This is a genomic window from Labrys sp. WJW (genome assembly GCF_001676615.1).
Classification (GTDB): domain Bacteria; phylum Pseudomonadota; class Alphaproteobacteria; order Rhizobiales; family Labraceae; genus Labrys; species Labrys sedimenti.
In genome coordinates, this window is the sequence record NZ_LYXZ01000039.1 from 172,266 (window position 1) to 219,867 (window position 47,602).

Consider the following 47,602-nt stretch of genomic DNA (forward strand, 5'->3'; position numbering starts at 1 on the left):
GCCGCCCCGGATCCAGGCCGCCGAATAAGGGGATACCGATGCGTATCTGGAAAATCGCCACCGCCATCGTCGTGGTCGCCGCCGCAGGCGGAGGCTACTACCTCAAGGACAAGCCGCATCTCCTCGCCGCCGGCCAGGAACTCCTGGCCGGGGTGCTGAGCAAGCCGGCCTCGGCCAATCCGGCACCGGCCATGCAGGCCATGCCGGTGCCGGTGGCCTCCGTGGTCAAGAAGTCCATTCCGCTCTTCCTCTCCTATCCCGCCCGCACGGAATCGATCCGCAGCATCGCCCTGCAGGCCAAGGTCTCGGGCTATATGCTCGACCAGGCCGTGCCTGACGGCACCGATGTGAAGCAGGGTGATGTCCTTTATCGCATCGACGCGCGTGACTATCAGGCCGCGCTGGCGCAGGTGAAGGCCCAGGCCGAGCGCGATACCGCTGCACTCGACTATGCCAAGACCAGCCTCACCCGCGGCAACGACCTCACCAAGACGGGCTTCCTGTCGAAGGACCTGTTCGATCAGCGCACCAGTGCGGTCAAGCAGGGCGAGGCAACCCTTCTTGCCGACAAGGCGGCGATCCAGGCGGCGGAACTCAACCTTGACTATACAGAGATCAAGGCCCCCTTCGACGGACGGATGGGCCGCAACCAGGCCGCGGCCGGCACGCTTGTCAGTCCCGGCGGCACCGTGCTCAACACGCTGGTGCAGCTCAGCCCGATCTATGTGACGTTCACGCCGACGGAAGCCGAACTCACCCAGATCCTCAAGGCCAAGGCGGCGGGCAAGGTCCTGGCCGACATCGTCGTGCCCGGCCAGAACGAAGCGAGCCACCAGGGCGAGCTCACTTTCCTGGATAACGTCGTCGACCGGGCCACCGGCACCATCACCGCCCGGGCCACCACGGCCAATGCCGACCGCAGCTTGCTGCCCGGCCAATATGTCAATCTGCGGCTGAGCATCGGCGAGCGGCCCGATACGCTGCTTGTGCCGCAGGCAGCCCTCGGTTCGAGCCAGCTCGGCAAATATGTCTATGTCGTCGGCGAGGGCAACAAGGTCGAGATGCGTCTGGTCGAGCTCGGCCCGGCGCAGGGACCGCTCATCGCGGTGACCAAGGGGGTCAAGGAAACCGACCAGATCATCGTCGGCAATGTCCAGAAGATCTTCCCCGGCGTGCCGGTGCAGCCCCTGCCGCAGAAGGCGGGAGCCTGATTCTTCCAGCGGGCGACGAGGCCTCGCCTCGGCCCGTCGCAGCGCAGCCTGGCCGGCCCGGACACAGTTCCCGGCCGGCCTTTTTAACTCCGACCGCAGGGGTGTGTCGAGGCCGGAATATTTTGCGTGGCAATACTATTTCCAGTCGTTGCATTCTTTCTCGCTTCGCTCTTTATTTACGAAGTCAGTGCAATCGGAGAAAGTATTGCCGTGAAGACCGCTCTTGCTTTTGCCTCTCTTATGGTTGCGTCAATTTCAGCGGGGTGCGTGACAGGCAATGCTCCTGTCGGTGCCAATCTGAGGGCTACCTCTGCTTTTACGCATCATGCGAAGTCGGGGAAAGAGGTTGAGTTTTATACGGCCTATCAGTTCAAGACGCCCTGTGACACGAATTCGGCTGTACCTTCAGTAAAGATTATTGTTCCACCGCAGCATGGAACGGCCACCGTCATTCGAAAGCTGGGCTATACCAACTATCCGAAATGGAATGATAACTATCGATGCAATAGTGTTAAGGTGCCGATGGCAGCTGTAAATTATCGATCAAACCCGGGATATGTCGGGGTGGATACGCTTCAATTGCGCACGGACTTTATCAATCCAGCGGATAATCCGCCGGAGAGCATCGCCGTCACGATTGAGGTTGCACGTTAGCGACAACAGGAGCCTGCGGTATCAAGCTCGATGCCGAGATTCGATCCCGTAGGCTCGTTGCGGCTCTGTCGTTCATTCCGGGCGCAGGGATTTTGCCGTGCAGCGATGCCATCGATAGGCGGCGGCGTCGGGATCGTCCTTGCGGCCGAAACACCAGCCTGCCTTGGCGAGTTGCCGCGTGAGGGCGTCGCGCCGATCACAGGCCAGCTGCGTGGCGGGATCATCGCCGCTGCCGCCCCGGCATTGGCTGTTCAGCGCTTTCCAGTGGTCGATCGACGTGTTTGGCTGGGCCGCAAATGCCGGTTGTGGCGCAAGGACGAGGCCTGAAAGCAGGAAAGCGAGCGAGGCGAATCTCATCTGGGCGACCTCCGATGCCGTCTGCCATCCAGGTGTAGGCGGGACTCGAGAATCAAGCTGTTTCACCGGAAACTTCCGCCGGGGTCGCGGCAATGCTCAGCCCGAAGTCGCATTCCTTGGCACTGCGAGCCGGGCTCGGAAGCGTACTTGGGGCGGGCGCACGCCATGGGAGAGCAGCACCCTGAGCACGGCCGGCCGGGCGCCGACGATCTGCACCGTGCCGCCGCTGCGGGCCGCCTTGCGCACCAGGCCGTGAATGGTCGCTGCGGCGGTGGAATCGATGATCGGCACGGCCGAGAAGTCGATGATGGTCGTCTTGGGATGCTCGCCGATGCGATCGAGGGCGGCGGCGACCGTCGCGGCCGCGCCGAAGAAGAAGGCGCCGGAAATCCGGTAGGCGACCACGTCGGGATCGCTGGCCAGGCCGGGATCATAGGGCAGAGGCTCCTCTGCGCCGGGAACATCGGGCCGGTCTTCCTCGACGACCGGTCGCAAGGTCTCGATCTCGACGGCCTCCGCCATCCGGTGCAGGAAGAGGAGGGAACCAAGGGCGAAGCCGATCAGGATACCCTCGGTGAGGTCGCGGAAGACGACGACCAGGAAGGTTGCGATCACCACCACGGCGTCGCCACGCGAAGCGCGCACCAGCGTGGCGAACTGGTGGCGCTCGAACATGTTCCAGCACACCACCGCCAGAACCGCCGCGAGGGCCGCCAGCGGGATATAGCTCGCAAGCGGGGCCGCCAGCAGCATGAAGGCCAGCACGAAAAGCGAATGCAATATGCCCGAAACCGGCCCGCGCGCGCCGGCCCGCACATTGGTGGCCGTGCGGGCGATGGTGCCGGTGACGCAGATACCGCCGAACAGGGCCGATGCCATGTTGGCGATCCCCTGCGCTACCAGCTCGACATTGGAGCGGTGGCGCCGGCCGCTCATGCTGTCGGCCACCACGGCGGAAAGCAGGCTCTCGATACCGCCCAGCAGGGCGAAGGCGATCGACGTCGGCAGGAGTTCGATGATCTTGTCGAGCGACAGGGCCGGCAAATGAGGAGCTGGTAACGAGCGAGGAATGCCGCCAAAACGCGTACCGAGCGTTTCAACCGGCATGCCAGCCAGCCAGACCAGCACGGCTGCGGCGACGGTGGCGATCAGGAAGGCCGGCCAATGAGGACGCAGACGCCGGATGGCGACGATGAGGGCGATGGTGAAGAGGGCGATGGCCGTGGCGGACAGGTTGAAGCTCGGCAAGGCGATGGCGAGCGCCTCGACCTTCTCGACGAAGGGGCCAGGTTCGCCGCCCTTGAGCGTCAGGCCGAGCAGTTCCTTGATCTGGCTGGCGAAGATGATGACCGCGATGCCGGAGGTGAAGCCGACGGTGACCGGGTAGGGGATGTATTTGATGAAGGTGCCGAGCCGGAGGACGCCGATCAGGGTGAGGATGATCCCGGCCATGAAGGTGGCGAGCAGAAGCCCGTCCACGCCATGCTGCTGCACGGCCGCGGCGACCAGCACGATGAAGGCACCGGCAGGACCGCCGATCTGGAACCGGCTGCCGCCGAGTGCCGAGACCACGAAGCCGCCGACGATGGAGGTGTAGAGGCCTCGATCCGGCGTCACGCCCGAGGCGATGGCGATCGCCATGGAGAGCGGCAGGGCGACGATGGCGACCGTCAATCCGGCGAGAACGTCGGCCCTCAGCTTGTCCAGCCCGTAGCCTTCCTTGAGGACCGTCACCAGCTTGGGCGTATAGAGCTCACTGAAGCTGGGTTCATGCACCCGGGCCGTCATCGCTTCTCACATTTCCGGAGACAGTACGGGGGAGCCCATAGACTGCCGCCACTCGACCTGACGCTAGGTCGAAGAGCTTTCCGGCGGCTTGAGGAGCTTGAGGCGCACGCCTCGTCCCCCCTCACGGCTGACGGCATTGTCGCCGATCAGCTCGACGCCGGCGCGGTCAAGCGCCTCGATCACCTTCGTCAACGTATCAACCACACCGCGAACATTGCCTTCGCTCGCTTCCATGCGCTGAACCGTCGGCAGGGAGACCCCCGACAGGTCAGCGAGCTGGCGCTGGTCGATGCCGAGCAGGGCTCGGGCAGCGCGCATCTGGGCAGCGGTGATCATAGGCAGCCTCGCAATTATCAAATACTTCATTTTAATGTTAATGTCTAGAACATCAATTAGGATGTTTTTGACATTGATGCCGTCAGTGTGCCGAAAGACAGGTCCGTCCGTCCGGCGACACTGCCTCGCCGTATAGACGAAGCGGTTGATGATTTCACTGAATCTCGTCGCATCGCCAAGACGCGACCGAACGGGGGTAGTGGGGCCAGCCCCTACCTTCGAGATCGCCCGGCACCACTGTGAGCACTTGCAAACGGAGAACCAGAGCAGGCAAGTGTCGGGCCTTGAATGCGCTTTGCCCCTCGGAAGGCCGTTGCCGTTCAAAAAAATGCCGGTACGAGCGAGCGGCGCAGCCTGAATTCGCGTATCAGCATGAGGCAGGGCTTCTCGAAGCCGCCCACGAATGGGCAACTTCGAGAAACACGGCTTGAGACGATCTGATTGGTAGTGGCTGACATCATGGCTGTTTTGTTGGGTATCGATACGGGCGGCACCTTTACCGATGCCGTCCTCTATGACGAGGAAAAGGGCGTTCTCGCCAAGGCCAAGTCGCTCACCACCCATCATGATCTGGCCATCGGTGTCGGTAGCGCCGTCGGCGCGGTGCTGGCCCAATCCGATGTCGCGCCCTCGCGCATTGCCCTGGTCTCGCTTTCCACCACGCTCGCTACCAACGCCATGGTGGAGGGGCAGGGCGGGCGCGTCGGTCTGGTCTATATCGGCTTCGATGCCGACGATGCCGAGCGTCCGGATCTCAAGGCGGCGTTGAACGGGGACCCGGTTCTGTTGATCGCGGGCGGCCATGATGCCATGGGCCAGGTGCGCGCGCCGCTCGACGAGGCGGGGCTGGTCGAGCAGGCCCGCGCTTTGGCGCCGGGGCTGACCGGTTTTGCCGTGACCGGACGGTTCGCCGTGCTCGATCCCAGCCATGAAATCGCGGCACGCGAGATCCTGCGGCGCGAAACCGGCCTGCCGGTTACCTGCGGCCACGAGCTCTCAGCCAAGCTGGACGGGCCGAAGCGCGCCCTCACCTGCGTGCTGAACGCGCGCCTGATCCACCTTCTCGAGGCGCTGATCGCCGCCACCGAGGGGCGGCTCGCCGCGCTCGGCATCGCCGCGCCCTTGATGGTGGTGCGCGGCGACGGCTCGCTGGTGGCGGCCGAGGTGGCCAAGGCCAAGCCGATCGAGACGATCTTTTCCGGCCCGGCCGCCAGCGCCGTGGGCGGCGCTTTCCTCGCCGGCGCCCCGGACGCTCTGATTTCCGATATCGGCGGCACCACCACTGATGTCGTCGTGTTGCGCGGCGCGAGGCCTCGCATCGATCCGGCCGGCGCCCTGATCGGCGGTTTCCGCACCATGGTGGAAGCCATCGCCATCCGCACCTGCGGCCTCGGCGGCGACAGCGAGGTGGCGATCGAGCAGCACGGCCTGGATACCTCGCTCAAGCTCGGCCCGCGGCGCGCCGTGCCGCTCTCCCTGCTCGCCGACAGCCTTGCCGACCTCGTGCATTCGACGCTCGACCGCCAGCTCAGGGCCGATTTGCCCAACGACCTCTTCGGCCGTTTCGCCTTGCGCCTGCACCCGCCCCTGGCGGAACTGCCGGCGCTGGAAGCGGAGGTGCTGGCGCGGCTGGAGGCCGGGCCGATGGCCGCCGACAAGCTGATCAACAGCCGGCGCGAACTCAATGCGCTCCAGCGCCTGGTCAACCGGCGCCTCGCCATCATGGCGGCGCTGACGCCTTCGGATGCCGCCCACCAGCTCGGCCTGCATCATGCCTGGGATAAGGCAGCGGCCGAGAAGGGCCTGACCCTATTCGCCAGGCGGCGCAATGCCATGGGGCTGCCCTATGCGGACAGCGCCGAAGACCTTGCGCGGCGCATCATCGAGACCCTCACCCGCCGCTCGGCCGAATTCCTCTTGGAATGCGCTTTGGCCGAGGACGGCTTCCGTGAGGCCGGCCTGTCACGCCATGCTTTGGCGGTGGCGGCACTCGACGGCCATAGCGGCCTCGTCAAGATCGGCCTGTCGCTGACGACGCCGGTGGTCGGACTCGGCGCCTCCGCCGCGACCTATTACGGCGATATCGCCGGCCTGGTCGGCGCACCCTCGCTGGTACCCGAACATGCCGAGGTCGCCAATGCCGTCGGCGCCGTGGTCGGCGGCGTGCACGTCTCGGCTGAGGTGAAGGTGCTGCAGCCGGTGGAGGGTATCTTCCGGGTATTCACTCGGTTGGGCACGCGCGACATCCTCGATCTCGGCGAGGCCCTGCTCCATGCGCAGGAAGCGGCACGGGTCCAGGCCGAGAGCGACGCGCTCATTGCGGGGGCCGCCACGGTCGAGACCTCTGTGAGCGTCGACGAGAAGAAGATCGTGGCCGAGGGCCGGGAGCTCTTTGTCGAGGCCCTGGTGACGGCCCGGGCATCGGGACGGCCGAGGATCAGTGTGTAGAACCCTGGGATCGCCAGCATCCTGCTGGCTCTTCCTCCCCACCAATGCGGCGGTTCAAGAGCCAGCAGGATGCTGGCGATCCCAGGGCGCTGCAGACTGCATCGGCTTGCCCCTGCTCTGCGCGATGTTGACGCATCGAATGACAAATTCGTTTTCCAAAACGTTTTGGACGACAGCGAAAATCGCAACTGCGATTGACAGGGTAGGAAATTCCAGCGGAAGATGCCGTTAACCGCGTCGATGCCGGGGAAGGGCTTGCCCAACTCCCCCTGTCGGAATGCATGCGGAGGGCGGAGCGAATGCCGGGAATAGGTAAGTCGGACCGTCTGCATCATGCGGATCTGGTCTATGCCACCTTGAATGACGGGACGTCGGGGGCCCAGTCCGCGGTCGCGGCCTCCTGGTCCCGTTCCCTCAGCCATTATGGCCTCGATCCCGATCACGCCCCTCCGCCCCACCGGCTCGGCGCAGGCGAATTCAAGGCGGCTTTGTCCCGCATGGAGCTCCTGGTGCGGCTGTCGCAGGGAACGCTCGATCGCCTGTTCCAGGCGGTCGGCGATGCCGGCTGCTGCGTGCTCCTCACCGATGACGACGGCGTGCCGCTCGACCGGCGCGGCGTGGTGGGGGACGATGCCGATTTCGAGGCCCTCGGCCTGTGGACCGGCATGGTCTGGAGCGAGCAGAGCGAGGGCACCAACGGTGTCGGCACCTGCATCGCCGAAGGGCGTGCACTGACCATCCATCGCGACCAGCATTTTCTCACCCGCAATATCGGGCTGAGCTGCACGGTGGCGCCGATCTGGGACGCGAATGGCCGCCTTATGGGCACGCTCGACGTCTCGACCTGCCGCTCCGATCTGACACCGGCCCTGTTGAAGCTGGTGGCGGCGGCGACACGGGATGCGGCCGTTCGCATCGAGACCCAGCATTTCCGCGAGGCCTTTCGCCATGCGCGCATCCTGGTCGGGCCCGATGCCGGCACCGGCCCGGCCGGCCTGCTCGCCGTGGACAGGGAGGATCTCGTCATCGGGGCCAGCCGCGCGGCCCGCCTTGTCTATGGACTGACGGACGAGCATCTGCGCAACCCGTTCCCCGCCAGTGATCTCGTCGACGGTGAAACGGCTTTGCCCGGTGAGGGGTTGCTTGCCGGCGAGCGTTCCGCGGTGCGCCAGGCCTTGTCTCGGGCGAAGGGCAATGTCTCGGCCGCTGCCCGCCTGCTCGGCGTCAGCCGTGCCACCATGCACCGCAAGATCGCGCGGCTCGGCTTGGGGCGGGAGAGCTGAATCTTGGAGCGCGGACGTCTCAGCGACATGAAGACATGTCGCGATGTCCGCTCTTTCTCTTTCTTGCAAGCTCAGAGTTTCCAAGAGCGGACTGGAAGTCCGCGCTCCAAAGTCCTCACCTGTCTCATCCCTGAGACACATCGTCCCCGGCATCGTTCGCCCCCCTCCTGACAAGCCATCCCCCCGCGCTCATCCTCCCAGCCAGACGACGCCAGTCCCAAAACCTCAATTGGCGCGCTGAAGGAGGAAATTGATGAACAAGCCCGAGATCGTCCGCTCGCCCGGAACGCTGTTCAAGCCCCGCTACGGCAATTTCATCGGCGGCCAATGGCAGGAGCCGCGCAGCGGCAAATATTTCGAGAACACCTCGCCCGTGAACGGCAGGGTACTCTGCGAGATTGCCCGCTCCGATGCCGCCGACGTCGAAGCCGCCCTCGACGCCGCCCATGCCGCCAAGGATGCCTGGGGCCGTACCAGCGCCGCCGAGCGCTCCCTCCTCCTGCTGCGCATCGCCCAGGTTATGGAAGACAATCTGGAAACCCTCGCCTTGGCCGAGACCTGGGACAATGGCAAGCCGATCCGCGAGAGCATGGCCGCCGATCTGCCGCTCGGCGTCGACCATTTCCGCTATTTCGCCGGCGTGCTGCGCGCCCAGGAAGGTGGCATCTCTGAGATCGACCACGACACCGTCGCCTATCATTTCCATGAACCCCTCGGCGTCGTCGGCCAGATCATCCCCTGGAACTTCCCGCTGCTGATGGCGGTCTGGAAGCTTGCCCCCGCGCTCGCCGCCGGCAATTGCGTGGTGATCAAGCCGGCCGAGCAGACGCCTGCCTCCATCCTGGTCCTGGCCGAGCTGATCGGCGACATCCTGCCGCCCGGCGTGCTCAACATCGTCAACGGTTTCGGACTGGAAGCCGGCAAACCTTTGGCGTCCTCCAACCGGATCGCCAAGATCGCCTTCACCGGCGAGACCACCACCGGCCGGCTGATCATGCAATATGCCAGCCAGAACCTGATCCCGGTGACGCTGGAACTCGGCGGCAAGTCGCCCAACATCTTCTTCAAGGACGTCGCCGCCGAGGACGACGATTTCCTCGACAAGGCGATCGAGGGCTTCGTGATGTTCGCCCTCAACCAGGGCGAGGTCTGCACCTGCCCGAGCCGCGCCCTCGTGCATGAGAGCATCTATGACCGCTTCATCGAGAAGGCGCTGAAGCGCGTCGCCGCCATCAAGCAGGGCGATCCGCTCGATCCCGCCACCATGATCGGCGCGCAGGCCTCCTCCGAGCAGCTCGAGAAGATCCTGAGCTATTTCGACATCGGCCGCCAGGAAGGTGCCGAGGTGCTGATCGGTGGCGAGCGCGCCGACCTGCCCGGCGAACTCGCCGGCGGCTATTACGTCAAGCCGACGGTGTTCAAGGGCCACAACAAGATGCGGATCTTCCAGGAGGAGATCTTCGGCCCGGTGGTCTCCGTCACCACCTTCAAGGATGACGAGGAAGCGCTTTCCATCGCCAACGACACGCTCTACGGCCTCGGTGCCGGTATCTGGACGCGCGACGGCACCCGCGCCTATCGCTTCGGCCGCGCCATCCAGGCCGGCCGCGTCTGGACCAACTGCTACCACGCCTATCCGGCCCATGCGGCCTTTGGCGGCTACAAGCAGTCCGGCATCGGCCGCGAGAACCACAAGAAGATGCTCGATCACTACCAGCAGACCAAGAACATGCTGGTCAGCTACTCCCCCAAGAAGCTTGGCTTCTTCTGATCCGCGCCGGAGCGTTTAGCTCCGGGGATCACCTTGGCCGCCCCGATTTCGATCCGGGCGGCTCTTTCGCAAGATGGCGAGACATGGACGACCTTGCCGTCATTGCGAGCGAAGCGAAGCAATCCGGTCTTCGTCAGGCACGGCATTTTCGGCTTCTGGATTGCTTCGCTTCGCTCGCAATGACGCAAGATGGCGATCCGTTATGAAAAGTGGAGCGATCATGCCCGACGCCAGTCTCGAACGCGTAACGGCGACGCCGGCCGCCCTCGACCTGATCGCCAGTCTACAGACCCGCTACGGCCCCGTGCTGTTCCACCAGTCGGGCGGGTGCTGCGACGGTTCCTCGCCGATGTGCTATCCGCAGGGTGACTTCATCATCGGGGACCAGGACGTGCTGCTGGGCAGCATCGGCGAGGCGCCCGTCTATATCAGCGCGCCGCAATTTGCCGCCTGGAGCCACACGCAACTGATCATCGACGTGGTGCCGGGGCGCGGCGGCATGTTTTCCTTGGAGAACGGCACCGAAAAACGCTTCATCACCCGCTCGCGCACCTTCTCGGGCGAGGAGATCTGCGTGCTGCCTGCGGCGAGGAGAGGGGCCTGAGGCCCTTTTCGGTGTGCCGATCTCCAGATCGGCATTCTCGCGCCAAAGCGCTCACCGGCAAGGGGGTGGTGCCGATCTGGAGATCGGCACACCGTGCTTCAGACGCCTTGCCGGCAAGATCGGTGCGTCTGGGTAGACTACCTGCGCACCCGGATCCCCCGCTCAGCCGCGGCCGACCAGCGGCATCTTGGTCGCCATCACCGTCATAAACTGCACATTGGCCTCGAGCGGCAGGCCGGCCATGTAGACCACCGCATCGGCGACATGCTTCACGTCGAAGGTCGGCTCGGGCTTGATCGAGCCGTCGGCCTGCGGCACGCCGCCCGGCATCTTGGACGCCATCGGCGTCAGCGTGTTGCCGATGTCGATCTGGCCGCAGGCGATGTCATATTTGCGCCCATCGAGCGAGGAGGATTTGGTCAGGCCGGTGACCGCATGCTTGGAGGCCGTGTAGGGTGCCGAATTCGGGCGCGGCGCCGTGGCCGAGATCGAGCCATTGTTGATGATGCGCCCACCCCGCGGCTCCTGCGCCTTCATCACGCGGAAGGCCTCCTTGGTGCACAGGAACACGCCGGTGACGTTGGTGTCGATCACCGCCTTCCATTGTTCGAAGGGCAGGTCCTCGATCGGCACGCCGGGCGCGATGGTGCCGGCATTGTTGAAGACGAGGTCCACGCGCCCCAGCGCGGCGACGGTGGCATCGAACAGCGCGGCGACCGAAGCGGGATCGGTGACGTCGGAGGCGATGGCGCGGGCAGAGGCCGCCTGCGGGCTTTCGGCGATGGCGGCTTCCAGAGCCTCCTTGCGTCGCCCCGTAAAGACGACAGACCAGCCATCGGCCAGCAGCGCGTGCGCGACGGCCTTGCCGATGCCGCTGGCGGCGCCCGTGACGATGGCGATCTTTCCTTGACCCGACATGGGTTCCTCCCGATTCCAATTCGATTTGTGCTGCAACGCGCAGTGCCACCCGGCCAGGCGGGTTAGGCGTGACAGGCAGTTGCTTCCGTTGTCAGACAAATATCTCTAATCGGAATTTTCGGATAGGGCGAGCCTTCAAGAGAGCCAACATGTCAGATCTTCACATCCGCAAGCTTTGCAACGCTCTCATTCCCGATGCGATGCCTTCGAAACGGGTGCCTGGTGTCGTGGTCAACACTGTCGATCGCATGAGCCGCAAGGCGGGAGGCCTGTGGGTCGGCGGTCGCGTCGAGATCACGCCGGAAGGGCTGTCCTTCGCCGCCAATGGCCTGAACAAGGCCTTTCATACCGGCCTGCAGCCCGTCCACATTCCGATGACCACCATACGCAAGGCCTCACGTGAATTTGGCTGGGTCACCGGCATCGTGGCCGTCGAGCATGACGAGGGCACGTTCCGCTTCCGCTGCTACGGCGCCAGCAAGGTCGCGGCGGCGCTGGAGAAGCATGTTGCGGGGCGGCGGGAGCGGTGATGATCGCTCGGTGAAAGAGAGGCGTTTCAGGATATGGCGCAGAAATCCTTCCCCGGTTTCGGGGAAGGTGGCGCTGCGCAGCAGCGACGGAAGGGGAGAGTGGTGCGGAACAAGACAATACTGCCTGACGACCTGCGCCACTCTCCCCCACCCGGCCCGGCTACGCCGGTCCACCCTCCCCGAAGTCGGGGAGGGATAGGGCGCGCTTTACCGAGTCGCGAGCGCATGCCGTAATGAAGCGGTCCCGATCTTTTCACCCCAGGCAGGCGATGATGGTCTCGATCACCCTCTTGGTCTCCTCCGGATCCCTGACGCGGATCGAGTCGACGCCGGCCTCCTTGGCCGCATAGTCGTTGCCGCCCGGGAACAGTGCATCACCCGCGAAGATCATCTCCTCGATGGCGATGCCAAGCCGGTCGCGCAGCTTGGCGATGCCATAGGCCTTGTCGATGCCCTGCCGGGTCACGTCGATCGAGGTGGCGCCGCCCATGCGCACCGAGAAGTCCGGGATCGACTTGTCGAGATAGGTTTTCAGGATGGTGCGCTTCTTGAAATCGGGATCCCAGCTGTGCTTGGCCTCGAGCGGTGCTTCCTGGCCGAGCGCGGACATGGTGATCTGGCTGCCGCGATCCTCGATACGCTCGCCCCAGATCCGCTCCGGCTTGAAGCCCGCCTGCTCGAAAGCCGCCTCTAGCGCAGCGATGATGCGTTGCTTGTCGTCCGCCGACAGGTCCTCGCGGTAGACCGGAACCCAGCTACCCCCCTCGTAATGGAAGAACTTCGTGCCGCAGGTCGGCAGCAGATGCAGCCGGTCGAAGCGGTCGCCGGCGGGCAGATTGGCGAGGAACTGCTTTTCGAATTGCGGCCAGTCGCCACCGGAGATCACGGCGACCTGGGCAACGGTGAGAAGCTGGCCCAGCAGGGCGGCCATCTCGGCATCGATGGCCGATTTGCTCTTGGCAAGCGTGCCGTCGAGATCGAAAATGACGAGTTTCTTCATGACGAGCTTCAATGTCCCTGGGGAAGGAAAGAGTCCGGCCGTTATAGACGAGTTGGCCGGATGCGCCATTCTACGATTGTACAGCCGGGCTCACCCTTTCGGGGCAGACGCCACAATGCATCCTTCCCTGGGACCGCCAGCATCCTGCTGGCTCTTCCCTCAGACGAACGGCCGCTGCACCAAAGAGCCAGCAGGATGCTGGTGGTCCCAGGAAGAGGGTCGGTCGGTCTTCAATGATCCATGCCGGTGATCACCCGCTCCACCGCCTCCACGCTGGTCTGCTTGGGGTCGATGTCGTCGGCGACGACCCGGCCGCGGCGCATGACGACGATGCGGTCGACCACCTGGAAGACATGGTGGATGTTGTGGGCGATGAAGATGCAGGAATGGCCGGAACTGCGGGCATTACGCACGAAATTCAGGACGCCTTGAGTCTCCGCCACGCCCAGATTGTTGGTGGGCTCGTCGAGAATGATGAGATCGCTGTCGAAATGCATGGCGCGGGCGATGGCCACCGCCTGGCGTTCGCCGCCGGAAAGCGAGCCGATCGGTGTGGTCGGCGCGATGTTCTTGGAGATGCCGACCCTTTTCAAGAGCGTGGTCGCCACCTCGTTCATCTTGGCCTGGTCGAGGCGGTTGAGGAAGCGCGGTCCCTTGATCGGCTCGCGTCCGAGGAAGAGGTTGCGGGCGATCGAGAGCTGCGGGACCAGGGCTGAATCCTGGTAGATCGTCTCGATGCCCTCAGCGATCGCGTCGGTGGTCGAGCGCATCGCCACCTTCTTGCCGCGGACGAAGATGTCGCCGGAGGTGGCGGAGACGGCACCCGAAAGGATCTTGATCAGGGTCGACTTCCCCGCCCCGTTGTCGCCGAGCAACCCGACGATCTCGCGCCTGTTCACCGTGAGCGTGACGCCCTCGATGGCGCGGATGCGGCCATAGGACTTGGCGATGTTCTGCATGCGGATGAGTTCTTCTTGGGTCTCAGCCATCGCTCACCTCCCTTCCTGGTGCCGGCGGTCGAGCCATGAATGCAGTGCCATCATCCCCAGGATGATCGCGCCGATGAAGATGTTGTAGGCCAGGCCCGGCACGCCGATCAGCACGATGCCGTTGCGCATCACGCGCAGGATGAAGATGCCGAGCACCGTGCCGATGATGGTGCCGCGGCCGCCGGTGAGCGCGGTGCCGCCGATCACCACCATGGCGATCACCTCCAGTTCATAGCCCGTGCCGGAATTGGGATTGGCCGAGGAGGTGCGGATCGAGGAGATGATACCGGCGAGCGTCGAGAGCACCGAGCACAGGATGAACAGCCAGACCTTGGTGGCATCGACATTGACGCCGCGCGCCCGCGCCGCATTGGGATTGCCGCCCGCCGCCTGGATCCAGTTGCCGGCCTTGGTCTTGGTCAGCACATAGCCGAGCACGATCGCGGCGATGGCGAACCAGAGCAGGGACATGTAGACGCGGAAGCCGCCGATATAGAAGGTGCCGACCAGGATGTCGGCGAGCGGCTGGTCGCCCGCGTTCCAGGTGCGCTGAGGAAAGCCGTTGGTGACGAAGAGGGCCGTGCCGCGCACCACCAGCAGCATGCCGAGCGTGACCAGGAAGGACGGGATCTTCAGCCTGGTGACGAAGAGGCCGTTCACCCAGCCGATCAGCGCCGCGACGACGAGGGCGATCAGGAAGGCTACCCAGAGAGGGGTGGCGCCGGAATTGAACAGCGTCCACATCAGCACCGGCGAGAAGCCGAAGAGCGAGCCGACCGAAAGGTCGAACTCGCCCGAGGTCATCAAGAGCGTCATCGCCAGGGCGATCAGGCCGAGCTCGACGGTGAAGGCCAGGATGTTGCTGAGATTGTCCGCGGAGAGGAAATCGGGATTGATGCCGCCGAAGATGGCGAGTTCGACGACCAGGAGCACGAAAGGGCCGAATTCGGGCCGTGCGATCGCGCGCTGGAGCAGGGAGTGTTGTTCCACGAGAATTCCTTGGCCGGTGGTGGAGGCAGGTGCGGAAGGGGCGCTTTGAGGGAGGTGCTCAGCCCAATGATTTCGGACTTCGCTCAACCTTTGTCATTGCCAGGCTTGACCCGGCAATCCAGTCTTGGCGGCGGATGGCGAACCGCTCCCTGGATGCCCGGGTCAAGCCCGGGCATGACAAAGGTCCGTGCCTCCTACGATATCAAAAGAGGCCGCCGCGCTGGACAGACATTTCCGGCCGCCAGCGCCTGTGAGTGCCCTATTTCTTGCCGCTCAGGATATCGTCATACATCTGGGCGTTATCCTTCTCGTAGAGCGCGCCGGTGATGACGTTGAAGCCGGGGCGGATGCCGCTGGAAGCCATGGCCGCCATCGACAGCGCGATATAGCTGGTCGCCTGCGGATCCTGCCATTGCCCGGCATTGACGTAGCCGTTCAGCACTTCCTGGGTGGTGTCGAGCGAATTGCCCCAGCCGATGACCGGGATTTCGCCGGGCTTGACGCCGACCTGGTCGAACACCCGCTTGATAGAGCCGGTGACGAGGTCGCCCAGGCCGATGATCGCCTTGATCTTCTTGCGGTTGGTGGTGAGGTAGTCGGTCATGCGCGAGATGACCTCGGCCTGGTCGAGCGTCGCCTCGGTGACTTCCCAGGTGATGCCGAGCGGCTTGAACACGCTGGAAATGCCCTGCTCCTCCTGCACGCCATAGGTGGCGCCGGGAATTTCCACCGGCATCCAGACGAAGTCGCCTGATTTCACCAGCTTCTTGTCGACCAGATATTGGGCCCAGGCCGCACCGAACTTGACGTTGTCACCGCCGACATAGGCACCGAATTTGGCCTGCGGGTCGGGCGTGTTGAAATTGATGATCGGAATCTTCTTGGCGTTGGCTTCATCGACCACCTTGATCAGGCTGCCGGGATCCGGGCTGGTGGTGACGATGCCGGCCGCTCCTGCCGCGATCGCTGCGCGCACGGCCTCCTGGTGCGAAGCCACGTCGCCATTGTGGAAGGAGGTGTTGACCGTATTGCCGGTGTCGCTGGCCCATTGCTTGGCGCCTGCCAGGAAATAGGTCCAGACCGGGTCGGCCGGGCCGCCATGGGATATCCAGTAGAAGGTCTTCGGGGCGGCCTGCGCCATCGGGAGGGAGGCTGCCAGCGCCATTATCGCGCCGGCAACGGCCAAGACGAATTTCCTGATCATGGGAGTGCCTTGCTCGTGTTCCGGGTCTCTGGAGGACCAACGGGCGCGATCATGGCAATTGTAATACGATTAATCAATGCGATCTTTGATATGAGATCGCGTCATTGCGGAGCATTCGTCGGGGCGATCGAAAGAAACGGCTCTATTTTACTTCAGGGAATTATCTTGCGATGCGGAAATTATTTGCTGCGGCGCATCAAAATTAACATGGTGTGGTCCAGGTAAGCTTGAGTTCTCTCGATCTGAAGCGCTTTGGCCAACAAAAAGCCCTTCCCTGGAGAGGGAAGGGCGGCAATAGACTCTAAATTCGGATGCGAACCGGATCAGACGCCCAGCTTGCGCTTGCGGCTGCCCAGCGTGCGCAGGCGCAGGGCGTTGAGCTTGATGAAACCGGCCGCGTCGCGGTGGTCATAGGCGACGGCGCCCTCCTCGAAGGTGACGAGGTCCTGGCTGTAGAGCGAGTTGGGGCTCTCGCGGCCGATGACATGCACGCCGCCCTTGTAGAGCTTGAGGCGCACCGAGCCGGTCACCGCTTCCTGGCTCTTGTCGATCAGGGCCTGCAGCATCTCGCGCTCGGGCGAGAACCAGAAGCCGTTATAAATGAGCTCGGCATATTTCGGCATCAGCTCATCCTTGAGATGGGCGGCACCGCGGTCGAGCGTGATGCTCTCGATGGCGCGGTGGGCGGGCAGCAGGATGGTGCCGCCGGGCGTCTCATACATGCCGCGCGACTTCATGCCGACGAAGCGATTCTCGACCAGGTCGAGACGGCCGATGCCGTTGATGCGCCCGAGCTCGTTGAGCTTGGTGAGCAAGGTGGCCGGGCTCATCTTCACGCCGTCGATGGCGACGGCATCGCCCTTCTCGAAGTCGATCGTGATGATAGTCGGGGTATCAGGCGCATCTTCCGGATTGACCGTGCGCGAATAGACATAGTCCGGCACCTCGATCGCCGGATCCTCCAGCACCTTGCCCTCGGAGGAGCAGTGCAACAGGTTGGCGTCGACGGAGAAAGGCGCCTCGCCGCGCTTGTCCTTGGCGATCGGGATCTGGTGCTCTTCGGCGAACTTGATCAGGGCCTCGCGCGAGCGCAGGTCCCATTCGCGCCAGGGGGCGATGATGGTGACGTCGGGCTTGAGGGCATAATAGCCGAGCTCGAAGCGGACCTGGTCGTTGCCCTTGCCGGTGGCGCCATGGCAGACGGCGTCGGCGCCGACCTTCTCGGCGATCTCGATCTGCTTCTTGGCGATCAGCGGGCGGGCGATCGAGGTACCGAGCAGGTAGACACCCTCATACTGGGCATTGGCGCGGAACATCGGGAAGACGTAGTCGCGCACGAATTCCTCGCGCAGGTCCTCGATGTAGATGTTTTCCGGCTTGATGCCGAGCAGCAGCGCCTTCTGGCGCGCCGGCTCCAATTCCTCGCCCTGGCCGAGATCGGCCGTGAAGGTGACGACCTCGCAATTATAGGTGGTCTGCAGCCATTTCAGGATGATCGAGGTGTCGAGGCCACCGGAATAGGCGAGCACCACCTTCTTGACGGATTTGGACATCAAAGAGCCTTCGGGTTGGGATTGGCACCGGGCGAGGAACCCGGCGACGAAAATCGCGCGCGACTATAGTCAGCCGGTGCGACAAGACAAGCATGGCGAGCGCTTTCTAGGCGGCCTGTCCGGAGCGTGCCAGTCAAGAAAACTGATGGATGACAGCAAGGTCCTTGAAGTGTCCACGCCGAAAGGCGCGGAACAAGGAGGGGCGATCTCCTCAGCTTCATCGAGAAATGGAGCAGGATCGGCCCTCCGACGCCGGCTATCGCGCATATTGCCGTCGATGGTCCAGTCGCCGGCGCTCTCCGAAAGTCAGGCCTCCTCGGCAAGCTCGGTGATCTCGGAGAACTTGACCCCTGCAGCGGCGGCCAGCAGGGACAGGCGCTCGCTCACCGCTTCGCTGTCCGGCACGCGAGCCGAACGGCTGACCTCCAGGCGCAACCGGTTCGAACCGATCGACAGGCGAGAGTTCGCCAGCACGGCCGGCGTGCCGCCGGACAGGCGGTAGGCCACCAGCAAAGCGCGTCCGAGGATTTCAGCGCGGCGGCGATCGGCCGGCGATAGTAGTTTCAGCGCTCCCGCCAGGTAGGGTGCATCGAGCCGGCCGGCATGGCGGGCATGAAGCGCAACGGCGAGGAAGGCTCGCTCGCCATGGTCCAGGCCGATGAAGGGAAATTGCAGCACGCGGCGGTGGCTTTCCTCGGCCCGGATGTCGGGGTGGTCGCGCCAGCCCAGATCCGAGAGGGCGCACAAGGTCACGCGCAGGCGCTTTTCGGCCGGGCTTTCATCCGCATAGAGGCCGTCGGTCCAGGCGACCAGGGCCGGCGGAAAGTCGGGCACGCGCGAGCCGGGCAGTCCGATCAACTGGGCGCCCTCGACCAGCGGGTCGAGGTAGCGCTCCTCGGCGTCGAGCTGCGAATAGAGCCAGCCCTCCCGCAGGCCGAGGGCGGAGAACACCACCTCGTCCGGCGCCAGATATTTGAGCACGCGGTCCAGCACCAGGGCGGCAGCGGGCATGGTGCGTGCGCGCCGGCGCGATATGCCCGGCAATTCGGCGATCTTGGCGAGGGGCAGGCGCAGCAATGTCTTGGCAAAGGCGCGGGCCTCGCTCGCCGGGATGCGATAGCCATGCACCACGGGAACCGGCGCGGCATGCGTCGCCATATGGGCCTTGGCAAAGGTCCGCCAGCCGCCGCCGACCGCAAAGAAGATCGGCTGCTTCAGGAAGGGGGCGGGCGTCTTGTCCTTCAGCAGCGCATCGATACGCCGTTTCGCATCGTCCGGGCCCTGCATCAGCGCCTCGACCGGCAGGGCTCCCAGGGGAAAACTGACCCAGTCCTCGCCGACCCGGTCATCCAGGGCGGCGGCCAGTTCCAGGCTGCCCCCGCCCATGTCGCCGACGATGCCGGCGGGACGGTGGAAGCCGGAGATGACGCCGAGCGCCGCAAATCGGGCCTCTTCGGCGCCGCTGAGGATGCGCACGTCGACCCCCGCCTCCGTCCGGATGGCCTCGACAAGATCCTTGCCGTTCTCGGCCCGGCGCACCGCCTCCGTGGCGGTGGCATCGAGACGGGCAACGCCCATGGCATCGGCCACGGCGCGAAAACGCCGCACGGCCTCGACCGTCCGACGGAACCCCTCGACGGAGATCAGCCCGGTCTGGGCCAGGCCTTCGCCGAGACGGCAGAGCGATTTTTCATTGAAGCGCGGCAGCGGGGCGCGACCGAGCTGGTCATAGACCACGAGGCGGACCGAATTGGAGCCGATGTCGATGATGCCGTAATGCGCCCGATCGAGGCGCCCGGCCCGCTTCGGATCGAGTTCGAGTGGGCGATGAACGGCTGCCGTACCGGTGCTGGTCCCCATGAAGCGCTCCCCAATGCATGCCGGGAATCTGGTGTTGGTCCCAGAATTGCGTATGGGGGATCATGGAGGATGCAGGCCGCTTCGTCCATCCGCGCGGTGGGCGGGACGTGGCCTATCGCGGGACGTCTTTCTCAGATCCGCTCGCCCGTCAGCCGGTGGGCGAGCATCTCGATGAAGAGACGGGTCCGCGCCGGTGTGCCGACATTGCTCGGCCAGACGGCGCTTACCGGGGTCGGCGGAGGCTCGTAGTCCGTCAGAAGCAAGTCCAGCTGGCCGTCGTCGATCTCGCGACGCACCTGCCAGAGCGGTGCGATGCCGATGCCGGCACCGAGAAGGACGGCCGCATTGGCTGCAGCGGCATCGTTGCATTTCAAGGGTCCCTTGACCGGGATGCGCACAAGGTGGCCGTCGACCAGGAATGGCCAGGCATCCCCCTCCGGTCCGATGGTACGGATGACGCATAGATGGGTAGAGAGGTCGGCGGGCGTCCGGGGATGGCCGTGCCGCATCAGATAGGCAGGGGCGGCCACGATGACACGGCGAAGCTGCGTAATTCGTCGGGACCGCAGGCTGGAAGCGCCGAGATCGCCGACCCGGATCGCAACGTCCAGGCGCTCCTCGATCAGGTGGGAGAGAGCGTCGTCGAGCACAAACTCGATCTCGACTTCCGGAAAGCGCTGGGCAAACGCCACGGCGGTCGGCACCACGAAGCGAGAGGCAAAATGGATCGAGGTGCTGATGCGGAACAGGCCTCCGATGCGTTGCGCCTCGCGCCGGGCCTCCGAGCGGGCATCGTCGATGTCCTTCAGCGCCGTGCGCAAGCGCTCGCGCAGGATCATTCCGGTCGGCGTCGTCTGCAGGCGACGCGTCGTTCGCCGGATGAGCTCGACGCCCAGTTCCTCTTCGAGCGAGGCGATCGCCCGGCTGACGGCCTGCAGGGATCGGTTCAGATGATGGGCGGCTGCCGTGAGGCTGCCGCGCTCGACCGTTTCGACGAAGGCTTCATATTGCTCGATGCTGGCCATATTCTCACGAGAAATGGAATAATTATTCAATAAAAATAACTATTATCACTCCAATGGGATGGATGCAAAATCGAAGGCGATCCTCGCATCGGGAAACGGCCCCCATGTCTTCCATCTCGACTTCTTCCATCTCGACGTCTTCCATTCCGGCAACCAAGGCGGGACCGACGCCTGCCGAACCGGTTTCCGGTCTGCCCGCCGGGCTCACGCTCCTGTTCGCTGTCTCCGTTGCGATCGTCGTGCTTGGCCTCTTTGCCTCACAGCCGCTCATCGGCCTGATCGGTCCTGCCTTCGGTTTCGGTGCGAGCGAGGCGGGATTCGTCACCACGCTTACCTTGCTCGGTTATGCCAGTGGCCTGTTTCTCCTGGTGCCGCTGGCCGACATCGTCGAAAACCGGCGCCTGATCGTTGCAACGCTGGCGGTCGAGGCGATTGCCCTGGCAGCGGTCGCCTGTGCGCCGACACCGGCCTTGTTCCTGGCGGCTTGCTATGTCTGCGGCGTGGCGGCGAGTGCCATCCAGATGCTGGTGCCGGCCGCTGCGCAGTTGAGTTCGCCCACCCATCGTGGACGGGTCGTCGGCAATGTGATGAGCGGCCTGATGATCGGTATTCTGGTCTCGCGGCCGGCCGCCAGTCTCGTGGCAGAGGTCGCCGGCTGGCGCTGGTTTTATGGTGGCCTTGCCGTTCTCGTCGCAGGCCTCGCCTCGATGCTGGTTTTCGTCGTTCCACGCCGCCAGCCGGCGGGCGCCGAGAGCTATGTGCAGCTGATCGGATCGCTGTGGACGATCCTGTGCCAGGAGCCCGTGTTGCGGCGGCGTGCGGCCTATCAGGCGCTGTGCATGGTGGCCTTCGGCGTGTTCTGGACGTCGGTAGCGCTTCGTCTCGCCCAGGCTCCCTTCGGCCTCAGCCAGACCGGCATCGCCCTGTTCGCCCTGGCCGGCGCCGCCGGCGCCGTGGTGGCGCCACTCGCCGGGCGTGCAGGAGACAGAGGGAGGACACGCGGCGCCACCCTGCTCGCCCATCTCGCCGTGATCGGCGCCATGGTCCTGGCCGAGATCGGCGGCGACATCCTGGCCCGCGGGGCATCGCCGGGGGCTTGCCATGGCGCGCTCGCGACTTTGGCCGCCGCGGCGATTCTGCTCGACCTCGGCGTCGTCGGCGACCAGACCCTGGGGCGGCGTGCCATCAATCTGTTGCGGCCGGAGGCGCGTGGACGCGTCAACGGCCTTTTCACGGGCCTGTTCTTCATCGGCACGTCGATGGGGGCGGGGTTGTCGGGCTTTGCCTGGGTCCATGCGGGCTGGCCCGGCATATGCGCGGTGGGCGCGGCCTTCGGCGCCGCCGCCCTCATCACCTTTCTCACGGAGCAGGCCGAGGGCGGTGCCTCTCGAGGCTGAATGGCTCTCTTCTGCCGCCCGTCACAGCTTGCGGAGCGAGACCTGTTCGATGTCGTGGCTGTCGCCCTTGCGCAGGATCAGGTCGGCACGCGGGCGGGTCGGCAGGATGTTCTCGATCAGATTGGGCTGGTTGATCCGGCTCCACAGGCCGAGGGCCGTCTCCAGCGCTTCGGCCTCGGTGAGGTCGGCATATTTGCGGAAGAAGGAGAGCGGATTGCGGAAGGCCGTCTCGCGCAGGGTCATGAAGCGCTCGACATACCAGCGCCTGAGCAGCGCGACTTCGGCATCGAGATAGATGGCGAAGTCGAAGAAGTCCGAGGTGAAGGGGATCGCCTTGCCGTCGCGGGGCAGGCGGGCCGGCTGCAAGACATTGAGCCCTTCGACGATCAGGATGTCGGGCTGGTCCACCGTGACGATCTCGCCCGGCACCACGTCGTAGACGAGGTGGGAATAGACCGGCGCCGTAACCTTGCCCTGGCCGGCCTTGATATCGGCCAGGAAGCGCAGCAGGCGCTGGGTGTCGTAGCTTTCGGGGAAGCCCTTGCGCTCCATCAGCCCGTGTTCGCGCAGGAAGGCGTTGGGAAACAGGAAGCCGTCCGTGGTGATCAGGTCGACCTTCGGCGTGTTGGGCCAGCGCGTCAGCAATTGGCGCAGCACGCGGGCGGTGGTCGACTTGCCGACCGCGACCGAGCCGGCCACGCCGATCAGATAGGGCACCTTGCCCTGGCTGGTGCCGAGAAAGCGCTGGGTGGCGCGGTGCAGACCCTGCGTCGCCGCGACATAGAGTGAGAGCAGGCGCGACAGCGGCAGGTAGATTTCTTCCACGTCGGTCAGCGAGACCGGGTCGTTGAGGGCGCGCAGGCGGTCGAGCTCGGCCGCCGTCAAGGTCATCGGCGTATCGGCCCGCAGCTTGGCCCATTCGCTGCGGGTGAACACCGAATAGGGCGACACGGGCGACTTCACGAGCTGGTCCATGGCGTTTGCCTGCCCCTCAACTATCGGCGTCATCTAGGACGGGACGCTTTTTCGGCAAGGCCGGATTGGCCGGTGCGCCGCTCGAGCTCCTGCAGGACCGAAGCAAGCGGGATGTTGCGGGCCTTGAGGCCGACGAGCAAATGATAGAGCACGTCGGCGGCTTCGGCGACGATCGGGCCTTCCTCGCCCTCGGTAAGGGCGATGACGAGTTCCACCGCCTCCTCCCCGAATTTCTTGGCGGCGCGCGGCGGCCCGCCGGCCAGCAGCTTGGCCGTCCAGGACTGCTCCGGCGGCGCCTTGGCCCGCTCGGCCACCCGGGCTTCGAGATCGGTCAAGGAAAAGCTCATGCTGCCAATCCGTCGAGACGCATCGGCAGGCCCGCCTTGGCCATATAGGTCTTGGCCTCGCGGATCGAGAAGGTGCCGAAATGGAAGATCGAGGCGGCGAGAACCGCGCTGGCATGGCCGTCACGCACCCCCTCGACCAGATGCTCGAGCGTGCCCACGCCGCCCGAAGCGATCACCGGCACGCCGACCCTGTCGGCGATGGCGCGGGTGAGATCGAGGTCGAAGCCGATCTTGGTGCCGTCACGGTCCATCGAGGTGAGCAGCAATTCGCCGGCACCGAGCCGCACGACATCCTCGGCGAAGGCGACGGCGTCGATGCCGGTCGGACGGCGCCCGCCATGGGTGAAGATCTCCCAGCGAGGGGGCTCGCCGCCGCTCGAGATCCTCTTGGCGTCGATGGCGACGACGATGCATTGCTGGCCGAACTTCTCGGCCGCACGGGCCACGAACTGCCTGTCGGCCACCGCGGCCGAATTGATCGAGACCTTGTCGGCGCCGGCGAGGAGAAGCTGGCGGATGTCCTCCACCGCGCGCACGCCGCCGCCGACGGTGAGCGGCATGAAGCAGGCCTCGGCGGTGCGGCTGATCACGTCGAGCAGCAGGCCGCGGTTCTCATGGGTGGCGGCGATGTCGAGGAAGCACAATTCGTCGGCGCCGGCCGCGTCATAGGCACGCGCGCTCTCGACTGGATCTCCGGCATCGACGAGATCGACGAAATTCACGCCCTTGACGACACGGCCGTCCTTGACGTCGAGGCAGGGGATCACGCGGGCTTTGAGCATCGACCTTCTTGACCGAGATTGCGGGCCGTTGGTGGCACCATGACAGAATTATAGAGGAAAATCACGAGAGGATGGTCATCCCGTGCGCGATGCAACATGAAATGTTGCGGCGCGGACACGGGACCGTTTCCAGAATGAAACTCGTTCAGCACGCGGTCCCGTGTCTGCAGCGCATCACTGCGTGCTGCACTGCGCACGGGATGACCCGCCCTCTCAGGCCCCCCTGCTCAACAGGGCGAGAGCCTCATGCGGGTCGAGGCGGCGGTCATAGAGCGCGCGGCCGGCGATGGCGCCTTCGAGCAGGGCGGCATCGGGCTGCACCAGGCGTTCGACGTCGGCGATCGAGGCAAGACCGCCCGAGGCGATCACCGGGATGGAGACCGCCCGGGCCAGGGCCAGCGTGCCGTCCCAGTCGATGCCCTTGAGCATGCCGTCCCGCGCGATGTTGGTGTAGATGATGGCCGAGACGCCGGCGTCCTCGAAGCGCTTGGCGATTTCCTCCGCGGTCACGGTGGAAACCTCGGCCCAGCCCTCGACCGCGACGAGGCCGTCGCGCGCGTCGAGGCCGACGGCGATCTGCCCCGGGAAGGCCTTGGCGGCTTGCCTGACGAAGGCGGGATCGCGTACCGCGGCCGTGCCGATGATCACCCGCGCGATGCCCTTGTCGAGCCAGGCCGCCACGGTCGTGAAGTCGCGGATGCCGCCGCCGAGCTGCACCTTCATGGTGCAGGCGGCCAGGATGCGTTCCACGGCGGCCGAATTCATCGGCTTGCCGGCGAAGGCGCCGTCGAGGTCGACGACATGGAGGTGGGAAAAGCCCATGTCCTCGAAGGCGATCGCCTGTTCGGCCGGATCGTCGTTGAAGACGGTGGCCTGGGCCATGTCGCCCTGGACGAGGCGCACGCAGCGCCCTTCCTTGAGATCGATTGCAGGAAAGAGGATCACGGGCGCCACCGCAGGAAGTTGGCGATCAGGGCCAGGCCGAGGGCCTGGCTCTTTTCGGGATGAAACTGGGTTCCCACCATGTTGGCGCGGCCGACCATGGCCGTGACCGGGCCGCCATAGTCGGCCTGCGCGATCACGTCGGCCGGATCGGCGGCCGCCAGATGATAGGAATGGACGAAATAGGCATGCAGGCCGGAGGGACCGGTCGGAATGCCGGCAAGGAGGGCATGCTCGCGCCTGGCGGACAGTGTGTTCCAGCCCATATGCGGCACCTTGAGGACCGGGTCCCGAGGCTGGATCGCCTTGACGTCGCCTCCGATCCAGCCCAGCCCCTCGGTGGTCTCGAATTCGAGCCCGCGCTCGGCCATCAGCTGCATGCCGACGCAGATGCCGAGGAAGGGCCGTCCCTTGGTGGTGACGGCATGGCCGAGAGCCTCGATCATGCCGGGCACGGCGGTCAAGCCGCGCTTGCAATCGGCATAGGCGCCCACGCCCGGCAGCACGACATGGTCGGCGCCGGCCACTCGCTCGGGATCATCGGTCACTTCGATGGCGACGGACAGACCGGCTTCGGCTGCGGCGCGTTCGAAGGCCTTGCGGGCGGAATGCAGATTGCCCGAGCCGTAATCGATGATAGTTGCGATCAAGGTTTTGTTCCATGCGGTTCGGGAAAGACGCCGAGCACGTTCGGCGAGCCGCTGTTCCGACCAAGGGCGGAGGACCAGGGGCCGGGGAATTCCTGGCCGGGAGGACGCGTGCCTGCCGTCGGCGGGTTCGCGGCAGCCGGAGCGGCGAGGGAGCGCCCTTCGAAATGGCGCTGTTCGGCTTCCTGGAGAGTGTGGCCGGTGGCGATGCCTGTGAAGCGCCAGCCCTGGCGGCGCATGGTCCAGGCACGCAGGGCGTTGGCCTCCAGGGCAAAGCAGAGGCTGACCAGGAGCGAGACGATTCCGGCCGCGCGCTGGTCCAGGGAGAACGTCGATGTCAGCACGGCGAGCGCCACCTGCAGCCCCAGCCAGGCCAGGAACACCAGCCACATCCTGCGCCACAGCAGCCACACCGGCGTGACCAGAAAGGCGCCGAAGCTGAAGCCGTCCTTGACGAAGACGGACTTGTCGGCGGCTTCCAGCGTATCGGGAGCGGTCTTGGCGGGCTCGAAAACGAACCAGCTCGGCATCGTCTCAGCCTCCGAGCTTGCCCTTGGTGGTCGGCAATTGGCCTTCCAGGCGCGGGTCGATGGCGATAGCCGACTTGAGGGCGCGGGCCAGCGCCTTGAAGCAGCTTTCGGCGATGTGGTGGGCATTGGCGCCATAGAGCGTCTCGACATGCAGCGTGATGCCGGCATTCATGGCGAAGGCCTGGAACCATTCGCGCACCAGTTCGGTGTCGAAGGTGCCGATCTTCTCGCGCGGGAAATCGACCTTGAACACCAGGAAGGGACGGCCCGAGATGTCGATGGCGGCGCGCGTCAGCGTCTCGTCCATCGGCAGATAGGCGTCGGCATAGCGCGTGACGCCCTTGAGGTCGCCCAGAGCCTTGCGGATGGCCTGCCCCAGGGCGATGCCGGTATCCTCGACGGCATGGTGGTCGTCGATATGCAGATCGCCTTTGGTGCGCACTGTAATGTCGATCAGCGAATGGCGCGCGAGCTGGTCAAGCATATGGTCGAAGAAGCCGACACCGGTGGCGATGTCGTGCTTGCCGGTGCCGTCGAGTTCGACGGTCACGGACACCGACGTTTCATTCGTGACGCGCTCGATCGACGCGCTGCGCATGGCTGACCCCGCTGGAACCTTGTGCCGAAAGGCGGTGGCATGGCTGGGATCGATGGCCGAGCCGCGACCATGACCCCAAGGGGCAGCCTTATAGCGGGGCGGCGGGTGCGGGGAAAGCCCGTATTGTGCGGTGCATTCACGCAGAAAGGTGCTCTGCGATACAGCGCGTCCATGGCATCATGCTTAACTGGGGCAGTGACCGGGCATTGGTGCCCGTTGAGGAGGATGGGGCATGGGCCGCCGCGCAGAGTTTGCAGTATCGAGGAGAGCCTTGATGATCCTTGGCTTGCTCGCCGTCGTGCCATTGCCGGCGGAGGCCGCGCCCAAGCCCAAATCGAGCGACGCCAAATCGACCGATGCCAAACCGGCCGAGAAGGCGAAATCGGCCTCAAATGCCCTGTCACAGGCCTCCGCCCGTTTCGGCTTCGACCTCCTCGTCGCGCTGGGCAAGACGGCGTCAGGCGAACCCAATCTGGCGGTTTCTCCGGCCAGCCTCGCCGCTGCCTTCGCGCTGCTCGATCTCGGCGCCAGCCCGAAGCTGCATGCCGCGCTGCTCAAGACGCTGCGCCTCGAGGGCAAGGCCGGCGACTTCGCGAGACTGCGTCAGGCCCTGTCGCCCCTGATCGCGGGCAGCAAGGACGAGAGCCCGCTGACCGGCATCGGCGCGGTCTATTTCGACCGGGAAGCCGCTCCCAAGCCGGCCGCCGTGGCGAAGCTGAAGCAGGCCGGCGCGACGGTGGAGATCACCGACATCGCCAGCCCGGCGACGCGCGACGCCATCAATGCCCTGGTCAAGGAGCGCACGCGCGGGCTCATTCCCAGCCTCATCGACAATCCCTTGCATGGGGGCAGCCTCGTCCTGCTCAACGCCTTGCATTTCAAGGACGAGTGGCGCATGGCCTTCGATCCCGCCCAGACCGGCGAGGCCGATTTCCACCCTGTCGATGCCGGTGCGGCCAAGGTGGCGATGATGCATTCGGGCTCGGCGTCGCGGCTGGCCCGCCAGGACGGGCGCTTCGTCGGCGTTTCCCTGCCCTACCGTACCAAGGGCTATGCGCTGATCCTGATCACCACCACCGACAAGCCGGCAGGCCTTGCCGATTTTTCGGAAGTCTCCGGCTGGCTGACGGGGGAGGGGTTTGCCGAGATGACCGGCACCGTCGCCCTGCCGCGCCTCGCCATCAAGGCCGGCGGCGACCTCAGGGCCAGCCTGGACGGCCTCGGGCTTGATCCGGCCGCGGGGGCGCCGGACGCGCTGCGCCAGTTCTCGGCTAAGCCGCAGAAGATCGACGAGATCATCCAGAAGGTCGCGATCGCCATCGACGAGAAGGGAACCGAAGCGGCGGCGGCCACGGCCATCACCTCCCGCAGCCTTGCCGACAAGCCCGAGTTCGCTTTCGTCGCCGACAAGCCCTTCCTGTTCGCCTTGCGTGACGAGGTGAGCGGCCAGACCCTGATGGCCGGCTATGTCGGCGATGCATCCAAGGCGCAATAGGGCGCGCGGCGGCGCGCCTCTTTATTTTGTAATGATCCTCCTCGGCGTCTGTTGCGGCGCGGCGTCGACAGCTATCTAACTAGCAGTCCTTTTCGATAGCCTGGAAATCCGAGGAACTGCCTGATGAAGCTCAACGTTGCCGTGCAGATGGACCCGATCGAGCGCATCAGCATCAAGGGGGATTCGACCTTTGCCCTGATGCTGGAGGCGCAGGCGCGCGGCCATTCGCTGGCCGTCTACACGCCCGATACGCTGTCCCAGCGCGACGGCATCGTCTCCGCGCAGGTCAGGCCGGTCACCGTGCAGGATGTCGAGGGAGACCACGTCAAGGCCGGCGCGCAGAGCCGTGCCGATCTCTCCGGCTTCGACGTGGTGCTGCTGCGCCAGGATCCGCCCTTCGACATGGCCTATGTCACCACCACCCACATGCTGGAGCGCATCCATCCCAAGACATTGGTGGTGAACGACCCTTTTCATGTGCGCAATGCACCCGAAAAGATCCTGGTCACCGAATTTCCGGACCTGATGCCGGCGACGCTGATCACCCGCGACCGTGCCGAGATCGAGGCCTTCAGGGCCGAGCATGGCGACGTCGTGATGAAGCCGCTTTACGGCAATGGCGGTGCGGCCGTGTTCAAGGTGAGCAGGCAGGATCCGAATTTCGGTTCGCTCTACGATCTCTTCGCCTCGCTTTCGCGCGAGCCCTGGGTCGTGCAGCATTTCCTGCCCAAGGTCTCGGAGGGCGACAAGCGCATCATCCTGGTTGACGGCGTCGCCGCCGGCGCCGTCAACCGGGTGCCGCAACCGGGCGACATCCGCTCCAACATGGTGCGCGGCGGTGCAGCCAAGCCGACCGACCTCTCGCCGCGCGAACAGGAAATCTGCGAACGAATCGGGCCGACCCTGCGTGACAAGGGCCTGCTGTTCACGGGCATCGACGTGATCGACGGCCATCTGACCGAGATCAACGTGACCTCGCCGACGGGCCTGCGGGCGATCAAGCGGCTCGGTGGTCCGGATCTGGCGGCGCAGATCTGGGACGCGATCGAGGAAAAACGGCGCTGAGCGCCTTTTGGGTGCATTTCTCTACGGTTTCCGTAGGGAAAGCTGCACTTTGCGGTGGCGCCTGCGGGCAAATCATGCCCTAATATTCCACGCTTGTTTCGACCAGCAAACAACTGTGTCCGATGCATCGTGGTTCAGGAGGAATGCACGCCGATGTCTGATCTGGCTACCTACGTCGCTGATATCAAGAAATACACGTCCAGTGTGAACGAAGCCGCTGTGGCGGGCATCGTGAAGCATCTCGGCATTGCTCTGCGTAATCGTGATTCTTCGCTCGTTGCCGGCAAGGACCCAACCGAACTTGCTCGTGTCCGCGACAGCTTCCTCAAGAAGAAGCTCGCCTTGACGGATGCCGACGACAAGCTTGACGCTGCCGTTGCCGCAGTGATCGAGAAGCTCAAGGCCGACAATTCGAAGTCGCGCGTGACGGTCTATTATCTCCTCGCCGAGCACTTCAAGAAGCTCGACCTCTTTGTGAAATCCGCCTGATTCTTGCCGCGGTGCGTCCAGCGCGCCGCTCGCTCGGGTAACTTTATGTTACAGAAAAGCCCCGTGGAATAGCCGCGGGGTTTTTCGTTGGCGCTTCCTGATACAAAAATTACAAACGCCACGAAAATGTCAGATTCCGATTGCCGAAAACGCATAAAAAGGCTTCCATACGCGCCAATTGGGCAAGGGGCGTAACGTCGGGTATGGTTTGAAGCTAGATGAGGCCAAAATGGCCGGACGAGAGGCGCAGGCACGGCCGGGACATGCATCCCGGCAGGCGGAGCGGCGCTGCCGAGGGCCATTCATCGCCTCACCGCCTTCGGTGGCGCTGTGGCTTTGGCCGATGAGCAGATCGTTTCAGCCATGGGTTTGGCCCGTGGCGGGCGTAACAAGTCGGAAGGCTTGCGTCCTCGAACCTCTTCTCCTCGGCTCGAAACGCCTTTGTCTGGCCTGAAACGATGACCGGCGGCGCGCCCTCAATGCCCGTTCGGCGTTTGCGTTCGCTTGGAGGCGGACGGAACAATGCACCATGACAGTGGGGAACAAATGTCAAAACTGCTGAAGACAGGCCTTCTGGCGGCCGGCTTTGCCGCGTTGCTGGGAACGACGGCAATGGCCGCGACCAAGACGCTGGTCTATTGCTCGGAGGGAAGCCCCGAGAACTTCACCCCGGCCCTGAACACCACCGGCACCTCGCTCGACGCCGCCCGGCCGGTCTACAACCAGCTCGTGGAATTTACGCCGGGCACCACCGACCTCCGGCCTGGCCTTGCCGAGAAGTGGGATGTTTCCAAGGACGGCACCGAGATCGTCTTCCATCTGCGCAAGGGCGTGAAGTTCCACTCCTGGAAGGGCTTCAAGCCGACGCGCGACTTCAACGCCGACGACGTCCTGTTCTCCTTCAATCGCCAGTGGAAGGATGACAATCCCTACCACAAGGTTTCGGGCGGTTCGTACGACTACTTCAACGACATGGACATGCCCAGTCTGTTGAAGTCGATCGAGAAGGTCGACGACTACACCGTCAAGATGACCCTGACCAAGCCGAACGCGCCCTTCATGGCCAATCTCGGCATGGATTTCGCGACCATCCAGTCGGCCGAATATGCCGACTACCTGCTCAAGGCCGGCACGCCCGAGAAGTTCGACCAGGAGCCCGTCGGTACCGGTGCCTTCCAGTTCGTCGCCTATCAGAAGGACGCGGTGATCCGCTACAAGGCCTTCCCGCAATATTGGGCCGGCAAGGTCAAGCTCGACCAGCTCGTCTATGCGATCACGCCGGATGCAGCCGCCCGCTATGCCAAGCTGCAGAAGAACGAATGCCAGGTCATGGTCGGCCCCAACCCCGCCGACCTCAAGTCGATGGAGGCCAACAAGGACATCAAGGTCCTGACCAATGAAGGCCTGAACGACATGTACTTCTCCTTCAACACGGAGAAGCCCCCGCTGGACAAGAAGGAAGTGCGCCTCGCCCTGGCGAAGGCGATCAACCTGAAGGCGATCCTCTCGGACGTCTATGAAGGCAGCGGCAAGCCCTCGACGACGCTGATCCCCTCCTTCATGCTGGGTTACAACGACAAGATCCCCGAATATGGCTATGACCCCGAAGCTTCCAAGAAGCTCCTGGCCGATGCCGGGGTGAAGACCCCGATCGACATCGACCTGTGGTACATGCCGGTCTACCGTCCCTACAATCCCAACGGCAAGCGCATGGGCGAGCTGATGCAGGCCGATCTCGCCAAGATCGGCGTCAACGCCAAGCTCGTCACCTATGAATGGGGTGATTACCGCAAGCGCCTGCAGAACGGCGAGGCGACTCTGCCCCAGATGGGCTGGACCGGCGACAATGGCGATCCCGACAACTTCTTCTTCCTGTTCGCCTGCGACATCGAGAAGAAGAAGCCCGTCAGCCAGAACTATCCGCGCTGGTGCAACAAGGACCACCAGGAGCGCCTGGAGAAGGCCCGCGCCAGCTTCGACAAGGCCGAGCGCACCAAGCTCTACCAGGAAATGCTGCAGATCGCCCATGACGAGGTTCCCTATCTGAACATCGCCCACACGGTGGTCTATACGCCCGTGCGCAAGAACGTCGAAGGCTTCAAGCCCTCGCCGCTCGGCCGCTTCGAGTTCTTCGATACCGACTTGAAGAAGTAATCACGCTTTCAGGCTGCCAGGTCTTCATCGGCCTGGCAGCCTTTTTGTATCCTGTTTTCTACTGCTGACCCGCGAGCGCCCATGCTGACCTTCCTGCTCAAGCGTGTCGCCATGACCGTTCCGACCTTCATCGCGCTGGTCGCCTTGGCGTTCTTCGCCATTCGAATGGTTCCCGGCGACCCGGTCGAAGTGCGTGTGGGCGAAAGAGGTATTTCGCCCGAACGCCTGGCCGAATTCCGTCATCAACTCGGTCTCGACCAACCTGTCTACGAGCAGTTCGGCCGCTATCTCTGGCAACTCCTGCATGGTGATTTCGGTACCTCCATCGTCACCCAACGGCCGGTGCTGACCGAGTTCTTCACCCTCTTTCCCGCCACGGTGGAACTGGCCTTCGCGGCCATGATCTTCGCCATCGGCCTCGGTATTCCCTTTGGAATCCTCGCCGCCCTTCAGCGCGGCAAGTTCGCCGACTACATCGCCACCGCTTTCGCGGTGATCGGCAATTCCATGCCGATCTTCTGGTTCGGCATCCTTCTGATCCTGTTGGTTTCCCTCAAGCTCGATCTGACGCCGGTCGGCGGGCGTATCGACACGGCGTTCTATTTCGACGAGGAAACCAGTACCGGCTTCATGATCTGGGACGCCTTCTGGTCCGATCAGGAGGGGGCCGTCTGGTCGGCCTTGCAGCATCTCATCCTGCCCGCCATCGTGCTCGGCACCATCCCCCTGGCGGTGATCATGCGCATCACGCGCTCGGCCATGCTGGAAGTGCTGAACGAGGACTATGTCCGCACGGCCCGGGCCAAGGGACTATCGCCGCTGCGGGTGATCGGCCTGCATGCCCTGCGCAATGCCATGATCCCGATCGTCACCGTGGTCGGCCTGATGATCGGCATGCTGTTTGCTGGCGCTGTGCAGACGGAATCGGTGTTCTCCTGGCCCGGCGTCGGCAAGTGGCTGATCGATTCCTTCTCGCGCCGCGACTATCCGGCGCTCCAGGGCGGCATCCTGATCATCGCCATCCTCGTCACCTTCATCAATCTCTTCGTCGATCTGCTCTACGGCGTCATTAATCCAAGGATTCGTCATGGCCGCTGACACGCAAGCCGCGGCGGCAATCCGCCCGGCCAAGCCGCCTTCCGCCACCGCCGAGATCTGGGACTCGCTCAAGCAGAACAAGGGCGCTGTCGCGGGCCTTGTCGTGCTCGTCCTGGTGGTTCTCGTTGCCGTTTTTGCCGATTTCCTGGCTCCCTACGCACCCTATAATGCGGCGGGCTGGCCGGACGCCGGCCATCCCGGCCATGTCGGCCAGCCGCCGGCCTGGGTCGAGGGCGGCAGTTGGGAGTTCATCCTCGGCACCGACAAGAGCGGCGGTCGTGACGTGCTTTCGCGCCTGATCTATGGCGCCCGCTACTCGCTCGGCATCGGCCTGACCGTGATGGCGGTCTCGATGCTGCTCGGCGTCGTGCTGGGGCTCATCGCGGCCTATGTCGGTGGCTGGTTCGACTTCGTCCTGATGCGCTTGATGGACCTGATCATGTCGATCCCGGACCTGGTGCTCTCCATGGTGATCGTCGCCATCCTGCAGCCCGGCCTGGTCCCGACGGTCGCGGCCATCACCATTGTCTTCCTGCCGCGCTATGTGCGTATCGTCAGGGCCGCCGCCCTCGGGGAATTGTCGAAGGACTATGTCACCGCTGCCACGGTCGTGGGGGTCAAGCCGCCCCGACTCCTGTTCCGCACCATCCTGCCCAACTGCATGGCGCCGCTGATCGTGCAGGCAACGCTCGGCGTCTCCGATGCCATCCTGCAGGCGGCGGCGCTGGGCTTCCTCGGCATGGGTGCGCAGCCGCCCATCCCCGAATGGGGCGCCATGCTCTCCGACGTGCGCCAGGACATCCAGAGCGCGCCCTGGCTCGCCATCGCGCCCGGCATCTGCATCCTGATCACCGTGGTCGCCATCAACCTGTTTGGCGACGGTTTGCGCGATGCGCTCGATCCCAAGTTGAAGCGAGGGTAGACATGTTGGAGCAAGAATAGACATGGCGCTGCTCGAAATCTCCAATCTCACCGTCGAGTTCCAGGTCAAGCACGGCTTCTTCCGGGCCGTGGACGGGGTCTCGCTCTCGATCGATCCGGGCGAGATCGTCTCCATCGTCGGCGAGTCCGGATCCGGCAAGTCGGTCGCCATGCTGGCGCTGATGGGGCTGTTGCCCAAGACGGCCCGCATCACTGCCGACAAGCTGGCCTTCAACGGGCTGGACCTGCGCAAGATCACGCCGCGCGAACGGCGTAAGATCATCGGCCGCGACATGGCGATGATCTTCCAGGAGCCGATGACCTCGCTCAATCCCTGCTTCACGGTCGGCTTTCAGCTCACCGAGGCCATCCGCGCCCACCTGTCGATATCGCGGCGCGAGGCGCGGGATCGGGCGGTGGAACTGCTGAAGGCTGTCGGCATCACCGATCCGGCGCGCCGCCTGTCGGCCTTCCCGCATCAGATGTCGGGCGGCATGAGCCAACGCGTGATGATCGCCATGGCGATCTCCTGCAATCCCAAGCTGCTGATCGCGGACGAGCCGACGACGGCGCTCGACGTCACCATCCAGGCGCAGATCCTGGATCTTCTGGTCAAGCTGCGCGAGGAACGCGGCATGGCCGTGGTGCTGATCACCCATGACATGGGCGTCGTCGCCGAAACGGCCGAGCGCGTGGTCGTGCAATATGCCGGCCAGCAGGTCGAGATGGCCAAGACAGGCCCCTTGTTCCACACCCCGCGCCATCCCTATACCTCAGCCCTGCTGGCGGCCTTGCCGGAGCGGGCCACCTCGCAGATCCTGCCGTCGATCCCCGGCGTGGTGCCCGGCCAGTATGACCGCCCCCGCGGTTGCCTGTTCTCGCCGCGCTGTTCCTACGCCACCGACGAATGCCGCGCCGCGCCGCCCAAGCGGGCCGGCGTGGACTATAACCAGGCCTTGTGCATCCACCCGCTGACTGGTGGCGAAGCGGCCCGCATGGAGGCCGTGTGATGGCAGTCCTCGTCGAAGCGCGTGATCTCGCGCGCTCCTATGAAGTCAAACGCGGCATGTTCGGCGGCACGGCGACCGTCAAGGCGCTGGCCGGCGTGAGCTTCACGCTCGATGCCGGCAAGACGCTGGCGGTGGTGGGCGAATCCGGCTGCGGCAAGTCGACCCTGGCGCGCCTGCTGACCATGATCGAGCAGCCCAGCGCGGGATCGCTGACCATCGGCGGCATCGATGTGAAGCTGGCGACGGCGGAGCAGCGCAAGACCCTGCGCCGCGAAATCCAGATCGTGTTCCAGAACCCCTTCGGTTCTCTCAATCCGCGCCAGACCATCGCGCAGGCGCTGGAGGAGCCTCTGCTCGTCAACACCAGGATGAGCGCGGGCGAACGGCGCGAGGCTGCCCTTGCCATGATGAAGCGGGTGGGCCTGCGTCCCGAGCAGGCCCTGCGATATCCGCACATGTTCTCAGGCGGCCAGCGCCAGCGCATCGCCATCGCCCGGGCCTTGATGCTCCGACCGAAGATCCTGGTGCTGGACGAGCCGGTCTCGGCCCTGGACGTCTCGGTGCGCGCGCAGGTGCTCAACCTGCTCGCCGAGCTGCAGCAGGAATTCAAGCTCGCTTATATCTTCATCAGCCACGACCTGTCGGTGGTGCGCCACATCGCCGACGACGTGATGGTGATGTATCTGGGGCGAGCGGTCGAGATGGGCACCCGCGACGCCCTGTTCTCGGCGCCGCAGCACCCCTATACCAGGGCACTGATGTCGGCGACGCCGCAGGCCGATCCCGACCGCAAGCGCGAGCGCATCGTGCTGCAGGGTGAGTTGCCCTCGCCCTTCGCCCCGCCGACGGGCTGCGCCTTCAACCCCCGCTGCCCGATCGTCAAGCCGCATTGCCGGGACGAACGACCGGGCCTGGAGCTGAAGCACGATCGCCTGGTCGCCTGTTTCGAGGTTTGAGGGGAGCGCGGGCACCCCTCATCCGGCTGCTGCCACCTTCTCCCGCAAGGGGAGAAGGGAATTTTATCCTGCAGGCATCGAGTGCATTTGACCGTAGCTGGGCCGGACGCCCTTTCCCAAGCAGGCCCCTTCTCCCCCTGCGGGTGTCGCCAACTCTCTTGAGTTGGCTGGAGGTCCCGGCAGGGAGATGAGGGGTGACTCTCAACCTCTCAATGCGAAATCCCGCTCCTTACTTCCCCTGATTGAAGAAGAAGTCCTCGCCCGGCAGGGAGCCGTAGGTGAAAGGTTCCTGCTGGCGCTCGGTCGCCTTCATCACGTCGTCGCGCACCAGGCGGAAGAGCTTGCCGATCTCGACATTGGGCTTGCGCAGATTGGTGTCGAGCGCGGTGACGAAGGGCGAGTTGCCGTCCGCGCCGTCCAAGGCGACCTGGCCCGCCTTGGCGGCATAGACCACCAGGGTCGCTCCGTCCGGCTCGACGCGGCTGAGGCCGCGCGTGACGGCGCGGGTCGCGCTCTTCTTGGCCATGGCGCCCTCGAAGGGATTGTTGCGGCAGGCATCGAGGATGACCAGGCGCAGCGACTTGGCGCCTTCGCCCGCTGCCATCACCCGGTCGAGTGGCACGGCTTCGAACAGGATGTCGCGCTCCTTCTCGAGCTTGGCATCGACCGGAATGAGGTAATTGACGTTGTCGACTTCCATGCCATGGCCGGCATAGTAGACCACCGCCCAGTCGGCCTGCGTCGCCTTGTCCGAAAATTCCTGCAGGGCCCGGTTGAAGCCCTGGTTGTCGAGATCTTCCGCCAGGGTCACGTCGGTGAAGCCGATGCTGCGGAGGGTCTCCGCCAGCTTCGCGGCGTCACGCTTGGGATTGGGCAGGGGGCTGGTGCCGGTATAGGCGCCGTTGCCGATGATGAGGGCGATGCGCTTGCCCATCGGCGCAGAAGTCTGCATGGGCTGCTGCGTACCGGACGTGCCTCCGCCCGAGGCAGGCGGCGGGTTGGCCCCGAATTTCTGGACCACTGCCTGCTTGGCTTTTTCGAGACCTGAGGCGGCCAGCGCATTGGTTGGAAACTGGTGTAGCATCGCCAGATAGTCGGCGGCGGCGAGGTCAGGCTGGCCGGAAGCGAGATAGGCATCGCCGCGCTGGCGCAGGATGAAGCTTTTGCGTCCCAGGCTGATGGCCTGGGTATAGTCCGCGATGGCCGCGTCGTAGTTTTGCTTCGCCGCATTGGCGAGCCCCCGGGCATGGAAAGCCTCCGGGGATTGCGGCGTGGTCGACAGGAAGCGCGTCGCATCGGCGATGGCGCCGTCCGGGTCGTTGCCATAGGCCTTGGCCATGGCGCGATACATCAGGCTATAGGCGTTCTTGACGGGATCGGCCGTGAAATCGTCGCTCGCAAGCTCGATGGCCCGGCTCAGATCCGACGTGGCCTCGTCCTTGCGGCCGAGTTCGAGCAGGGCCACGCCGCGATTGAGGTAGTCGGGGGTGACGGCCTTGCCGCCGGCGACCACCGAGGTGATGTTGTCGACGCTTTCCTGCAAGCGGCCGAGCCTGAGGGCGGCGGAGGCGCGGTAGCTCAGCAGTTCCGTCCGAGTGGGTTTCAGGCGCAGGGCCTGGTCGAAATCGGCGATGGCCTGGGCATTGTCGCCCTTGGCGAAGCGGGCATAGCCACGCCCCGAGAAGGGGAGATCGTCATCCTGGCGCAGGGCGATGGCTTCGTTGTAATCGGCGATGGCCTTGTCGTAGTCGCCCTTGAGGTAGAAGCCCCAGCCCCGATTCGAATTGGTGACGGCCAGCGTTTGGGGCAGCAGCAGGTCACCCACCACCAGCACGTCGCTGCAGGCCTTGACGATGTCGTCGGCCGCCTTGGCCTGCCCGCAGAGCTGGCGATTGGCCCTGAGATCGGCGACCTCGGAGAGTGGCGCCTCCGCTGCCGAGCCACTATCGTCATCATCCAGTCGCAGAGAGCCGATCATGACCCCAAAGGCGTCATAGGCCTCGAACATCTCCACCATCTGCGTGGTGTCCTTGCCGGTGTCGGCATTCCAGCGGATGATCATGCCCCGCGCCGAACCGTCGGCGCCCTTGATGAAGCGAGCATAGAAGCCCAGGCTGTCCTTGGTGCCGAACAGCACGAAATAGGTCGGGTTACGCTCCGCCCGTGCCTTGAAGAGCTTGGCCTGAACGATCCGGGTCACCTCCGGCGTGGCCTTCATGGCTTCGAAGCGCGCCTCGAACGGCATGTCTCCTGCCGAAAAAGCCTGCAATTCCACACTCATGTCCCAGCGTGGCGCACGCAGGCGCAGGCCCGTCGGCGTTTCTTCGCGGCTCGGCAGCAGCGAGGCGGGGTAGTCGATGGTCATGCCCTGGGCGCTGGCGGTCCTGAAGTCGAGCAAGGCTTTCTGCTTGGCTGCCTTGGTACGGGCGAGCTTGATCAATTCGGGCGAGGGGATGCTGTTTTCCTCGAGCGGTTTGATGTTCAGGCTTCTCAGATTATGCGACTGGAAATTCCGGATCGCGACGAAGGTCGCCTCGTCAAAACTGCCCCAGAGGGGAAAATTGGTCAGGCTGTTGTAGCCGGTGTTCCACGACAGGTCGGATTGCAACTGGCGCAGTTGCGTGCTGCTCAGTTGATCGCCGATCCGCTTGGCCTTCTCGAAGCGTGCATAGTCGATGATCTGCGCCGCGGCCGGAGTGGCGATGGCCAGCGTCAGCCCGATCAGGGCGGCAATCGTCTTCAAGCGCAACATTGGGGAACCCCGGATCGATAGGTTTTGCCAAGATTTTGATCGTCAGGCCGCAGGGGCCTGAGCTTGGGCGCATTCCTGCACCTTGGAGCTTCTCGCCATAACTGCGGGAGGCTGCAGTTCCCTGGAGAACATGGATGGTCCACACCCCAGCCCTCAGCCCGGATTGAAGATGAAGTCTTCGCCGGGCAGGGAGCCATAGGTGAAGGGCTCCTGCTTGCGGTCGGTCGCCTTCATCACGTCGTCGCGCACCAGGCGAAACAGCTTGCCGATTTCGATGCCGGGCTTCTGCAGGTTGGTGGTGAGGGCGGTGACGAAGGGCGAGTTGCCGCTGCTGCCGTCGAGAGCGACCTCGCCGGCCTTGGCGGCATAGACGACGAGCGTGCCGCCATCCGGCTCCACTCGGCTGAGGCCGCGCGAGACGGCGCGCGTTGCCGTCTTGCGGGTCATGTTGGCCAGGAAGGGATTGTTGCGGCAGGCATCGAGGATGACCAGGCGCATGCCCTTGGCGCCTTCGCTGGCGGCCATCACCCGGTCGAGCGGCACGGCCTCGAAGGTGACGTCGCGATCGGAGGCGAGCTTGGCATCGACCGGCACGAGATAATTGGTGTTGGCGATCTCGATGCCATGGCCAGCATAATAGATCACTGCCCAGTCGGCCCCGTCGGCCTGGCTGGCGAAGTCCTGCAGGGCGCGGTTGAGGCTGCGGAAATCGGTGTCCTCCGCCAGCGTCACCTCGGCAAAGCCGATCTTGCGCAGGGTGTCGGCAACCTTGGCAGCGTCGTTCTTCGGGTTCGGCAGGGCGGCGACATTGGCATAGTTGGAATTGCCGATAACCAGGGCGACCCGGCGGCCGAGCGCGACCTTGGCCGGAGGTTGCAGGGCGGCCAGCGCGGCCACCTGCGGCGAACCGGCCGTGGCTGGGGCGTTGTTGCCCTGTGGGGTACCGGCGGTTGCCAGCAGCTTGGCAGCCATCGCCTGCCTGGCCTTTTCAAGACCGACCATGGCGAGGGCGTTGCCGGGCGTGAGATTGAGTTGGGCCTGGTAATCGGCGATCGCCAGCTCCGGCTGGCCGGTCGTCAAATAGACATCCCCGCGCTGGCGCTGGATGAACAGCCGCTTGCGTCCCATGCTGATGGCCTGGGAGAAATCGGCGACTGCCTTGGTGAAGTCCTGCCTGGCGACATTGCCGAGCGCCCGTGCATGGAAGGCCTCGCTGGCCCTGGAGTCGATGGACAAATACTTGTCTGCATCGGCAATGGCCCCCTCGGCATTGCCGATGAAGGCGCGGGCGAAGGCGCGATAGACGAAATTGTAGCTGTCCGTCTCGATCTTCGCGGTGGCAATGGCCTCGGCCTTGATGAAATCCGGTTTGCCTTCCTCGGCGCGGCCAAGTTCGACCAGCGCCTCGCCGCGATTCTTGTAGTCACCGGCACCGACCTTGTCGCCGCCCCGATCGATGGTGAAGTTCAGATCCGCCATGGCTTCTGCCGGTCGGCTCAGCCTCAGCAGCGCCGAACCCCGAAAGGCATGGGTGTCGACGTCATCCGGATCCAGGCGCAGGGATGCATCGTAATCGGCAATGGCCTTCGGGTAGTCCTCCAAGCCAAAATAGCTGTTGCCGCGATTGGTGTAGTCGCCCGCCGTCGGCGTTTTCTTGGCAAGGGCCTGACTATAGTCCGCTACCGCCGCGTCATATTTCGCCTGGCCGTAGCGGACATGTCCACGTTGCGTGTAATAGCTCGCCTGGTCGGGATCGAGGGCGATGGCCTGGTCGAGATCGGCAAGAGCCAGATCGGCCTTTTTCTGCCTGTTATAGCCGACGGAGCGATTGTAGAGCACGGTCGGCCGGTTGGCCGCCAGCAGCGTGCTGGCCGATAGTGCCGTCGTGCAGGCGGTGACGATCTCGGCAGCGTCCTTCGCTTTGGCGCAGATGTCGAGCTGCCGGTTGATTTCGGCCGTCGACATCGCGACGGTGCCTTGCGGGTTCTGTCCCGCCGCTGCGGCGGTATAGGGATTGGCAACGGTTTTCGGTCGGATCGAAAGGCCCATGACGATGGCGCTGTTGCGAAAATCCGGCCGTTTCTTGCGATCCCAGCTGGCGATGAAGCCGACGATCGCATCATCCTTTTGGGCCACGCTCGTATAGATGGTGAATTTGGCGTCGCCGCCGACGATGACGAAACGGGTGGGCTGTCCCTCGCCCTGATCATCGAGCATGACCGAATATTTGACCTTGCCCGCCGCCTTCTTCATGTCGGCGAACATCTGGTCGAGCCGTTCGCGCGATCCCTTCATATTGATCAATTGGACCAGGGCGTCGCTCGAGGGCGTCGTGTAGCGCGTCTCTCCCTTGACCGTCTGCTGTTTGGTCAGCACGCCGGCGGGGTAGCTGATCTTCAGGACGCCATTTTCCAGGGTTTTGAGGTTGGCCGTCCGCCGGATCGAAGCAACGCGGCCGTCCAGTTCACTGACCAGGGCCGCACTGGGCGCGCCAGTCTCAGGCAAATTGTTGCTGCGTTGATATTGGCGGATGGCCTGGTAGGTGGCGTTGTAGAAGATCCCTGAAACCGGCGGAGAACTTCCTTCCGAAAACATGCCTGCCCAGGCCAGGTCTTCCTGCAGATTGGCGATTTGCTGGGCGCTCAATTGGTTGGCCGCCGCCTGGGCGGAGGTGAAGGTGGCTTCCTGGCTTTGCACAGCATGGGGCGCGGCCACGGCAAGGGCCATAGCCAGGCAGAATTTTCTGACGAAGCTCCCCGATGAGCCACGCCGGGAAACTTTGCCGAGGGAAGCGGGGATCGCTTTCAGTCGAAACATTTTAGGTTTTACCTCAGCCCGGACAGCGAGCCGGCCGTCTCCCTTGATATTCTCGCCTGCCGAGATCCCTGCTCGCTGGGATCTTCGTCGACAGGCTTGGAGGCGAGGCCGAACTCTGGATCATTTGTTACAATGGATTGGCGTTTGGCAATAATGAAAAGTGCAAGTGACGATGCACCGGGACCTGTCGTAACGAAGTGCTGCAATCTGCAAAGAAGGGCGGCGGTCTTTTCTTACCATCAAGGCGCGGGAGGCGAGATGGGTAAGTAACGCACTGGCCTGTAGTCGTGCCCTTGCTCTATGGCTTCGGCGTGCAGGTCAGCGTGACGGTGGCTTTGCTCGGGTCGCCGCCGCGCTCGGGAGGCGTGACGCCGCTGGCGCGCAGGAAGGCGGTGACGAACAGACCCTTCAAGGCTGTCGGATCGCCATTGGCGGCGGCAAGGCCTGCCAAAGCGCCGTCCTTGTCGATCAAGGCGCCGGGAGCGCCCGCGGCTAGCGATACGCGGCGACTGTCGTCATTGCCGCCGATCAATGCCGTGACGGTGGTGGCGACCGGGGTGGAGCCGGACAGCAGGGCGACAGCATCACCTTGCGCCAGCGCCGGCTGCCGCCAGGCGAGCGGTGCCGGGCCAGGGGGTGGATTGGCTCGGACCAGCGCGACGTCATTGCCGAGATCGCCGGCAATCACCTTGGCCGGGGCACCGCCCTGCAGGGTCACCGTTTCGCATCCCGCCACCAGGCCGGCATAGGTGAGGATATCGCCGTTCGGCGATACCAGGGTGCCCAGACCTGTCTTGGCCGCTGTCGAGGCACCTGATGGCAAGGGCACGGGCGGACCGGCCGGCTTCGGCGGTTCGGGAAGGGGCGCTGGCTTGTCAGCGGGCTTGGAGATCGGCGGCGCCACGGCAGCCGGCTTGCCGCCCTCGGCCAATTTCATCGAAGAGGCCATTGCGATGGAAATCCGGTCGAAGCCGGGGGAAAGCGCCGGGTCCCAGCCAAGGGCGAAGCCGCGTGAATCGGTGTCGGTCTTGACGAAGCGCAGATAGAAGCTCTTGCCGTCATTGCTGCCGGCGACCACCAGGAAATCCGGGCGCAGCAGCGAATAGGTCACCTTGCGCCCGGGGCGCTCCGTCTTGAGGCGAGTAAACAGGGCCTCGAAAGTCTCCTTGTCGGCAGGGATGGCGAGGATGTCCAAGGTGACGTCATTTTTGGGCGTGGCGAAATGCGGGCCGTTCTTGCCTTCCGTCCGTACCGTCGTCAGCTTGGCCGGATAGCCCACCGTGATGCCGCGTTCCGTGATGGTTTCGAAGCCATAGCGCGCCGTGAACTTGGCTGCGTGCTGGGCGAGAGTGATGCGCTGAGGCGGCGTGAATATGCCGGTTTCCTTGGCCTTGATCCGCTTCTGGAAAGCACGGATCGCCTCATAGCTGCGCTTGCCCATCTCGCCCGACGGCAGTGAATTGAGATCGCCGGTCCAGATCAGATCCTGCTGAATGGCGGCGAAATCCTCCGCACCCATTGTTGCGGCGGCAATCTTTGCGGCTTCGAAGGCGGCATCGACGGGAACGGCCGGTGCCGGCGCGGCGGGCGCTGGTTTCGTCTGGGCGGAAGCCGAACCGATGGGAACGGCCGAAGCCGCCAGCACCCAGGCGCCAATCATGGTTCGCCGCAACATTCCCGCCCCCACCTTTGCCGATCTCTGCAAGATGTTTGTATAGCGCCGTACCATGACGGCAAGCGTTCTTCAGGAAACATCCGGCGCGGGCGCAGCCAATTTTTCGCGGAGCCGGGTCCAGCGTCGGCGCCCCATGGCATTTTCCGCCGCCAGCCTCAGGGCGCGCTTTTCGGCGACCACCACCACCAGCCGCTTGCCGCGGGTAATGGCCGTGTAGAGCAGGTTGCGGGCCAGCATCGGATAATGGGCGTTGGAGATCACCACCACCACTGCCGGATATTCCGAGCCCTGGGCCTTGTGGATGGTGGTGGCATAGGCCGGCACCAGGCTGTCGAGCTGCGCGGTGGTGTAGTGGACGTCGCGCCCATCGAAGGTGACGGTGAGCTGCCCCGCCTTCGCATCCGTGCGGGTGACGAAGCCGATATCGCCGTTGAAGATTTCGCGGTCATAGTCATTGTCGATCTGCATGACCTTGTCATGCGGGGCGAAGGTACCGAATTCGCGCACGATCGCGCCTTCGCGTGCCGGATTGAGGACCTCGCGCAGGGCCTGCGTCAGCGTTTGCGAGCCCAGAGGCCCCTTGTTCATCGGGGTCAGCACGTGGATGTCCCTGACGGGATCGAGACCGAAGCGGCGTGGCAGGCGGTTGGTGACGATGTCGATCACCTTGCTCGCGCCATCTTCTGCCGTCGCCATGTCGACGACGAAGAAATCGCCATCCTCCGGGCTTTTGGCGCCTTCCGGCACTTCGCCATGATTGACGGCATGGGCCGCGGCAATGATGCGGCTGGTTTCAGCCTGGCGGAACACTTCGGTGAGCCGCACCACGGGAATGACGTCGGAGGCGATGATGTCGGCCAGCACCTGGCCGGGGCCGACTGAGGGCAACTGGTCGGCATCGCCCACCAGGACGAGGGCGGCGCGTGGCGACAGGGCATCGAGCAAGGCGCGCATCAGCTCGATGTCGATCATGCTCGCCTCGTCGGCGATGACGAGGTCGGCGTCGAGAGGATAGGCCCGCTGTCGGCGGAACGTGCCCGAGACCGGATCGATTTCCAGCAGGCGATGGATGGTCTTGGCTTCCTGGCCGGTGCTTTCGGCCATGCGCTTGGCGGCGCGGCCCGTCGGCGCACACAGGGCGATCGTCACATCCTTGCGCTCGAGCGCCTTGAGGATGGTGTCGATGATGGTGGTCTTGCCGACACCGGGGCCGCCGGTGATGACCAGCAGCTTGGAGGCGAGGGCCGTCTCCACCGCGAGCGCTTGGGCAGGAGCGAGCCGCCTGCGGGTGCGAGCTTCGGTATCCAGCACCGCCTGGTGCAGGCCTTCCTGGCGCCAGGGCGGGCTGCCGCCGGCCATCTGCTTCAGCCTGGTAGCAACGGCTTCCTCGGCGTTCCACAGTGCCGGCAGGAAGTAGGACGGGGCCCCCTCGATGGTGTCGCCGATGATCGAGCGGGTCTGCAGCAGGCGGGTGGCGGCATCGTTGAAGAGATAGTCATCCACCTCCAGCACCCGGCCGGCCCGTTCGAACAGGGCTTCGCGCGGCACGCCGCAATGGCCGTTGGTGGCACCCTCGCCCAGCGCCCAGAGCAGCCCGGCGGTCAGGCGCGAGGGATCCTCGCGCTCATGCCCCAGACTGAGGGCGAACTGGTCGGCGGTGCGGAAGTCGAATCCCTTGACCTCGCGCGAGAGCCGGTAAGGATCGGCCTTGATCAGCTCGACCGCATTGGTGCCGAGCGCCTTCTGCACACTGGCGGCGCGCGTCGCTCCGAGCCCGTGCTCGGTGAGGAACACCAGGACGTCACGGAACTCCTGTTGGGCGCTCCAGCCCTCGCGGATCAGCCGGATGCGCTGGGGTGACAGGCCCGCCACCTCGCTCAGCCGGTCCGGTTCGCTGTCGAGGACTTTGAGCGTGTCCTTGCCAAAGGCTGCCACCAGCTTCTTGGCGGTCTCCTGGCCGATGCCGCGAACCAGGCCGGAGGCAAGGTAGCGCTCGATGCCGGATGCGGAGCCGGGCGGCGTGGTACGGATAGCATCGGCGCGGAACTGCAGGCCGCGCTCGGGATCGACGCTCCAGCGCCCCTCCGCCTCGAGCTTTTCGCCGGGAGCGATGGCCGCGGTGCGGCCGATCACGGTGGCCAGGTCCTTGCGCCCCTTCACCTTGACGCGGAGCACCGCGAAGCCGTTTTCGGCATTGTGATAGGTGACCCGGTCGATGATGCCGGAAATCGTCAGATCTGCCGGCACTTCACCGGGAGGGGCCGGCTTCGAATCGCGTTTGAAGGAGGACGTGCGCATATCAGCACCATGGGCAGGCCGGTGCGACTTGTCGAGATGTGTCGTATGGGGGGCGGATGCCCCGATCTTCGAGGAGAGCCGGTTGCCTTCAGGCGCTCCTGCTCGGGAAGCGGTCGGCATCGCGCAGTGGCTTGAACAGGCGTGACCAGGCCAGGGCAACGAGGATCGTACCCAGGCCGCCGAGTACCACGGCCTCCACCGGACCGAACAGGGCAGCGGTAAGGCCCGATTCGAACTCTCCCAACTGGTTGGAGGTGCCGACGAACATGGCGTTGACGGCGCTGACCCGCCCACGCATCGCGTCGGGCGTGCCGAGCTGGACCAGGGTTGAACGCACCACCACGCTGACGACGTCGGCCGCTCCCATGACCACCAGCGCCGGCAGCGAAAGCGCAAACCAGGACGACAGGCCGAAGACGATGGTGGCCAGGCCGAACACCGCGACGGCCGCGAACATCTTCAGGCCGACCCGCCGCTCCAGCGGCCAACGCGCCAAGATCAGGGACATGGACAGGGCGCCGAGGGCCGGGGATGCCCTGAGCACGCCGAGGCCGAAGGCATTGGTGTGGAGAATGTCACGGGCATAGATCGGCAGCAGGGCCGTCGCGCCGCCGAGCAGCACGGCGACCATGTCGAGCGAGATCGCTCCGCGAATGATCGGACGGCTCCTGATGAAGGCGAAGCCCGAGAACACCGATCTGAGGGTGGTCGGCTCGCGCGCGGCGGGTGGCACGAGGATCCGTAGGCGTGAAACCAGGATCGAGGCCAGGCCGTAGAAGCAGGCGACGAAAAGATAGGCCGATCCAGGGCCGACGATGTAGAGCAGCCCTCCCAGAGCAGGGCCGATGATGGTGGCGGTCTGGATGGCGGAGGCGGACAGGGCCAGTGCGCGCGGCAATTGGTGGGGGCTGACGATCATCGGGAGCAAGGCGGCCGTCGTCGGCATTTCGAAAGTACGGCAGGCGCCGATCACGACGGCGGCGGCGAAAATGATCGTCGGGCTGATCATGCCTTGCCAGGAAGCAAAAGCGAGTCCTGCCCCTGTCAGTCCTGCTACCATCTGGCAGCAGCGCACGACGGTACGCCGGTCGAAGCGATCCGCGACATGACCGGCCGGAATGGTGAGCACCAGCATCGGCAGGAATTGGCAGAGGCCGACCAGGCCCAGATGAAGGGCAGAACGGGTGAGATCATAGATCTGCCAGCCGATCACCACGGAGATAATCTGAAAACAGCCGGTGGAAAGCACGCGGGCCGTCCAGAACAGCCCGAAGCCGCTATGGCGCAGAAGGGAAGGCGTGTCCTGCGTGGACATGGAAGGCTTTCAATATGACTTGATGAAATGAAGGAAACGGCAACTGCTGAGTCTTGCGTCCGATCGGAAGCGCCACAAGGGATGTCTTCGCCAATATTACCGCCAGCTCTGCCCGGATATGCGGCGATATTCGATTCATGGTCCGGAAAAGAAAAAGCCCGGCTTTCGCCGGGCTTTTCCTGTACATTGATCCAGATACGCGGATCAGAACTTGTAGCTCACGCCGAGGTTCAGATCGACGGCGTCGAACTTCACCTTCGTGCGGTCGCCGGCAATGGTGACGCTCTTGTCGCCGAGGTCGATGTAGCGGGCTTCGCCACGAACGATCCAGTTCGGGTCGATGGCGTATTCGACGCCGGCGCCAGCCGTCCAACCCACGCGGGTGTCGGTCTTGGAACCGACGCCGGCAATGCTGGTCTTGACGTTGCCGTAAGCAACACCACCCGTCACGTAAGGCAGGATGTTGTCGAAGGCATAGCCGAAGCGAGCGCGGGTCGAGCCCATCCACTCGTTCTTGAGGGTGCCGCGGGCAACGACTTCACCATCGGTGATCGACTTCGACTTCTTGAAGCTCGAATAATCGATATCGGTCTCAAGGCCGACGACGAAGCCGCCGTCGAACTGGGCATTGTAGCCAGCATGCACGCCACCGATGAAGCCGGCGCCGTCGAACTTGGCGTGATCAATCTTGCCCTGGCCGACCAGAGCGCCGGCATGGACACCAGCGTAGAAGCCGGTCCAGTTGTAGACGGGAGCGACGACCGGAGCGACCGGCTCGACAGCCTGGGGAGCCAGGTCGGCAGCGAAAGCCGAGGTCG

The 47,602-nt window shown here is 64.5% G+C and carries 42 protein-coding genes (1 of these 42 running past the window's edge); 18 read left to right on the forward strand and 24 right to left on the reverse strand.

The features are described 5' to 3' along the window. From BA190_RS23305 to BA190_RS36090, 3 genes are all read left to right on the forward strand, one after another. Positions 1-28, forward strand: the 3' portion of a protein-coding gene (locus tag BA190_RS23305) for an efflux RND transporter permease subunit (RefSeq protein WP_068292997.1). It extends 3,158 nt beyond the left edge of the window; only the last 28 of its 3,186 coding nucleotides appear in the window; its start codon lies beyond the left edge, outside the window; its stop codon occupies positions 26-28. A gap of 10 nt (positions 29-38) precedes the next feature. After that, positions 39-1,211: an efflux RND transporter periplasmic adaptor subunit gene (locus BA190_RS23310; RefSeq protein WP_068293000.1), complete on the forward strand. Its 1,173-nt coding sequence runs from the start codon at positions 39-41 to the stop codon at positions 1,209-1,211. Positions 1,212-1,337: 126 nt separating this feature from the next. Next, positions 1,338-1,865 carry a hypothetical protein gene (locus BA190_RS36090; protein ID WP_156771670.1) on the forward strand — a complete coding sequence of 176 codons (528 nt, stop codon included), beginning with the start codon at positions 1,338-1,340 and terminating at the stop codon, positions 1,863-1,865. Positions 1,866-1,937: 72 nt separating this feature from the next. On the opposite strand, the gene BA190_RS23315 is transcribed toward BA190_RS36090, so the two are convergent. The 3 genes from BA190_RS23315 to BA190_RS23325 all read right to left on the reverse strand — a co-directional run bounded on the left by BA190_RS23315 (position 1,938) and on the right by BA190_RS23325 (position 4,346). Further along, positions 1,938-2,222: a hypothetical protein gene (locus tag BA190_RS23315; RefSeq protein WP_068293005.1), complete on the reverse strand. Its 285-nt coding sequence runs from the start codon at positions 2,220-2,222 to the stop codon at positions 1,938-1,940. A 96-nt stretch (positions 2,223-2,318) separates the two neighbouring features. Next, positions 2,319-4,010, reverse strand: coding sequence for a SulP family inorganic anion transporter (locus BA190_RS23320; protein WP_068293008.1), 1,692 nt, complete (start codon positions 4,008-4,010; stop codon positions 2,319-2,321). Between the two features lie 63 nt (positions 4,011-4,073). Beyond that, complete coding sequence (locus tag BA190_RS23325; protein ID WP_068293010.1) at positions 4,074-4,346, reverse strand: helix-turn-helix domain-containing protein; 273 nt, start codon at positions 4,344-4,346, stop codon at positions 4,074-4,076. A gap of 459 nt (positions 4,347-4,805) precedes the next feature. Here BA190_RS23325 and BA190_RS23330 point away from each other — a divergent pair, with 459 nt between their 5' ends. From BA190_RS23330 to BA190_RS23345, 5 genes are all read left to right on the forward strand, one after another. Then, on the forward strand, positions 4,806-6,794 hold the full coding sequence (locus BA190_RS23330; RefSeq protein ID WP_068293013.1) for a hydantoinase/oxoprolinase N-terminal domain-containing protein: 1,989 nt from the start codon (positions 4,806-4,808) through the stop codon (positions 6,792-6,794). Positions 6,795-7,102: 308 nt separating this feature from the next. Next, a complete protein-coding gene (locus BA190_RS23335; RefSeq protein ID WP_371260378.1) occupies positions 7,103-8,077 on the forward strand; it encodes a GAF domain-containing protein in 975 nt (324 codons plus the stop codon). 253 nt (positions 8,078-8,330) lie between these two features. Beyond that, complete coding sequence (gene adh / locus BA190_RS23340; protein ID WP_068293017.1) at positions 8,331-9,848, forward strand: aldehyde dehydrogenase; 1,518 nt, start codon at positions 8,331-8,333, stop codon at positions 9,846-9,848. Between the two features lie 83 nt (positions 9,849-9,931). Then, positions 9,932-10,054 carry a hypothetical protein gene (locus BA190_RS37070; protein WP_256390545.1) on the forward strand — a complete coding sequence of 41 codons (123 nt, stop codon included), beginning with the start codon at positions 9,932-9,934 and terminating at the stop codon, positions 10,052-10,054. Positions 10,055-10,068: 14 nt separating this feature from the next. Then, positions 10,069-10,452: a DUF779 domain-containing protein gene (locus BA190_RS23345; protein ID WP_068293020.1), complete on the forward strand. Its 384-nt coding sequence runs from the start codon at positions 10,069-10,071 to the stop codon at positions 10,450-10,452. A 162-nt stretch (positions 10,453-10,614) separates the two neighbouring features. Here the strand turns inward: BA190_RS23345 and BA190_RS23350 are convergent, their stop codons facing one another. Beyond that, entirely contained in the window at positions 10,615-11,370 is a 756-nt protein-coding gene (locus tag BA190_RS23350) for an SDR family oxidoreductase (RefSeq protein ID WP_068293025.1), read from the reverse strand. Between the two features lie 149 nt (positions 11,371-11,519). Here BA190_RS23350 and BA190_RS23355 point away from each other — a divergent pair, with 149 nt between their 5' ends. Continuing rightward, positions 11,520-11,900, forward strand: coding sequence for a hypothetical protein (locus BA190_RS23355; protein WP_068293028.1), 381 nt, complete (start codon positions 11,520-11,522; stop codon positions 11,898-11,900). 253 nt (positions 11,901-12,153) lie between these two features. Here BA190_RS23355 and BA190_RS23360 read toward each other — a convergent pair whose 3' ends face one another. The 7 genes from BA190_RS23360 to BA190_RS23390 all read right to left on the reverse strand — a co-directional run bounded on the left by BA190_RS23360 (position 12,154) and on the right by BA190_RS23390 (position 20,521). Beyond that, positions 12,154-12,900, reverse strand: a complete 747-nt coding sequence (locus BA190_RS23360; protein WP_068293032.1) for an HAD-IIB family hydrolase — start codon at positions 12,898-12,900, stop codon at positions 12,154-12,156. A 230-nt stretch (positions 12,901-13,130) separates the two neighbouring features. Continuing rightward, the gene (locus BA190_RS23365) at positions 13,131-13,889 is read right to left on the reverse strand and encodes an ATP-binding cassette domain-containing protein (RefSeq protein ID WP_068293035.1); all 759 of its coding nucleotides are present in this window, start codon (positions 13,887-13,889) and stop codon (positions 13,131-13,133) included. A gap of 3 nt (positions 13,890-13,892) precedes the next feature. Continuing rightward, positions 13,893-14,879 (reverse strand): ABC transporter permease, encoded by a 987-nt coding sequence (locus BA190_RS23370; RefSeq protein WP_068293038.1) that lies wholly within the window; start codon positions 14,877-14,879, stop codon positions 13,893-13,895. Positions 14,880-15,138: 259 nt separating this feature from the next. Then, positions 15,139-16,020: a substrate-binding domain-containing protein gene (locus BA190_RS23375; RefSeq protein ID WP_371260379.1), complete on the reverse strand. Its 882-nt coding sequence runs from the start codon at positions 16,018-16,020 to the stop codon at positions 15,139-15,141. A gap of 386 nt (positions 16,021-16,406) precedes the next feature. Beyond that, complete coding sequence (locus BA190_RS23380) at positions 16,407-17,636, reverse strand: argininosuccinate synthase (RefSeq protein ID WP_068293043.1); 1,230 nt, start codon at positions 17,634-17,636, stop codon at positions 16,407-16,409. Between the two features lie 306 nt (positions 17,637-17,942). Then, on the reverse strand, positions 17,943-19,496 hold the full coding sequence (locus tag BA190_RS23385) for a Ppx/GppA family phosphatase (protein ID WP_082979984.1): 1,554 nt from the start codon (positions 19,494-19,496) through the stop codon (positions 17,943-17,945). A 131-nt stretch (positions 19,497-19,627) separates the two neighbouring features. After that, the gene (locus BA190_RS23390) at positions 19,628-20,521 is read right to left on the reverse strand and encodes a LysR family transcriptional regulator (protein ID WP_068293046.1); all 894 of its coding nucleotides are present in this window, start codon (positions 20,519-20,521) and stop codon (positions 19,628-19,630) included. A gap of 104 nt (positions 20,522-20,625) precedes the next feature. On the opposite strand from BA190_RS23390, the gene BA190_RS23395 reads away from it, so the two are divergent. Next, entirely contained in the window at positions 20,626-21,918 is a 1,293-nt protein-coding gene (locus tag BA190_RS23395; RefSeq protein WP_082979985.1) for an MFS transporter, read from the forward strand. Between the two features lie 21 nt (positions 21,919-21,939). Here BA190_RS23395 and coaA read toward each other — a convergent pair whose 3' ends face one another. The 7 genes from coaA to hisB all read right to left on the reverse strand — a co-directional run bounded on the left by coaA (position 21,940) and on the right by hisB (position 26,739). Beyond that, a complete protein-coding gene (gene coaA, locus BA190_RS23400; protein WP_082979986.1) occupies positions 21,940-22,893 on the reverse strand; it encodes a type I pantothenate kinase in 954 nt (317 codons plus the stop codon). A 29-nt stretch (positions 22,894-22,922) separates the two neighbouring features. After that, positions 22,923-23,240, reverse strand: a complete 318-nt coding sequence (locus BA190_RS23405) for a phosphoribosyl-ATP diphosphatase (RefSeq protein WP_068293051.1) — start codon at positions 23,238-23,240, stop codon at positions 22,923-22,925. Next, positions 23,237-24,022: an imidazole glycerol phosphate synthase subunit HisF gene (hisF, locus tag BA190_RS23410; protein ID WP_068293054.1), complete on the reverse strand. Its 786-nt coding sequence runs from the start codon at positions 24,020-24,022 to the stop codon at positions 23,237-23,239. Before hisF ends, BA190_RS23405 begins: the two co-directional genes overlap by 4 nt. A gap of 213 nt (positions 24,023-24,235) precedes the next feature. Further along, on the reverse strand, positions 24,236-24,976 hold the full coding sequence (gene hisA / locus BA190_RS23415) for a 1-(5-phosphoribosyl)-5-[(5-phosphoribosylamino)methylideneamino]imidazole-4-carboxamide isomerase (RefSeq protein ID WP_202908510.1): 741 nt from the start codon (positions 24,974-24,976) through the stop codon (positions 24,236-24,238). Next, on the reverse strand, positions 24,964-25,614 hold the full coding sequence (gene hisH / locus BA190_RS23420) for an imidazole glycerol phosphate synthase subunit HisH (RefSeq protein WP_068293057.1): 651 nt from the start codon (positions 25,612-25,614) through the stop codon (positions 24,964-24,966). Before hisH ends, hisA begins: the two co-directional genes overlap by 13 nt. Continuing rightward, positions 25,611-26,141, reverse strand: a complete 531-nt coding sequence (locus BA190_RS23425; protein WP_068293060.1) for a DUF2628 domain-containing protein — start codon at positions 26,139-26,141, stop codon at positions 25,611-25,613. Before BA190_RS23425 ends, hisH begins: the two co-directional genes overlap by 4 nt. A 4-nt stretch (positions 26,142-26,145) precedes the next feature. Further along, positions 26,146-26,739 carry an imidazoleglycerol-phosphate dehydratase HisB gene (gene hisB / locus BA190_RS23430; protein ID WP_068293062.1) on the reverse strand — a complete coding sequence of 198 codons (594 nt, stop codon included), beginning with the start codon at positions 26,737-26,739 and terminating at the stop codon, positions 26,146-26,148. 274 nt (positions 26,740-27,013) lie between these two features. Between hisB and BA190_RS23435 the strand changes: the two genes are divergently transcribed. The 8 genes from BA190_RS23435 to BA190_RS23470 all read left to right on the forward strand — a co-directional run bounded on the left by BA190_RS23435 (position 27,014) and on the right by BA190_RS23470 (position 35,927). Beyond that, positions 27,014-28,234 (forward strand): serpin family protein, encoded by a 1,221-nt coding sequence (locus BA190_RS23435; RefSeq protein WP_068293064.1) that lies wholly within the window; start codon positions 27,014-27,016, stop codon positions 28,232-28,234. A 123-nt stretch (positions 28,235-28,357) separates the two neighbouring features. Then, positions 28,358-29,299, forward strand: a complete 942-nt coding sequence (gene gshB, locus BA190_RS23440; RefSeq protein WP_068293067.1) for a glutathione synthase — start codon at positions 28,358-28,360, stop codon at positions 29,297-29,299. Between the two features lie 162 nt (positions 29,300-29,461). Then, positions 29,462-29,788 carry a DUF2853 family protein gene (locus tag BA190_RS23445; RefSeq protein ID WP_162275188.1) on the forward strand — a complete coding sequence of 109 codons (327 nt, stop codon included), beginning with the start codon at positions 29,462-29,464 and terminating at the stop codon, positions 29,786-29,788. A gap of 546 nt (positions 29,789-30,334) precedes the next feature. Further along, positions 30,335-31,942, forward strand: a complete 1,608-nt coding sequence (locus tag BA190_RS23450; RefSeq protein ID WP_068293074.1) for an ABC transporter substrate-binding protein — start codon at positions 30,335-30,337, stop codon at positions 31,940-31,942. A gap of 81 nt (positions 31,943-32,023) precedes the next feature. After that, complete coding sequence (locus BA190_RS23455; protein ID WP_068293077.1) at positions 32,024-33,040, forward strand: ABC transporter permease subunit; 1,017 nt, start codon at positions 32,024-32,026, stop codon at positions 33,038-33,040. After that, on the forward strand, positions 33,030-33,962 hold the full coding sequence (locus BA190_RS23460) for an ABC transporter permease (protein WP_068293083.1): 933 nt from the start codon (positions 33,030-33,032) through the stop codon (positions 33,960-33,962). Before BA190_RS23455 ends, BA190_RS23460 begins: the two co-directional genes overlap by 11 nt. Before the next feature lie 22 nt (positions 33,963-33,984). Next, complete coding sequence (locus tag BA190_RS23465) at positions 33,985-34,971, forward strand: ABC transporter ATP-binding protein (RefSeq protein WP_068293085.1); 987 nt, start codon at positions 33,985-33,987, stop codon at positions 34,969-34,971. Beyond that, the gene (locus BA190_RS23470; protein ID WP_068293088.1) at positions 34,971-35,927 is read left to right on the forward strand and encodes a dipeptide ABC transporter ATP-binding protein; all 957 of its coding nucleotides are present in this window, start codon (positions 34,971-34,973) and stop codon (positions 35,925-35,927) included. The genes BA190_RS23465 and BA190_RS23470 overlap by 1 nt, the downstream gene beginning before the upstream one ends. A gap of 229 nt (positions 35,928-36,156) precedes the next feature. Here the strand turns inward: BA190_RS23470 and BA190_RS23475 are convergent, their stop codons facing one another. From BA190_RS23475 to BA190_RS23500, 6 genes are all read right to left on the reverse strand, one after another. Beyond that, on the reverse strand, positions 36,157-38,679 hold the full coding sequence (locus BA190_RS23475) for a caspase family protein (protein ID WP_068293091.1): 2,523 nt from the start codon (positions 38,677-38,679) through the stop codon (positions 36,157-36,159). A gap of 153 nt (positions 38,680-38,832) precedes the next feature. After that, positions 38,833-41,406: a caspase family protein gene (locus BA190_RS23480; RefSeq protein ID WP_068293094.1), complete on the reverse strand. Its 2,574-nt coding sequence runs from the start codon at positions 41,404-41,406 to the stop codon at positions 38,833-38,835. A gap of 388 nt (positions 41,407-41,794) precedes the next feature. Continuing rightward, the gene (locus BA190_RS23485) at positions 41,795-43,171 is read right to left on the reverse strand and encodes a hypothetical protein (RefSeq protein ID WP_156771672.1); all 1,377 of its coding nucleotides are present in this window, start codon (positions 43,169-43,171) and stop codon (positions 41,795-41,797) included. 69 nt (positions 43,172-43,240) lie between these two features. Beyond that, positions 43,241-45,469, reverse strand: coding sequence for an ATP-dependent RecD-like DNA helicase (locus tag BA190_RS23490; protein WP_068293101.1), 2,229 nt, complete (start codon positions 45,467-45,469; stop codon positions 43,241-43,243). Positions 45,470-45,557: 88 nt separating this feature from the next. Further along, the gene (locus BA190_RS23495; protein ID WP_068293104.1) at positions 45,558-46,784 is read right to left on the reverse strand and encodes an MFS transporter; all 1,227 of its coding nucleotides are present in this window, start codon (positions 46,782-46,784) and stop codon (positions 45,558-45,560) included. Positions 46,785-46,988: 204 nt separating this feature from the next. Then, positions 46,989-47,602, reverse strand: a 614-nt coding sequence (locus BA190_RS23500) for an outer membrane protein (RefSeq protein WP_068293111.1), incomplete at its 5' end; no start/stop codon positions are given.

What these genes read in the sequence shown, in the direction of transcription:
- BA190_RS23465 (WP_068293085.1), top strand. Translation starts at nt 33,985, where the DNA reads ATGGCGCTGCTCGAAATCTCCAATCTCACCGTCGAGTTCCAGGTCAAG.
- BA190_RS23450 (WP_068293074.1), top strand. Translation starts at nt 30,335, where the DNA reads ATGTCAAAACTGCTGAAGACAGGCCTTCTGGCGGCCGGCTTTGCCGCG.
- BA190_RS23460 (WP_068293083.1), top strand. Translation starts at nt 33,030, where the DNA reads ATGGCCGCTGACACGCAAGCCGCGGCGGCAATCCGCCCGGCCAAGCCG.
- BA190_RS23375 (WP_371260379.1), bottom strand. Translation starts at nt 16,020, where the DNA reads ATGGCGCAGGCCGCCCCGAAGACCTTCTACTGGATATCCCATGGCGGC.
- BA190_RS23395 (WP_082979985.1), top strand. Translation starts at nt 20,626, where the DNA reads ATGTCTTCCATCTCGACTTCTTCCATCTCGACGTCTTCCATTCCGGCA.
- BA190_RS23325 (WP_068293010.1), bottom strand. Translation starts at nt 4,346, where the DNA reads ATGATCACCGCTGCCCAGATGCGCGCTGCCCGAGCCCTGCTCGGCATC.
- BA190_RS23360 (WP_068293032.1), bottom strand. Translation starts at nt 12,900, where the DNA reads ATGAAGAAACTCGTCATTTTCGATCTCGACGGCACGCTTGCCAAGAGC.
- BA190_RS23390 (WP_068293046.1), bottom strand. Translation starts at nt 20,521, where the DNA reads ATGGCCAGCATCGAGCAATATGAAGCCTTCGTCGAAACGGTCGAGCGC.
- hisF (WP_068293054.1), bottom strand. Translation starts at nt 24,022, where the DNA reads ATGCTCAAAGCCCGCGTGATCCCCTGCCTCGACGTCAAGGACGGCCGT.
- BA190_RS23435 (WP_068293064.1), top strand. Translation starts at nt 27,014, where the DNA reads ATGATCCTTGGCTTGCTCGCCGTCGTGCCATTGCCGGCGGAGGCCGCG.
- BA190_RS23315 (WP_068293005.1), bottom strand. Translation starts at nt 2,222, where the DNA reads ATGAGATTCGCCTCGCTCGCTTTCCTGCTTTCAGGCCTCGTCCTTGCG.
- gshB (WP_068293067.1), top strand. Translation starts at nt 28,358, where the DNA reads ATGAAGCTCAACGTTGCCGTGCAGATGGACCCGATCGAGCGCATCAGC.
- BA190_RS23490 (WP_068293101.1), bottom strand. Translation starts at nt 45,469, where the DNA reads ATGCGCACGTCCTCCTTCAAACGCGATTCGAAGCCGGCCCCTCCCGGT.
- coaA (WP_082979986.1), bottom strand. Translation starts at nt 22,893, where the DNA reads ATGGACCAGCTCGTGAAGTCGCCCGTGTCGCCCTATTCGGTGTTCACC.
- BA190_RS37070 (WP_256390545.1), top strand. Translation starts at nt 9,932, where the DNA reads ATGGACGACCTTGCCGTCATTGCGAGCGAAGCGAAGCAATCCGGTCTT.
- BA190_RS23455 (WP_068293077.1), top strand. Translation starts at nt 32,024, where the DNA reads ATGCTGACCTTCCTGCTCAAGCGTGTCGCCATGACCGTTCCGACCTTC.
- hisB (WP_068293062.1), bottom strand. Translation starts at nt 26,739, where the DNA reads ATGCGCAGCGCGTCGATCGAGCGCGTCACGAATGAAACGTCGGTGTCC.
- BA190_RS23350 (WP_068293025.1), bottom strand. Translation starts at nt 11,370, where the DNA reads ATGTCGGGTCAAGGAAAGATCGCCATCGTCACGGGCGCCGCCAGCGGC.
- BA190_RS23320 (WP_068293008.1), bottom strand. Translation starts at nt 4,010, where the DNA reads ATGACGGCCCGGGTGCATGAACCCAGCTTCAGTGAGCTCTATACGCCC.
- BA190_RS23425 (WP_068293060.1), bottom strand. Translation starts at nt 26,141, where the DNA reads ATGCCGAGCTGGTTCGTTTTCGAGCCCGCCAAGACCGCTCCCGATACG.
- BA190_RS23385 (WP_082979984.1), bottom strand. Translation starts at nt 19,496, where the DNA reads ATGGGGACCAGCACCGGTACGGCAGCCGTTCATCGCCCACTCGAACTC.
- BA190_RS23355 (WP_068293028.1), top strand. Translation starts at nt 11,520, where the DNA reads ATGTCAGATCTTCACATCCGCAAGCTTTGCAACGCTCTCATTCCCGAT.
- BA190_RS23475 (WP_068293091.1), bottom strand. Translation starts at nt 38,679, where the DNA reads ATGTTGCGCTTGAAGACGATTGCCGCCCTGATCGGGCTGACGCTGGCC.
- BA190_RS23405 (WP_068293051.1), bottom strand. Translation starts at nt 23,240, where the DNA reads ATGAGCTTTTCCTTGACCGATCTCGAAGCCCGGGTGGCCGAGCGGGCC.
- BA190_RS23345 (WP_068293020.1), top strand. Translation starts at nt 10,069, where the DNA reads ATGCCCGACGCCAGTCTCGAACGCGTAACGGCGACGCCGGCCGCCCTC.
- BA190_RS23480 (WP_068293094.1), bottom strand. Translation starts at nt 41,406, where the DNA reads ATGGCCCTTGCCGTGGCCGCGCCCCATGCTGTGCAAAGCCAGGAAGCC.
- BA190_RS23380 (WP_068293043.1), bottom strand. Translation starts at nt 17,636, where the DNA reads ATGTCCAAATCCGTCAAGAAGGTGGTGCTCGCCTATTCCGGTGGCCTC.
- BA190_RS23485 (WP_156771672.1), bottom strand. Translation starts at nt 43,171, where the DNA reads ATGTTGCGGCGAACCATGATTGGCGCCTGGGTGCTGGCGGCTTCGGCC.
- BA190_RS23330 (WP_068293013.1), top strand. Translation starts at nt 4,806, where the DNA reads ATGGCTGTTTTGTTGGGTATCGATACGGGCGGCACCTTTACCGATGCC.
- BA190_RS23470 (WP_068293088.1), top strand. Translation starts at nt 34,971, where the DNA reads ATGGCAGTCCTCGTCGAAGCGCGTGATCTCGCGCGCTCCTATGAAGTC.
- BA190_RS23365 (WP_068293035.1), bottom strand. Translation starts at nt 13,889, where the DNA reads ATGGCTGAGACCCAAGAAGAACTCATCCGCATGCAGAACATCGCCAAG.
- adh (WP_068293017.1), top strand. Translation starts at nt 8,331, where the DNA reads ATGAACAAGCCCGAGATCGTCCGCTCGCCCGGAACGCTGTTCAAGCCC.
- BA190_RS23495 (WP_068293104.1), bottom strand. Translation starts at nt 46,784, where the DNA reads ATGTCCACGCAGGACACGCCTTCCCTTCTGCGCCATAGCGGCTTCGGG.
- BA190_RS23310 (WP_068293000.1), top strand. Translation starts at nt 39, where the DNA reads ATGCGTATCTGGAAAATCGCCACCGCCATCGTCGTGGTCGCCGCCGCA.